General features: G+C 65.6%; 29 protein-coding genes. 19 read left to right on the plus strand and 10 right to left on the minus strand.

The features are described from left to right. Nucleotides 1-395 precede the first annotated feature (395 nt). The 3 genes from F2P45_RS29190 to pstS form a co-directional block, all read right to left on the minus strand. Nucleotides 396-1019 carry a redoxin family protein gene (locus F2P45_RS29190; RefSeq protein ID WP_187367246.1) on the minus strand — a complete coding sequence of 208 codons (624 nt, stop codon included), beginning with the start codon at nt 1017-1019 and terminating at the stop codon, nt 396-398. A gap of 44 nt (nt 1020-1063) precedes the next feature. Then, nucleotides 1064-3226: a protein-disulfide reductase DsbD family protein gene (locus tag F2P45_RS29195; protein ID WP_166881727.1), complete on the minus strand. Its 2163-nt coding sequence runs from the start codon at nt 3224-3226 to the stop codon at nt 1064-1066. Between the two features lie 177 nt (nt 3227-3403). Then, entirely contained in the window at nt 3404-4432 is a 1029-nt protein-coding gene (pstS, locus tag F2P45_RS29200) for a phosphate ABC transporter substrate-binding protein PstS (protein ID WP_229505370.1), read from the minus strand. A 281-nt stretch (nt 4433-4713) separates the two neighbouring features. Here pstS and F2P45_RS29205 point away from each other — a divergent pair, with 281 nt between their 5' ends. The 7 genes from F2P45_RS29205 (at nt 4714) to F2P45_RS29235 (ending at nt 14080) form a co-directional block, all read left to right on the plus strand. Next, entirely contained in the window at nt 4714-5052 is a 339-nt protein-coding gene (locus F2P45_RS29205) for a DUF2946 family protein (RefSeq protein ID WP_166881729.1), read from the plus strand. Nucleotides 5053-5374: 322 nt separating this feature from the next. Further along, nucleotides 5375-6529 carry a TolC family protein gene (locus tag F2P45_RS29210; protein WP_229505371.1) on the plus strand — a complete coding sequence of 385 codons (1155 nt, stop codon included), beginning with the start codon at nt 5375-5377 and terminating at the stop codon, nt 6527-6529. Between the two features lie 3 nt (nt 6530-6532). Continuing rightward, entirely contained in the window at nt 6533-8062 is a 1530-nt protein-coding gene (locus F2P45_RS29215; RefSeq protein WP_166881730.1) for an efflux RND transporter periplasmic adaptor subunit, read from the plus strand. 8 nt (nt 8063-8070) lie between these two features. Then, nucleotides 8071-11217: an efflux RND transporter permease subunit gene (locus F2P45_RS29220; protein WP_166881731.1), complete on the plus strand. Its 3147-nt coding sequence runs from the start codon at nt 8071-8073 to the stop codon at nt 11215-11217. Between the two features lie 99 nt (nt 11218-11316). Further along, nucleotides 11317-12009, plus strand: a complete 693-nt coding sequence (locus F2P45_RS29225; RefSeq protein WP_166881732.1) for a methyltransferase — start codon at nt 11317-11319, stop codon at nt 12007-12009. A gap of 5 nt (nt 12010-12014) precedes the next feature. Further along, complete coding sequence (locus tag F2P45_RS29230) at nt 12015-13262, plus strand: hypothetical protein (RefSeq protein WP_166881733.1); 1248 nt, start codon at nt 12015-12017, stop codon at nt 13260-13262. Beyond that, on the plus strand, nt 13259-14080 hold the full coding sequence (locus F2P45_RS29235) for an arginase family protein (protein WP_166881734.1): 822 nt from the start codon (nt 13259-13261) through the stop codon (nt 14078-14080). Before F2P45_RS29230 ends, F2P45_RS29235 begins: the two co-directional genes overlap by 4 nt. 39 nt (nt 14081-14119) lie before the next feature. On the opposite strand, the gene F2P45_RS29240 is transcribed toward F2P45_RS29235, so the two are convergent. The 3 genes from F2P45_RS29240 to F2P45_RS29250 are packed head-to-tail and all read right to left on the minus strand — an operon-like array spanning nt 14120 to nt 19316. Further along, a complete protein-coding gene (locus F2P45_RS29240; protein WP_166881735.1) occupies nt 14120-15766 on the minus strand; it encodes an ATP-binding response regulator in 1647 nt (548 codons plus the stop codon). Further along, nucleotides 15750-18275, minus strand: coding sequence for an ATP-binding protein (locus tag F2P45_RS29245; RefSeq protein WP_166881736.1), 2526 nt, complete (start codon nt 18273-18275; stop codon nt 15750-15752). Before F2P45_RS29245 ends, F2P45_RS29240 begins: the two co-directional genes overlap by 17 nt. Before the next feature lie 9 nt (nt 18276-18284). Further along, a complete protein-coding gene (locus F2P45_RS29250; RefSeq protein WP_166881737.1) occupies nt 18285-19316 on the minus strand; it encodes an ABC transporter substrate-binding protein in 1032 nt (343 codons plus the stop codon). A gap of 300 nt (nt 19317-19616) precedes the next feature. Between F2P45_RS29250 and F2P45_RS29255 the strand changes: the two genes are divergently transcribed. From F2P45_RS29255 to F2P45_RS29280, 6 genes are all read left to right on the plus strand, one after another. Continuing rightward, complete coding sequence (locus F2P45_RS29255; RefSeq protein ID WP_166881738.1) at nt 19617-21341, plus strand: Hsp70 family protein; 1725 nt, start codon at nt 19617-19619, stop codon at nt 21339-21341. Nucleotides 21342-21344: 3 nt separating this feature from the next. After that, nucleotides 21345-22808 carry a TonB C-terminal domain-containing protein gene (locus tag F2P45_RS29260; protein ID WP_166881739.1) on the plus strand — a complete coding sequence of 488 codons (1464 nt, stop codon included), beginning with the start codon at nt 21345-21347 and terminating at the stop codon, nt 22806-22808. 258 nt (nt 22809-23066) lie between these two features. After that, nucleotides 23067-23327, plus strand: a complete 261-nt coding sequence (locus F2P45_RS29265) for a hypothetical protein (protein WP_166881740.1) — start codon at nt 23067-23069, stop codon at nt 23325-23327. Nucleotide 23328: 1 nt separating this feature from the next. Then, nucleotides 23329-24759, plus strand: a complete 1431-nt coding sequence (locus tag F2P45_RS29270; protein ID WP_166881741.1) for an MbnB/TglH/ChrH family RiPP precursor modification enzyme — start codon at nt 23329-23331, stop codon at nt 24757-24759. 97 nt (nt 24760-24856) lie between these two features. Next, nucleotides 24857-26008, plus strand: coding sequence for a serine hydrolase domain-containing protein (locus F2P45_RS29275; RefSeq protein ID WP_166881742.1), 1152 nt, complete (start codon nt 24857-24859; stop codon nt 26006-26008). Nucleotides 26009-26057: 49 nt separating this feature from the next. After that, nucleotides 26058-26228: a hypothetical protein gene (locus F2P45_RS29280; RefSeq protein WP_166881743.1), complete on the plus strand. Its 171-nt coding sequence runs from the start codon at nt 26058-26060 to the stop codon at nt 26226-26228. Between the two features lie 3 nt (nt 26229-26231). Here F2P45_RS29280 and F2P45_RS29285 read toward each other — a convergent pair whose 3' ends face one another. Beyond that, complete coding sequence (locus tag F2P45_RS29285) at nt 26232-27005, minus strand: glutaminyl-peptide cyclotransferase (RefSeq protein ID WP_166881744.1); 774 nt, start codon at nt 27003-27005, stop codon at nt 26232-26234. 136 nt (nt 27006-27141) lie between these two features. Between F2P45_RS29285 and F2P45_RS29290 the strand changes: the two genes are divergently transcribed. The 3 genes from F2P45_RS29290 (at nt 27142) to F2P45_RS29300 (ending at nt 32478) form a co-directional block, all read left to right on the plus strand. Then, a complete protein-coding gene (locus tag F2P45_RS29290) occupies nt 27142-27639 on the plus strand; it encodes an arsinothricin resistance N-acetyltransferase ArsN1 family B (RefSeq protein WP_229505372.1) in 498 nt (165 codons plus the stop codon). A gap of 85 nt (nt 27640-27724) precedes the next feature. Then, nucleotides 27725-31036 (plus strand): DUF2339 domain-containing protein, encoded by a 3312-nt coding sequence (locus tag F2P45_RS29295; RefSeq protein ID WP_166881746.1) that lies wholly within the window; start codon nt 27725-27727, stop codon nt 31034-31036. Between the two features lie 17 nt (nt 31037-31053). After that, nucleotides 31054-32478, plus strand: a complete 1425-nt coding sequence (locus F2P45_RS29300; RefSeq protein ID WP_229505373.1) for a DUF3999 family protein — start codon at nt 31054-31056, stop codon at nt 32476-32478. Between the two features lie 21 nt (nt 32479-32499). Here the strand turns inward: F2P45_RS29300 and F2P45_RS29305 are convergent, their stop codons facing one another. Both F2P45_RS29305 and F2P45_RS29310 read right to left on the minus strand, forming a co-directional pair. Then, nucleotides 32500-33699, minus strand: a complete 1200-nt coding sequence (locus tag F2P45_RS29305) for a DUF445 domain-containing protein (RefSeq protein ID WP_166881747.1) — start codon at nt 33697-33699, stop codon at nt 32500-32502. Nucleotides 33700-33749: 50 nt separating this feature from the next. After that, nucleotides 33750-34253: a pyridoxamine 5'-phosphate oxidase family protein gene (locus F2P45_RS29310; protein WP_166881748.1), complete on the minus strand. Its 504-nt coding sequence runs from the start codon at nt 34251-34253 to the stop codon at nt 33750-33752. Between the two features lie 235 nt (nt 34254-34488). Between F2P45_RS29310 and F2P45_RS29315 the strand changes: the two genes are divergently transcribed. Genes F2P45_RS29315 through F2P45_RS29325 form a run of 3 tightly spaced genes read left to right on the plus strand, consistent with a single transcriptional unit; the run spans nt 34489 to nt 39012 of the window. Continuing rightward, a complete protein-coding gene (locus F2P45_RS29315; RefSeq protein ID WP_370663326.1) occupies nt 34489-36453 on the plus strand; it encodes a serine protein kinase in 1965 nt (654 codons plus the stop codon). Between the two features lie 13 nt (nt 36454-36466). After that, nucleotides 36467-37636 (plus strand): DUF444 family protein, encoded by a 1170-nt coding sequence (locus F2P45_RS29320; protein WP_166881750.1) that lies wholly within the window; start codon nt 36467-36469, stop codon nt 37634-37636. Beyond that, nucleotides 37633-39012, plus strand: a complete 1380-nt coding sequence (locus F2P45_RS29325) for a SpoVR family protein (RefSeq protein ID WP_166881751.1) — start codon at nt 37633-37635, stop codon at nt 39010-39012. Before F2P45_RS29320 ends, F2P45_RS29325 begins: the two co-directional genes overlap by 4 nt. Before the next feature lie 76 nt (nt 39013-39088). On the opposite strand, the gene F2P45_RS29330 is transcribed toward F2P45_RS29325, so the two are convergent. Continuing rightward, on the minus strand, nt 39089-40144 hold the full coding sequence (locus F2P45_RS29330; RefSeq protein WP_166881752.1) for an SDR family oxidoreductase: 1056 nt from the start codon (nt 40142-40144) through the stop codon (nt 39089-39091). Nucleotides 40145-40578 lie beyond the last annotated feature (434 nt).

The following is a 40578-nucleotide window of genomic DNA, read 5'->3' on the forward strand; positions in this document are numbered from 1 at the left end:
CTTGCCAGCGGCGAAAATCGTGGATGACGTCGCGGCGCTGCTGCCGTGGAATATGAAGGATTTGCATACCCCCGATTTAACCAGCGGCGTGACTTCCTGAACAGTCTGGGGTTGATGGATCGCTTACGTCACATTGCACGCTCAACTCATTTTGACACCTTAGTTGAAATTTAATTAAGAGTGTCATTTTACACCAAGAAAAACATGAAAAGTATTGTGGATTTTGCATTTATTCGAACAGAAAGCCATTCTTGAAGACATCGCCTTACTGCCCGGTTACTCATCGCTGGCGAGTGTATTGCCGTGCGCATCCAAAAGACCTTTTGAATTCGGACATTGCCAGAAGCCGATCGCGTTTGCAGCTTTCCCTTCTCCGCCTGACGGTATCACCTTGCTTATCCAGCGTATTTGATGGAGCAGCCGTAGGGCCTGGTATTGGCCTTCTCGACCGGCTTGCCGGCGTTGATGGCGGCGAGGGCCGCGCTCACGTAGTTTTCGGCTTTTGCCAGGTCATTCTTGTCGGCGGTCGGAATGCTGTCGATGCCACCCTTGTAGACCAGCTGGCCAGCCGCATTGACGATGAAGATGTGCGGCGTGGTTTGCGCGCCGTACAGCTTGCCGATCTTGCCGTCCGCATCGAGCACGGTTGCGGCCGGTGCCGCCTTGCGCTCGCCATTGAGCTTGCGGGCGGTGGCGCCGTCCACATGGCCCTGCTTGCCCGGCGCCGACGACACCACCTGCAGCCACACCACGCCCTTGCCGGCGGCGTCCTTCTGCAGGTTCGGGATGTTGCCGCTCTCATAGTGCTTGGCGACGAACGGGCATTCATGGTTGGTCCACTCCAGCACCACCGTCTTGCCCTTGTAGGCGTCGAGCTTGAGCGGCTTGCCATCGGCCCCGACCGCATCGAACGCCGGCGCCTGCTTGTTCAGTTCGGCATTTGCCATCGCTCCCGAGGCGGCGGCGAGCAAACCCACCGCGACTGCGGCCTTGATCAAATGCTTGATTGTTACCGACATGGCGCTTCTCCTTGAATTCCAGTTGAACGAAAGATGAGCCGGCGCTATTTCGAACGCAACGCCAAGCTGACGATGTCATGCGTCAGGATCTGGGGCAGCACATGCGCCTCCGATCCCGTGCCTGAGGGATAAAACAGATACAGCGGCACGCCGCTGCGCCCGTATTGCTTGAGCAAGGCGCTGATCCGCGCATCCTGGTTGGTCCAGTCGCCTTTCAGGTACGTAATGCCTTCCTCCTGTAACAATTCCTTGAACGCCGGCTTGCTCAGCGCTACTTTCTCGTTGACCAGGCAAGTGATGCACCAGGCGGCGGTCAGGTTGATGAAGACCGGCCTGCCCTGCTGGCGCAGCTCAGCCAGCCGCGGCGGCGAATACGCTTCCCAGTCTTGCCGCGCGCCTGCCTGCGCCACTTGCGCGGGCGACCCGGCCAGCAGGCGCACTGCCTGGAAGCTTACGCCGAGCGTGGCCAGCGTTGCCACCAGCAGCACGCCATTGGCCGCCAGGCGCCGGGCGCCGCTGGTGTTGCGGGTGCTGTCGAACAGCCACGCGATCAGCGCCAGCATGATCATTCCGCCCAGCGCCAGCGGCACGGCATTGACCCCCGCCTGTTGCGCAAGGACCCACACCAGCCACACGGCCGCAGCGTACATCGGGAACGCCAGCGCCTGCTTGAGCCGCTCCATCCACAGGCCGGACTTGGGCAGAACCCGGTGCAGCGCCGGCCAGGCGCTGACCAGCATGTAAGGCAAGGCCAGGCCGAGGCCGAGCGCGATGAAGACCAGCCACAGCACGAGCGAGGGCTGAGTCAGCGCGAAGCCAAGCGCCGCGCCCATGAAGGGGGCTGTGCACGGGGTGGCGACAATGGTGGCCAGTACGCCCGTGAAAAAACTGCCGCTGTAGCCGTTGCGACTGGCCAGGCCCGCGCCGAGGTTGGCCGGTCCTCCCAGCGCAAACACGCCGGACAGGCTGAGGCCGACGACAAAGATCAGGTAAGCCACCCCGAGCACGAAATAGGGCGACTGGAACTGGAAGCCCCAGCCGACCTGGGCGCCCAGGCTCTTGATGACGATCAGCGCCAGGGCCAGCAGGCTGAAGCTGACCAGCACGCCGGCCGTGTAGGCGACGCCCTGCATGCGTTTTTGCGCGCCGCTCAGGTCGGAGTGCTTGAGCAGGCCCAAAGCCTTGATCGACAGCACCGGAAATACGCAGGGCATCAGGTTGAGCACTACGCCGCCGGCAAAGGCCAGCAGCAGTGCGCGCCACAAGGTGATGTTGCCCTCGCTTGAGGCGGGTACCGGCGCCGCGCCTTTGCCGGGCCGGGGCGCCGCCGCTCCCGCACCCAGTTCGACCGCGTGGACAATGGCGCCATCGCCGCCGGACGAGGTCTTTTCGTGCGCCACCAGTACGCCGCGCACCTGGCTGCCGTGCGCTGGCGGCGTCTCGCCGGCGGCCAGCGCGATCGTGAGCTGCTGTCCGTCGAGACTGAATGACTGGGCAGCGTTGTGGGCCACCGTTCCCCATTGCGCCGGATAAAAGCGCAAGGTATGCTGCCGGGCGAACGCCGCTGCGCCGGTGCCGCCGACTTGCGCCGGCAAGGTCAGACGCGCCTGGAGTGTGTCGCCCTGGCGCAGGTAGACGGCCTGCCAGTCGACCGCCAGCGGGATCTGTTTCAGTGCGGCGTCGATGACCGGCTTGTGCTCGCTGTGGACGGACGCGGTTGCCGCCACCGCCAGCGTGGTCCTCAGCGTCGCTTCTTGCGGAAAGCAGCTTTCTGCGCAGACCAGCCAGCTTGCCTTGGCTTGCACCGGGATCTCGCTACCGATCGCTTGCGAGCCTGGCACGGTCAGTTTGGTGAGCAGGACGACCCGGTCGGCGTAGCCGTAGTTGGTGATCGGACCGATGTCGAAGCGGCTTGGCGCCGGCCAGAGAATCGCGCCGGTTGTCACGCCCGCCGGGAGCGTCCACGCGATGCTGGTGCTGGTGCCGGAGTCACCTGGATTCTTCCAGTAGGTATGCCAGTGTGGAATGATCTTTTGTTCGAGGCCCAGGTACACCGTCTGCCCGGGAACCACCTTGACGTGGTCGCTGATCAGCCGTACCGCGACCTGCTCCGTGCGCGCCTGGTCGAGCGGCAACTGCGCTGCCGCGGCGAGGTGCGCGAGCGTCAATGCGGCGGCGCTAAGCCATCGAACCTTTACAAGGAACATGAAGACACTCCAGAGCGGCGTAAACACGCGGGCGGCACCGCTGAAAATTGATCGATCCAGCCATACTAATCAAAGTCGCGACCCGACGCAACGCAGGGGCGCCGCGCCGCGCCACATGGCAAAAACCCGCCGGCGTCGGACGCGGGCGGGTGGTTTGCTGCCAAAAACGACGATGGATTAACGCAGGTTGAGCGCCTCGGACAGCGACCATTTCAGTGGCTGTCCGCTGGCATCGGTAATCGTGGTCAGATCGCCGAAGATGCGGCCCTGCATGGCGTCCGGCAGGCGCACGAAATTGGCGTTGCCGACAATCGAATCACCGTGGGCGAAGCCCCAGGCGAAGAATTTCAGCGTGGCGATGGTCTTTTCCGGATTGTTGCTCGCTTGCGAGGCAACAATGAAGGTGCCCGACGTGATCGGCCAGGTGCCCGGGCCGGCGCGGTCGGTCAGCATGTCTTCGTACTTGGCCTGGGTGACCCAGGTGCTGTTCAGCAGCGCGGCCGTGAAGCCTTCCGCGCCTGGCGCCACGACCTTGCCGTCGCGGTTTTTCAGGCGCGTGAACGCCAGTTTGTCTTGCACGACGTACTGATAATCGACGTAGGCAATCGCCCCCGACGTCTGCTTGAGCGCGCTCACGGCGCCGCTACTGCCGTTGACCTGGGTGACGCCATTGGCCCAGGCAACCGTAAAGTTGCGGCCGTACGCCTGTTTCCATGCCGGGCTGACCTTGCTCAGGTAATCGCTGAAGTTGTAGGTCGTGCCCGAACCATCCTGGCGCGCGATGACGGTGATGCCCAGGTCCGGCAGTGCCACGCCCGGATTGGCCGCGGTCAGCTTCGGATCGTTCCATTTGGTGATCTTGCGCGAGAAGATGTCGGCCAGCAGTTCGCCGCTCAGCTGCACGTCACCGCGCTTGAGGCCCGGCAGGTTGACCACAGGTACCACGCCCGACACGGCGCTCGGGAAGCAAATCATCTTGCCGGCCTTGAGGTCGGCTTGCGATGGCGCGATGTCGGTCGCGCCGAACTCGACGGTTTTGGCTTTGACCTGCTTGATGCCTTCGCTCGATCCGTTGGCCTGGTAGTTCAGCTTGAGGTTTTGCGATTTGCCATATACATCGGCAAGTTTGACGTACAGCGGCTGCGCTGCGGACGAACCGGCGCCGCTGATATCGATGGCGTGCGCCGCGAACGAGGAAAGAAACAATGACAGAGTGATCGTAGTTTTTACAGCAGAGAACATAAATTCCAGGAGTCTTGAAGTAATCGGAAACGCGCCGGCTGCTGGGCAGCCAGGAAACGAGCAACCGAAGATAATAACAGATGTACAACACCGCCACAATCCGTGTAAATACTTAGTTTTGGTAAAAACCAGGGAAAATCGTCAAGTAAACAGCCACTTATGAGCGTTGCATAAAATATATTCCCGGTGCATGGCCGGCGATCATGGGCCGAGCGGACCGGCGCCGCTGCTGTTACAATCGCCCCATGCGACGTTTGTTCATTATTTTCATGCTGCTGATCTTCCCGCTCCAGGTGAGCTGGGCGGTTGCGAGCGCGTATTGCGCGCATGAACCTTCGTCGACCATATCGCATCCCGGACATCACGAGCACGCCGGCGACGATCACGCCAGCCACGACAACTCCCCGTTCGGCATCGACCAGGATTGCGGCGACTGCCACTTCACCAGCGTCGGCATCACCACCTCCACCAGCGGCAGCATCGCGCCGCCGCCGACGGCGTACGCCCACGCAGCGGACGCCGCACGCCAGGGAACCTTGCGTCCCACCCGTCCTGAACGTCCCAAATGGCAAGGCCCTGCCTGATCCGGCTGCCGCTGCCGCACTTCTGATACCAGCCCAAGGCTGGACGTCACTGCCGTAATCGACACCTGCACCGCTGGCGCGCCCGGCCGGATTCCCTTGTCTGTTTAACCAGGAGAATTCGATGTACAAACTCGTCTTGCCGTTAGCGATTGCTGCGGCATTGGCCTGCCATGCGCAGGCTCAAACAACACCCTTTGCCATTGCGGCACCCGGCCCGATGAAGACCGCAACGCCCGGCATGCCTTTACGGGCGCCAACGATGACGTCCGGCCAGCCGTCCTCTACGGCAATCATTCAGGCGTCCCCTGCCGGGGCACCGCTATTGCTGGCCGGCGCCCTGGCGCGCGTGCTGCAAGCCAATCCCGACCTGCGCGCAGGCGCGCATGAAATCGACGCCCAGGCCGGCGCCGTCATGCAGGCTGGCGTGGCCCCCAATCCGGAACTGGCCACGCTGGTCGAAGACGCGCGCGCATCGGCCCGGACCACCACCGTCCAGCTCAACGTACCGATCGAACTGGGCGGCAAGCGCATGGCGCGCGTGAACGCCGCGCAACTTGGGCAGGATGCCGCCGGCGCCGAACTGGCCGTCAAGCGCAATGCCGTGCTGGCCTCGGCACGCGCCGCCTTTTACGATCTGCTCGCCGCCCAGCAGCGCCTGCACATCGCCAACGAATCGCTGGCCCTGGCCGATGGCGCGCTCGCCGCGGCGTCCAAGCGCGTCCTGGCCGGCAAGAATTCGCCGGTCGACGAGACGCGCGCGCGCATCGCCGCCGCCAGCGTCAAGCTCGACCTGGCGCAAGCCGGCGGCGAACTGGCGGGCGCCAGGCAGCGCCTCGCTGCGCTGTGGGGCGGCAGCGGGCGCGATATCGGCCATGTGCAGGGACGGCTCGACCGTCTGCCGGCGCAGCCGACCCTGCCCCACCTGATGGCGCAATTGGACGCCGCCCCCGCGCTACGGCTGGCGCAGACCGAACTGGCGCGCCGGCAAGCGCTGGCGCAAGTCGAACGCGCCGGCCGCCTGCCCGACCTGACCGTCAGCATCGGCGCCAAGCGCGACCAGCAGGCGGGCCGCAACCAGGCGGTGTTTGGCCTGGCGATTCCCCTGCCCCTGTTCGACCGCAACCAGGGCAAGCTGCACGAAGCGTTGCAACGCGGCGAAAAGGCCCGCGTCGAGCTCGACGGCGCCCGCGCGCGTCTGACCAGCGAGCTGGCTCAGGCGTACGAAGCGCTGGCCGTCGCCCGTGAACAGGCCCGGCTGCTGAACGACGACATCCTGCCCGGTGCGCAAAGCGCCTACGAGGCCGCCCGTACCGGCTTCGAGTACGGCAAGTTCGCTTTGATCGATGTGATCGACGCCCAGCGCACCTTGCTGCAAGCGCGCCTCCAGCACCTGCGCGCCCTGGCGGACGCCCATCGCGCTTGCGCCGACATCGACAGTATCCTCGGCGCCCATGGCGCCACCCAGACAGTGGAGTAATGCATGAAAACCCCTTTGAACAAGAAACAAATCATCGTCATCATCGCCGCCCTGCTGATCGGCGCCCTGCTGGCACTACTGATCGTGATGCGCAAGGGCGCGCAGCCCGGCCACGACGAGCATGAGGAGCACGGCGGCCATGCCGAAACCGCCCAGGTCGACCACGGCGGCAAACCGCACCAGGAAGACGCGGTCCCCGCGCGCGGCCCGCACGGCGGCAAGCTGTTCGTCAGCCAGGGCTACGGACTGGAAGCGACTATCTTCGACCACAGCGCCGGCCCGCAGTTCCGTATTTATACCTACCAGGACGGCAAACCGCTCGACCCCTCGGCCAGCAAGGTCCAGGTGACGCTCGAACGCCTGGGCAGGGCCGCCCAGACCATGCGCTTCGCGCGCGAAGAAGACTACCTGCGCGGCGACGCCCTGGTCGGCGAGCCGCACTCGTTCAAGGTCGGCGTGCTGGCGCAACACGGCGGCAAGACCTACCGCTTCGCCTACGACCAGGTCGAGGCGCGCGTGACGATGTCGGAAACCCAGGTTGCCCGGAACGGCATCGACATCCACACCGCCGGCCCGGCGCGCATCAAGAGCGTGCTCAAGCTCAATGGCGAGATCATGCTCAACGCCGACCGCACGGTGCACGTGGCCCCGCGCCTGGCCGGCATGGTGGAGTCGGTCAGCGCCACCGCCGGCCAGACGGTGCGCAAGGGCCAGGTGCTGGCGGTGCTGTCGAGCCAGGCCCTGGCCGGCGAACGCAGCGCCTTGCTGGCCGCGCAACAGCGCCTGGCGCTGGCGCGCAGCGTCTTCGAGCGCGAACGCGCGCTGTGGCAACAGAAAATCACGGCGGAACAGGATTACCAGCAAGCCCGCGCCGCCATGCAGGAAGCCGAGATCGGCGCCCAGAGCGCGCGCCAGAAACTCGACGCGCTCGGCGTCGGCGCCGGCAGCCTCAAGCAACTGGCGCGCTATGAAGTGCGCGCCCCGATCGATGGCGTCATCACGCAAAAAACCGTGGCCGCCGGCGAATCGGTGAAGGAAGAGGCCAGCCTGTTCGTGGTGGCCGACATGTCGACCGTCTGGGCCGAGCTCTCCGTGAGCGCGCGCGACCTCGAAACCATCCGCCAGGGCCAGGACGCCACCGTGCGCGCGGCCGATACCAGCGCCAGCGGCACGATTTCCTATGTCAGCACCCTGGTCGGCGAGCAAACCCGGGCCGCCAGGGCGCGGGTTGTCCTGTCCAACCTCAAGGGGGTGTGGCGTCCCGGCTTGCCGGTGACGGTCGACGTGGTGGCTGCCGAAGTCACGGTGCCGGTCGCGGTGCTGCTCGAAGCGGTGCAGAACGTCAACGAATTGCCCTCGGTATTCGGGCGCTACGGCGACCATTTCGAAGCGCGTCCGCTGGTGCTCGGGCGCAGCGATGGCGAGTCGGTCGAAGTGGTCAGCGGCCTGCTCGCGGGCGAAAAATATGCTGCCAAGAACAGCTTCCTGATCAAGGCCGACCTCGGCAAAGCCGGCGCCAGCCACGACCATTAAGGATTGCCATGTTCGATACCCTCATTCGTTTCTCGATCGAACGGCGCTGGCTGATCCTGATGCTGGCCGCCTTCATGGCCGCGCTCGGCATCTACAGCTACCGCCAGTTGCCGATCGACGCCGTGCCCGACATCACCAACGTCCAGGTCCAGATCAATACCGCCCTGCCCGGCTATTCGCCGCTGGAAGCCGAGCAGCGCATCACCTTCCCGGTCGAAACGGCGATGGCCGGCCTGCCCAACCTGGAACAGACCCGCTCGCTCTCGCGCTACGGCCTGTCGCAGGTGACCGTGATCTTCAAGGATGGCACCGACATCTATTTCGCGCGCCAGCTGGTCAACGAACGCCTGCAGCAGGCGCGCGCCGGCCTGCCCGCCGGCGCCTCGCCCGAAATGGGGCCGATGTCCACCGGCCTTGGCGAGATCTATATGTGGACCGTGGAAGCCAAGCCGGGCGCGCTGAAAACCGACGGCACGCCGTTCGACTCCACCGACCTGCGCCAGATCCAGGACTGGATCGTCAAGCCGCAGCTGCGCAATGTGCCGGGCGTGACCGAAATCAACACCATCGGCGGCTATGCCCGTGAAATGCACGTGGCCCCGAATCCCGGGCAGATGGTGGCGCATGGCCTGTCGCTGTCGGACATCGTCGAAGCGCTGGAGCGCAACAACAGCAACGTCGGCGCCGGCTATATCGAGCGTGGCGGCGAGCAATACCTGGTGCGCGTGCCGGGCCAGGTCGGATCGAGCGAGGATATCGGCGGCATCATCCTGCGCTCCTCGCAGGGGGTGCCGCTGTACATCCGCGACGTGGCCGAGGTGGGCGTAGGCAAGGAATTGCGCACCGGTGCCGCCTCCGAGAACGGCCAGGAAGTCGTGCTCGGCACGGTATTCATGCTGATCGGCGAGAACAGCCGGGCCGTGTCGGCCGCGGTGGACCGGAAACTCGGCGAGATCAACAAAACCCTGCCGGCCGGCGTGATCGCTCGCACCGTCTACGACCGCACCGACCTGGTCGACAAGGCCATCAACACGGTGCGCCAGAACCTGCTCGAAGGCGCGGCGCTGGTGATCATCGTGCTGTTCCTGTTTTTGGGCAATATCCGAGCCGCATTGATCACCGCGCTGGTCATTCCGCTGGCCATGCTGGCCACCTTCAGCGGCATGGTCGCGAAGGGCGTCAGCGCCAACCTGATGAGCCTGGGCGCGCTCGACTTCGGCATCATCATCGACGGCGCCGTGGTGATCGTGGAAAACTGCGTGCGCCGCCTGGCCCATGCCCAGGCCGCCGCCGGCCGTCCGCTCACGCGCGAGGAACGCCTGCGCGAAGTGTTCGCCGCCGCCGGCGAAGCGCGCCGCCCGCTGCTGTTCGGCCAGCTCATCATCATGGTGGTGTACCTGCCGATTTTCGCCCTCACCGGTGTCGAAGGCAAGATGTTCCATCCGATGGCCTTCACGGTCGTGGCCGCGCTGGTGGCGGCGATGGTGCTGTCGGTGACCTTCATTCCCGCCGCCGTGGCGCTGATGATCGGCAACAAGGTCAGCGAGCACGACAGCCGCCTGATGGCCTGGTCCCGGCGCGCCTACCTGCCGCTGCTGCGCCGCGCGAATGCCAACAAGGCGCCAGTGATGGTGATCGTGGGCGTGGTGATCGGCCTGTCGGCGCTGCTGGCCACGCGCCTGGGCAGCGAATTCGTGCCCAGCCTGAACGAAGGCGACATCACCATGCACGCGCTGCGCATTCCCGGCACCAGCCTGACCCAGGCGGTCGAGATGCAACTGTCGCTGGAACGCACCATCAAGCAACTGCCCGAGGTCGATACCGTGTTCTCCAAGATGGGCACGGCGGAAGTGGCCACCGATCCCATGCCGCCGAGCGTGGCCGATACCTTCATCATGCTCAAACCCGAGTCCGAGTGGCCCAGGCCCAAGCGCAGCAAGGAAGAGCTTCTTGCAGCGCTGGAACAGGCGGTTGGCAAGGTTCCCGGCAATAACTACGAGTTCACCCAGCCGATCCAGATGCGCTTCAACGAGTTGCTGTCCGGCGTGCGCAGCGACGTGGCGATCAAGGTGTTCGGCGACGACAGCGCCGTCATGGGCCGCAGCGCCGGGCAGATCGCCGCCGTACTCGAGACGATTCCCGGTGCGGCCGATGTGAAGGTCGAGCAGACCACCGGCTTGCCGATGCTCACCATTCGCATCGACCGCGCCCGCACCGCGCGCGTCGGGGTCAACGTGGGCGATGTGCAGCAGGCGATCGCCACGGCCATCGGCGGGGCCAGCGCCGGTTCGCTGTTCGAAGGCGACCGCCGGGTCGACATCGTGGTGCGCCTGCCCGAGAACCTGCGCGCCGACCTGGAGGCCATCCGCCGCCTGCCGATCCGCGTGGCGGCGCGCGAGGGCAATCAGGCGGCCGCCTACGTGCCGCTGGGGGACGTGGCGCAGCTCGACATGGCGCCGGGACCGAACCAGATCAGCCGCGAAAACGGCAAGCGCCTGGTGGTCGTGACCGCCAATGTGCGCGGGCGCGACATCGGCTCCTTCGTGGCGGACGCCAGCGCGGCGATCGGCCAGCAGGTGAAGATTCCAGCGGGGTACTGGATTACCTGGGGCGGTACGTTTGAGCAATTGCAATCGGCCACCAGCCGCCTGCAACTGGTGGTGCCGGCCACCCTGGCGCTGGTGTTCATGCTGCTGTTCGTCATGTTCGGCAATGTGCGCGATGGTTTGCTGGTGTTTACCGGCGTGCCGTTCGCGCTGACCGGCGGCATCGTGGCGCTGTGGATGCGCGGCATTCCGCTGTCGATCTCGGCGGCGGTCGGGTTTATCGCCTTGTCGGGCGTGGCGGTGCTCAACGGGCTGGTGATGATTTCGTTCATTCGCGGCTTGCGGGCGCAAGGCATGCCGCTGGCGCAGGCGGTCGAAACCGGCGCCATGACGCGCTTGCGTCCGGTGCTGATGACGGCGCTGGTGGCCTCGCTCGGCTTCGTGCCGATGGCGCTGGCGACCGGCACCGGGGCGGAAGTGCAGCGGCCGCTGGCGACCGTGGTGATCGGCGGGGTGTTGTCGTCCACCTTGCTGACCTTGCTGGTGCTGCCGCTGCTGTATCAGTGGGCGCACCGGGGTGACGGTCCGGCTGGCGGCGAAAGTTCCTGATGGCATTCTGTGGGATTCCGGCACACCCATTAGTGCCGAGCTTGCTTGCGCTCCGCGCCTGCGTTAGCATGATTGCATCTCGGACTCCCGGACCGCGCCATGGAAACGTCATCGATTGTCAGTGCAGTCAAGATCGACCAGTGGCAGCGCAAGCGCCAGCAGGGCTTCAAGTCGGTCCCTGACGAGGGTCGCACCGTTACCTACCTCGGCAAGGCCTTTCACGTCTATCCCGACACCTTCTGGCCCTTCCTCGACAGCCAGCCGCTGGTGCGCAAGCTGCGCATCGGCGCCGGCCAGAGCGTGCTCGACGTCGGCACCGGCTCCGGCGTGATCGCCGTCTTCGCCAGCCTCGGCGGGGCCGGCCGCGTGCTGGCGGTCGATATCAATCCGGCCGCCATTCGCAGCGCGCGCCGCAATGCGCGCGCGCATGGCGTCGACGGCGTGATGGAAGTGCGCCGCTCCGACCTGTTCGAGCAGGTCGGCGACGAACGCTTCGATGTCATCACCGCCAATCTGCCGTTTCGCAACAAGCCGGCGCCCGATGTGGTGGCGCAATCCCAATGGGACACCGGCTTCCGCACGAATACCCTGTTTTTCGAGCAGGTCGGCGCCCATCTCAAGCCGGGCGGGCGCATCTATTTTGCGCATGCCAATTTCGGCGAGGTGGACGAAGTCCGGCGCCTGGCCAGGCAAGCCGGCATGCGCGTGCGCCGCCTCGCCAGCAGCGTTCCGGGCGAGGGCGAAGAACGCCAGTTCCATGTCTTCCTGATCAAGCCCGCGGCGTCGGCGTAGCGCCGGTGGAGCGCTTGCTGGCAAGCGTCAATGCCTTGCGCGCGGTGCCGTGCGCGCCCTGGCGCCTGCGGGTACGGCGCGTGCTCGTGATTCTGACCAGCTCGCGCTCCGGTTCGAGCGTGTTCAAGGACACCCTGAGCCGCCATCCCGCGTTCGCCGCGCTGGACGGCGAAATGGAGCCACTGCTGGCCCTGAGCGGCAACGGCTTCGGGCACGACCGCGCCTGCGCCAGCGATGCGCTGGCCGGACTGCACAACCCCGATGCGCTGGCCGACAATATTTTCGATGGTTTGACGGTGGCCTCGGCGCAGTGGGCGCCGCGCGCCGAGCTCGAGGCGCGCTGGTGCAAGCGCATGCTGCTGCAGTTCCCCTCCCTGTTCGCGGCGCCCGGGCCGTGCGCGCAGCTGCGGCGCACGCTCGCCGAGGCGCTGGCCGAGGCTTGCGATGGCGCGCTGCGGCCCACGCCGCGCCAGGCCGCACAGACCGTGCTCGAGCGCGTGTTCCGGCACAGCAGCTGGCGCATCGACTACTACGACGGCGCGGCCGGGCCGGGCCAGCGCCGTCCCTTTGCCGAAGCGGCCAAGCTCGAGGAGCCGCCCTTCGTGCAGCCCGACCCGTGCCGGCGCCGCTTTACCGAAGACGATGCCGGCGCCAGGGTATTGCTGTTCAAGACGCCGTCGGACGCCTACCGGCCCGGCCTGCACCAGCGCCTGTTTCCCCAGGCCGAAGTGCGCTACCTGCACCTGACCCGTGGCTTTGCCCAGAGCGTCAACGGCCTGATGGACGGCTGGTTGTCGCCGACCGGATTTTTTGCCCACGACATGGCGCGCGCCGCGGTACGCCTCGACATCGGCGGCTATTCGGAACAGTGTGCCTTCGGGCGGCGCTGGTGGAAGTTCGACCTGCCGCCCAACTGGCGCGACTTTACCGGCGCACGCCTGGAAGAGGTATGCCTGAACCAGTGGCTCTCTTGCCACCGTTCCATCCTCGACAGCGGCGTGCGCGCGCGCCGGCTCGCGTTCGAAGACTTCCTGGCCGACCCCGCCGGCAGCGTCGACGCGCTGGCCCGCTGGCTGGACCTGGATCCGGCGCCCGCGCTGGGCGCGCTGCCGCTGAGCATGGTCACCGAGGCGCCGGCGCCGGGCCGCTGGCGCAAGCGCGCCGCCCTGCTGCTGCCGATGGCGCGGCGCACCGCGGTAGCGCGCACCATGGACGAGCTGGGATACCGGCCGGACCCGGAAAGCTGGCCGTGATCAAGCCCCTGCTGGTTCCCTACCTGATGGGCCAGCGGCGCGACGGCTTGCTGCGCGTCGGCCCGCTACGCGGCCAGGCATGGCAGGTGGTGGCCGCGCCGCTCCCGACGCCCGAGCGCATCGCCAGCAAGGAGCAGCAGATGCGCAGCATGGAAACGATCTATGCGCGCCTCGCGGACCAGGTCGGGTCGGCCCTGCTGGAGGGGGATTTTCCGTGCAGCCTGGCGGGCGATTGCGTCTCGGCCATGGGCATGCTGGCCGGGCTGGAGCGGGCCGGACGCCTGCCGCAGCGCATCCTGTGGCTCGACGCGCACGGCGATTTCCACACCTGGGGCACCACCGAGACCCAGTATCTGGGCGGCATGCCGCTGGCGATGCTGGTCGGGCGCCCGGACCGGCGCCAGGAACAGCGCGACGCCAGCGCCTCCCTGCGCGCGGCGCTCGGCGTGCATCCCTTTCCGGAGCAGCGCGTGGTGCTCTCCGATGCGCGCGACCTGGACGCGGGCGAGTACCAGGCCCTGCGCCATTCCGCGATCGTGCATTGCCCGCTGGACGCGGTGCTGTCCCATCTGCACCCGCGCGAGAGCCTGTACGTTCATTTCGATACCGACGTGCTCGATGAGCCGCAGCGCATGCCGGCCCTGAAATACCACGTCCCCGGCGGGCCGCGCCTGGAACAGATGGCGGCGCTGTTCGAGCGCCTGCGCGCTTACCGGCTGGTGGCGCTGTCGGTCTCTGCATGGCATGCCGAGCAGGACGCCGATGGCAGCGCCGCGCACGCCTGCCTGGCCCTGATCGAGCGCCTGCTGCCCGCCTGAGCAAGTGTGCGGACATGACAGGAATGCATGCGCACTTGCTTAGCCGGTTACCTCCTGGCCGGGCGCTTTCGTGTGCTCGTCCAGGACCCGCTCGATCGTCGCGGCGAAGACATCGATGTCGAGCGGCTTGGTGAGATAGCAGTAAAAGCCCGCTTCCTTGCCGTTCGCCATATCGTCCGGCATGGCGCGCGCCGAGACGGCAATGACCGGAATGTGGGCGGTGCGCGGGTCGGCCGCCAGCGCGCGCCGGATCGCAAAACCGTCGATGCCGGGCAGGTTGATGTCGACCAGGATCACGTGCGGCACGTGCTGGCGCGCCAGCGCGATACCGGCGCGGCCGTCCGGCGCCGACAGCAGGCGCAGGTCGCTGCGCGGGCGCACGATTTCTTCGATCAGGCACAGGCTGGCCGGATTGTCTTCGATGTACAGCAGCGTGCTCAGCGCGCGCGGCAGGCGCGGGGCAGCCGCCGCGCCTGCCGCGGCGCGCCCGTCGTGCGCCCCGGCGCACTGTCCGAAGGTGACCCAGAAAGTGGTGCCGACCCCGGGCGTGCTCTCGACCCCGATGCTGCCGTCCATCAGTTCCACCAGGCGGCGCGTGAGCGCCAGGCCGATCCCGGTTCCCTCTTCGGCGCCGGCCTCGCGCCCGAGCCGGTTGAACGGCTCGAACAGCTGCGCCATCTGGCCGGGGTCGAGGCCGGCGCCGGTGTCGCGCACCGCGATCCTGGTCTCTCCCGCGCTGCCGGGTTCGCAGTTGACCATCACGCGCCCGTGTTCGCGGTTGTACTTGATGGCGTTCGAGAGAATATTGATCAGCACCTGTTTCAGGCGCAGGCGGTCGCACAGCACATGGGCTTGCCCGCATGCCGGAAAATACAGCGTGACCGCGTGCCGGTCGGCCAGCGGCGCCAGCAGGGCCTCGCATTCGGCCAGCACCGGCGCCAGCGCGACCACTTCCATGTTCACGCTCAGGGCGCCCGCTTCGACCCGAGCCAGGTCGAGCACCTCGTTGATCAGGGCCAGCAAGTGCTTGCCGGCCTTGAGGATATGGCCGACGAACACCTTTTTCTGGACTGGCGTCGAGGGCAAGGTGTCCGAATGCAGGATCTGGGCGAACCCGAGAATGGCGTTGAGCGGCGTGCGCAGCTCGTGGCTCATGGTGGCCAGAAAGGCCGATTTCATCGCGCTCGCGTGTTCGGCTTCGCGCCGCGCCTGTTCCAGCGCGACGTTCATGGTGGCCATGTCGGCCGCGTGCTGGCGCACTTGCCGTTCGAGCGCGGCATTATCGATGCGCAACTGGCGCGTCTCGATGGCGCGCGCCAGCACCGGCAGGATCGCCGACAGCCGGCACGGCTTGAGAATGTAGTCGAGGGCGCCGACCTGCATGGCCTGGACCGCCGAGGCGATGCTGCCTTCGCCGGTCATGATGATGCAGGCCAGGTCCGGGTCGAGCGCGCGCGCCTCCTGGACCAGGGCGATGCCGCCGGTGCCGGGCATGACCAGGTCGGCCAGCAGCAGCTCGTAGCGGCCCTGGCGCAGCAGCGCCAGGGCCTCGGCGGCGCTGCAGCAGCCGTCCATGGCGTAGCCCTGGGCGGCGAGGGTGTCGCACAAGGCCCGCACATGGGCCTGTTCATCGTCGGCTACCAGGATCCGCACCGCGGCGCCTGTTTGCTCAGCTTGTTCCGGCATGATCCGTGTCTCCGTCGGGTACGCACGCGGCCAGCGCCTCGCGCAATTCGTGCAGCTTGGGTGGCTTGCTCAGCACCAGGTTGACATCGGCCGGCAAGTCGTCTTCGGTGGCGATGCGCTGGCCCCATCCGGTGAGCAGGATCACCGGGGTCAGCGGCGCCATGGTCTTGACCGCGGCGGCCACGCGGCGCCCGTCCACATGGGGCATGCCGAGGTCGGTGATGACCAGTGCGTACGGCACCCCGCCATGCAGGGCGGCGCGGAACTGCTCGATGCCGGCCTGGCCGCCGTCGGCCGCCGACACCTGGTGGCCATCGCTTTCGAGCACCGTGCGCAGCGCTTTTTGCACCAGCGGATCGTCGTCCACGGTCAGGATACGCAGCGGCGCCGACCGCCGCGCCGGCGCCTGCGGCGGCGCGGCCCCGGCCACTTCGGCGGGCAGCGGAAAGGCCAGCCGCATGGTGGTGCCGCGCGCGCGCGCCGATTCGATGTCGATGCGCGCGCCGTGGCGCTCGACCATGCCGTACACCATCGCCAGGCCGAGCCCGGTGCCGCGCTCGCCCTTGGTCGTGAAAAACGGCTCCAGGCAGCGGCGCCGGGTATCCTCGTCCATGCCGACCCCGCTGTCGCCGACTTCCAGCCAGACTTCCGCCGCCACGGCGCCGCTGGCGGGCATGCTGCGCGTGCCCAGGGTCAGGGTGCCGCCCTCGGGCATGGCGTCGACCGCGTTGAAGACCAGGTTGGTCAGCGCTTCGCGGATTTCGCTCTCGATGCCTTGCAAGGGCGGCAACCGGGCCTCGAAGTTGCAGCGCAGCGCGATCACGATGCCGCGCTGCTGCGGCATGTCGCTCCAGCGGGCGCGCGTCAGATCGGCCACCTCCTGCATCAGGCGGTTGGCATCGACCCGCGCCAGATGCACCTGCGGTTCGCGCTGGCGGTAGAATTCGCGCATGCGCGCCACCGTCGCCGCCACATCGTCGATCGCGCGCTTGATCACTTCCAGGCAGGCCCGCGCCTTGCCGCTGAGCCCGGGCTCGGTTTCGAGCAGCGATTCGGTGTACAGGGCGACCGGCGAAATGGCGTTGTTGATGTCGTGCGCGATGCCGCTGGCCATTTGCCCGAGTGCGCGCAGGCGCTCCTGCTGCACCGCTGTCTTCTGGCTCTGGCGCAGGTCTTCGTAGGCGCGCTGGAGTGCGCCGTAGAGCTCGGTCTGGTTGGCGGCCAGCGCCACGTGCTCGCTCAGCTGGCGCAGGAATTCGCATTCGCCGCTGCTGAAGCTCGACGGCGCCAGGCGCGCCGTCACCAGCACGCCGAACACGGTCGACTCGACCAGCAGCGGCGCCATCACCAGCGCGCGCAGGCCGCCGCCGGCCAGCCGCTGCGGAAACGGAAACGGCACGTCGACGACGTCCGGCTCATACACCAGTTCGCCGGCCACGCAGCGCGACAAGCCGTTCTGGCCGACCTCGATCCGGGCGTGTTCGCGCATCGCGAATTCCTCGGCCAAAGCGGCGCTGCGCAAGCCCACGCAACTGACCTCGAGCGCCGCGCTGCCCTTGCGGTACAGGCAGATGCAGCAAAAATCGACCGGCAGCTGCTCTTCCAGGCTGCGGATGACGACCTGGAAGATGCTGCGCATGTCCTGGCGCTCGCCCACCGAACGGGTGATTTGCTGCAGCAGGGACAGGCGCGCAAGCTGGGAGCGGACCTTCCTTTCAGCCAGCTCGCGTTCGGCGATTTCGGCCTGCAAGGCCTGGTTGGCGGCGCTCAGATCGAGCCGCGAGACCGTGCTTTGCTTGAGCGCGTCCGTCATGCTGTCGAATGCGCTGGCCAGCTCGCCCAGCTCGTCGCGCCCGTGCCAGCCGAGCTTGAAGTCGAGGTCGCCCGCGCCGACCTTCCTGGTGCCTTCGTGCAAGCGTTCGAGCGGGCGTACCAGGCTGCGCAAGGTCAGCAAGCTGCCGGCCACGATGGTCGCCAGCACGATCGCGCCGAACGCCGCCACCGCGCCGATCTCGCGCTGCTGCGACGCCAGCACGCCCTGGCGGCTGCGTTCCGACAAGTGCATGGCGTCGGCGATCATGGTCTGGGTCTTGCCCGAAATCTGCCCGGTCAGGCGCGAGGCGAGCTCGTCGCGGACCTCGTCGGCGGGCTGCGCGCGGGTCGCCACCAAGAGGGAAAACAGGCGCCCGACGCTGGCGAAGCTGTCGCGCAGCGAGGCGATGCGGGCCGCATCGTCGGCGCCGCTGAAGGTGCTGTCGGACGCCAGCAGCACGGCCAGCGAAGCGCTGCGCAGGCGCCATTGGGCAAACACCCGCTGTTCGCTGCGCAGGCCGTATTCGAGCGACAGGTAGCGCAGGGCGGTGACCGCGTTGAGGATCTCGTCGGCGCTCTGGTTCTTGTTCAACTCGCGCCGCACCTGGGTCGTGGTCGACAGCAGGATGGCCCCGACCAGCGCGACCACGACGGCGCACAGCAGGCTACCCAGTTTGAGGCGGGTCGCAATCTTCATCCAGTCTCCTCAGCGAATCACGGTGACCGCCGCCGGGGCCACATGCACCAGGGCGTCGAGATACATATTGTCGAGGAAATTGGGCGTTTCCCCGGGCGCGGCCAGGCCGTTTGCGACCGCCCAGCGCGATTCATCCTCCAGCGCCAGGATCAAGCCCTGGTCGAGCGTCATTCCGAATTGCAGGCGCTGCCAGCGCGTGGCCCACGCGTCCGTGTCGGCGCGCAGGACGGCGTTCATCACGGCGCGCGCGTGAGCGGGCCGGTCGCGGCAGTCGCGCACCCCTCGCGCCAGTGCGCGCAGCACGCGCCGCATCAGCTCCGGGTTGGCGGCGACGAAATCGCGGCTGCCGGCCAGGCTGTACGGAATCTCGTAGATATCTTCGGCATAAAACAGCGCGCCATTCCTGCCCAGCGCGCCCTGGAGCTCGTCCAGAAAAGGTTCCCAGGTTGCAATCGCGTCAACCCGGCCGGCAGCGAGCGCGGCGCCGAACTGTTCCGGCTTCAGGTCGACCACGTCGACCTCGCCGCGCGCCAGGTGCTGGCGGCTGAGAAAGCCGTCGAGCACGAAATGGGCCGAGGTGCCCAGGCTGACGCCGATCCGCTTGCCTTTCAGGTCGGCCAGGGTCGCAATACCGCGGTCGCGCCGGGCCACGATGCCATGATCGTGTTCGGTTTTGAAGAAGGTCGCCACCACCGATACAGGCACTTTTTGCATGGCCGCGAACATGATCGGAATATCGGCCGTGGTAGCCAGGCCGGCCCTGCCGGAAAGTGCCGCCGCCAGCGCCGCCTTGCCGGTCAGGTGGGTCTGGAGACTGGCGGCGACGCCCTCCCCCTCGAAATAGCCGCTGCCGACCGCCACGGTGACCGGGCAGGTACCGACGTATGCCGAGTTCGAGGCGATGGTCAGCGTATAGGCAGCGGGCGGGCTGAGCGCCGGCCGAAACGGACGCAGCCACTGAACCAGCACGCCTGCCAGGGCAAGCGCGAACAGGACTGCCAGCGCGTACCGCTTGCGACTGTTCGGTAGCGTTTCTCCCATCTGGCTCTCTCCTCGCGGATAACCCGCGCAGCAAGATCAGCGTGACATAAATACGCGGGGAAATTCTATCCAATTATCGCAATTTTGAAAATTATTGCAATTTCGCTATTGCGAACTGCGCCATGACTGCGCTGCCGCGCCGATTGCAGGGCGACGCCGCTAGAAATGTGTTGCTAAGAGTGATGTATTTGAGTACGACAAATTGCTCAAATACCAATTTCCCACCCAATTTCGGCTATTATTGCTACATTGAAAGTCCGCGCGCAACGCGCACCGGCACCGTTACTCAATGGAAGCAAGATGATCGTAGGAATCGACCTCGGCACCACCAACAGCCTGATTTCCGTCTGGGAAAATGGCGCAGCCCGCCTCATCCCGAACAGCCTGGGCGAGGTCCTTACCCCCTCCTGCATCAGCATTGACGAAGATGGCAGCATCCTGGTCGGCCGCGCCGCGCGCGAGCGCCTGCAAACCCATCCGGACCGCAGCGCCGCCGCCTTCAAGCGCCACATGGGCAGCGACAAGCAAATCACCCTCGGCAAGCGCGCTTTCCGCGCCGAGGAACTGTCGGCCCTGATCCTGCGCGCCCTCAAGGAAGACGCCGAAGCCGCCCTCGGCCAGCCGGTCACCGAAGCTATCATCACCGTCCCCGCCTACTTTTCCGACGCCCAGCGCAAGGCCACGCGCGCCGCCGGCCAGCTTGCCGGCCTGAAAGTCGAGCGCCTGCTCAACGAACCCACCGCCGCCGCCCTCGCCTACGGCATCCATCTGCGCGACAGCGAAAGCAAGTTCCTCGTGTTCGACCTGGGCGGCGGCACCTTCGACGTCTCCGTCCTCGATCTGTTCGAGAACGTGATGGAAGTGCGCGCCTCGGCCGGCGACAACTTTCTCGGTGGCGAGGATTTTGTCAACTCCCTGGTCGACCAGTTCTTTGAACACAACAAGCTGGACAAGCGCTACCGCGACAACGCCCACTTCATGCAGCGCCTGACTGCCCAGGCCGAGGCAGCCAAGCGCGAACTGAGCACGGCGCCTCGGGCGCTGATCCTGCTCACCGAAGGCGCACACAACTTGTCGATGGAACTCGACGAAGCCAGCTTCGAGTCGCTGTGCGCACCGCTGCTGGCGCGCCTGCGCCAGCCGGTCGAGCGCGCCTTGCGCGACGCCAACCTGGCCGGCGCCCAGCTCGACAATATCGTACTGGCCGGCGGCGCCACCCGCATGCCGCTGGTGCGCCGCATGGTGGCGCGCATGTTCGGCCGCTTCCCGGCCTGCGACATCAATCCGGACGACGTCGTCGCCCTCGGCGCGGCGGTCCAGGCCGGCCTGAAAAGCAAGGACGCCGCCCTCGACGAAGTCGTCATGACCGACGTCTCGCCCTATTCCCTGGGCGTTGAAGTGTCGATGCAGTACGACTCGGGCGGCCATTCGCTCGGCCATTTCGACCCGGTGATCGAGCGCAACACAGTGGTGCCGGTCAGCCGCGTCAAGGTCTATTACCCCGTGCAGGATCAGCAGACGATACTGGAAATCAATGTATTCCAGGGCGAGGCGCGCATGGTGTCCGACAACATCAAGCTCGGCACCCTGAACGTGCAGTTACCGCCCGGCACGCGCGAGGACAAAGCCGTCAACGTGCGTTTCACCTACGACGTCAACGGTTTGCTGCAGGTCGACGTCACGCCGCTCAAGGGCGGCGAGAGCACGCTGCTGGTCATCGAAGGCAACCCGGGCATGATGTCGCAGCAAGAAATCGCCGAGTGCCTCGCTTCGCTGTCGCAACTCAAGATCCACCCGCGCGACCGCATCGACATGCGCACGCTGGTCGCGCGCGGCGAGCGCCTGTACCAGCAGTTGCGCGGCAGCGTACGCGACCGGCTGTCGCTGGAAATCACGCGTTTCGAAGGTGGCCTCAATACCCAGGACAAGCGCATCATCGACGCAGCCGCCAGACATTTCCTGGAAGTGCTCGATGACGTCGAACACCAGCACGCCGGCAACCCGTTCGGCGACGCCGACCTGTAAGGCATGCCCCGCACACCCGCTTTCCTTGTCCGTCTGGGCCTCGACACGACCGCCGACGAACGGGCGATCCGGCGCGCCTATGCGCGCTTGCTCAAACAGATCGACCAGGAAACCGAACCGGCCCGTTTCCAGGCCCTGCGCGAGGACTACGAACAGGCCATCGCGTGGCTCTCCCGGCGCGAGGCGGACGACCATGCTGACGAGGACGAGAACATCGTGCATGAAGATGCCGCTGGCGCCAGCGCAGCCCCGGCGCCGGTCCGGTCCAGCGATCTTTTTGAACGGATCGATCCCGACGCCCTCGCCGACGAGGTATATCAGGAATTTCTTGCCGCCCTGCCGGAACTGCGCAGCGGCCCCATGCAAGCCGACGTCATTGCGTGGAGTAACGCGCTACGGCGCTGCCTGGACCACCAGCGCCTGCTCAATATCGCTGCCGGCGCGGCCTTCGAGGCACGCATCGCCGCTTTGCTCGCCGGCCCGCGCCAGCCGGGGCATGAGACCCTGTTCAGCGCCGCCATCGAGGTATTCGGCTGGGTGTCGGGACGTCACCGGCTGCGACAGTTCCACCGTGCCGGCGCGCTGCTTGACCGCGCCATCGATGAGCGCGATATGTTCAATGCGCAAGAATCCCGCGAGCGGCTGGCCCAGCAACAGGCCCTGGCGATGCTCGCTTTGCCGGACCTGCCGCATGCCGATACGCTACGCCGCCTGGCGCCGCACGTCGAGATGATGATGGCGCGCTTCCCCGTACTCATGCGCATCGTTGCCGATCAGGACAGCCTGGACCGCTGGCGCGCTGGCGCGGCGGCCCTGTCGGCCGAACGCGTGCGCCTGACGGCCATCGTGTCCGCACGTGCGCAGCTGCCAGCCGACGCGGCCCGCCATGGCCATGCATCGACCGTGTCCGATCGCGCCAGGGCTTACCTGAAAGACAAAATGGCAGGGCCTTTGCCAGCCATCCTGGCCGGCCTGCTGATTATCTTCGCTGCCCTCTGGTGGCACAGCGCGCAATCCGTTGCACCAACGCACTACACACCGCCAGCGGACCATGCTGCGCCGCTCAATCCGTCCGGCCAACAGGGCAATGCCTCCTCGCGCATCCGAATGGCCTGGCCCGACTTCTTCATGGCAATGCCGGCCTCACGTCCGCAGAGCAAGTTAATGACGCGAAAGCAGCTCGATGCGATCGGCGCGCATTTCAACTACACGGTCGAGAAGCATACCCCGCTCGGCCGGCGCTCCATCGACCTGGACATCCATCTCGATCAGGACAGCAAGATCAAATCGATGACCATCGCGCGCTCATCGGGCTACCGGGACTTCGACGATGCCGTCGAAAAGGCGCTGCGTGATGCGCAGCCATTCCCGGCGTCGGCGGCGCGCTCGTTCAAAATGATCTACATCACCAACGTCACGCAGCAGCATCTTCCGAAAGAGCCGGTCGGCCCGCTCCCGCAGTCCTGATCTTAGGTAAGATGTGCTCCCGATAACTCACGCCCGACGTGTAAAAACATCCAAAATGTCGCAAATCAAAGCCGTTCCGCACCTGCCTTTGACGCCGCGCAAAGTCGGTGCACTTGATGCAGGGTGCGTGAAGGGTGATGCCTATACTTCAGACAAAATGCGGCCTCAGCATTAACGCTGGAGGCCGTACTCTCGGGGAAATGCGCCGCATTTTCCGAGGGAACACACCAATCACCCACATCACAGGAGCGTCACGTTATGGATACCAACGCCGTCGATCTGCGTACCACCCTGGCCGCACAAGCCGCCAACCGTAGCGTCAGCGTGTCGGTGCCGAGCCAGGAGTATTTCGACCTGGACCAGTTCCAGCGCGTCCAGAAAGCGTTGCTTGGCCAACTCGGCTGCCCGGCCTGCACCTCCGGCTTCGATATCCGCTACGGTATCCAGCGCCGTTTCATCGTCGACGCCAATCTGGGGGTGCAGGCAACCGGGCTGGCGCAAGACCAGTTCTCGCCCTGACATGCGCGACCTGCCCGAAGTGGGCGTCGGCATGGTGTGCCTGCCCGGTCTCGAAGCCTTCATCGAGGCCGCGCACGACCTGATCGACGTCATCGAAATCGAACCCCAGCCGCTATGGTTCAAGTCGGCGGCGGCCGGGGTGCCGTATGCGATCAATGCCGCCGCCCTGGTGCAGCTGTGCGCCGATCCGCATCCGAAGCTGGTGCATGGCGTCGGTTTTCCGGTCGGCGGCAGCGTGGCGCCCGAGCCGGACCAGGTGGCGCTGTTTGTCGAGGTGATCAGGGCGCTCGACGCTTGCTGGGCCAGCGAGCACCTGAGTTTTTCGCGGGTCGACGGCGCCAGCGGCGTATTCCATACCGGCTTCTTGCTCCCTCCCCTGCAAAGCGCGCAAAGCGTGGCGCTGGCCGCGTCCAACATCCGCGCCTTGGGCGCGCAATTGCCGGTGCCGTTCGCTGTAGAAACCGGCGTCAACTATCTGCGCCCGCTCCCCGGCGAAATGTCGGACGGCGCCTTCTTCGGCGCCATTGCCGAAGAAGCCGATTGCGCCATCCTGCTCGACCTGCATAACCTGTGGTGCAACGAGCGCAATGGCCGCCAGGGCGTGCTGGAGGCGCTCGATGAGATGCCGCTGGAGCGCGTGTGCGAAGTCCATCTGGCCGGCGGCGACCATCTGGCCGGCTATTATCTCGACGCCCACTCCGGCCTGGTGCCGCCGGAGCTGATGCAACTGGCGCACACGGTGCTGCCACGGCTGCCCAATCTGAAAGCGCTCATATTCGAGATCGTGCCCGCCTATATGCCGGCGCGCCCCATCGGCCAGGGCGAGCTGAAGGCGCAGCTGCTCGACCTGCGCCAGTTGTGGAACGAGCGCAGCAAGCGGCTTCAGGTCGCAAGCGGCACGCCGCGCGCGATCCCCCGGTCCATCACGGCCGCCGATAGCGCCTTGCCGTCGCCCACCGCATGGGAGCGCGCACTGGCCGGCCGCGTGCTCGAATCCGAACCGGACGCGCCGTTCGCGCAGGTGCTCGATGCCGACAATGGCGTGGCCGTCTTGCGCCAGCTGGTGGCGGCGGTGCGCAGCGGGACCATTGTCGATTCGATGACGCTCAGTTACCGCCTCATCGTTCTCAGTCTCGGCGAGCCGGCATTCTTATCGCTGCTGCGGGCCTTCTGGAAAACCCGCCCGCCGGAACCGTTTGCGACCGAAGAAGCGCTCAATTTCGCCGAATTCCTGCGCACCCAGGCGCTCGCCATTCCGCATCTGGACGAGGTGCTGGCGTTCGAACTGGCATCGCACCAGGTGCGCATGTACGCCCAGCATAAAACCGTGCGCTTTACCTGTTCGCCGCTGCCGCTGCTGATGGCCTTGCGCCAGGCACGCATGCCCGACTTTGCCGATCATGGCGATTTTGCGCTGACGATCGAGCCATAGATCGCGCCATAGCCTGCCTGCGATGATCAAAACAATGCTTGAACCTCTATTCGGGATACCTTACGATGCCAGGAGTTTCGATTAACTAAAGGTGCCAATGCAATCCTCGCGCGTGCCGGCGTCCAGGCGACGGTTCTTATCGGTGCCGCATCCCTCTGTCTTGCTGCTAGCGGTCTTCCTGGCGGGGTGTGCCTCGTCCAATCGCCCTGACCTGGGCTCGCGCAACCTGCACGATACATTAACGGTTCTCGCTGAACGGCATCATGTTTGCGCTGTGGCGGTCGCCGTCATCAAGAACCGGCAGCTTGCGTCGATCGACACGGCGACCGCTTGCCTGCCGGCGGCCACGCTCGCTCCGGACAGTGTATTTCAGGCCGCATCGCTCAGTAAGCCGGTGTTCGCCTACGCGGTACTGAAATTGGTAGCGCAAGGCAAACTGGATCTCGACGCACCGGTCATGACGTATTTACCGCAAGGTTATCGGCACCAGCGCGACCTGTTAAGGGCGGAGCCGTCCGATCCGGTAAGCGACCCGCGACTGGCGGCCATTACCGTCCGCATGGTGCTGAACCACACTTCGGGGTTGCCGAATTGGACCTCCGGAACGCTGCGTGTCGGCACGGTTCCCGGCACGACTTGGGACTATTCGGGCGAAGGCTACGTGCTGTTGCAGCGCGCGGTGGAAGCAGTCACCGGACTGCCGCTGGATCAATTCATGAGCGCACAAGTATTCCAGCCTTTGGCCATGAACCACAGCGACTATGCATGGAATGAACGCGTCGCCAAACATCTGCTGCCGGGAACCAAAGCGAATGGCGCACCGAGGGAGGCGATGACGCTGACCAACCCGAACGCCGCCTTCTCGCTCCTCACCAGCGCCGCCGATTACGGAAAATTCATGGTCGCGCTGCTGGCCGACGACGCTCTGCTGAAACAGGTGACCGCGTTACCTGTCGCTGTCGATCCGGCGCTCGGGCTCAGCTGGGGATTAGGCTGGGGAATCGAGCGCGGACAGGACGATTCCGCTATTTGGCAGTGGGGCAACAACACCGGTTACCGCGCCTTCGCGATTGCTTCGGTCCGCAGCGGCGACGGCTTTGTGATGTTGACCAACAGCGAAAATGGCCTGGAACTGGCGCAACCATTGGCAGAAAAAATCCTGCCGGGCCAGCACACCCTTTTCCAGTCGCCGATTCTGGGGACCGACGTGCTCAATATTCTCTGCAACCGGCTGCATATCTGCCTTTAACGGATGACGACGCCACCGAAACCCGCGTTTTCGATCTCGACGGGTATTTTTGCAGGCTGGCTGGCGCGGACGAGCTCGGCGCATCGGCGCCGACGGCGTCCTGATCGTCGATGCGGTCGATGGCGTGCTGCGCGGTGCCGGCGAGTGGGACCCGCCCGGCGGCTGGCGCGATTTCACCCTGGCGCTCGATACCGGCGAACGTTTGTCCGGCGCTCGATGACCCTCAGCGCGGCTGGCGCCGTACCAGTTCGATTTCGAACAGCTTCGGCCACAGTTTGCCGGTGACGAACAGGCGCTTCTTCTTGCTGTCGTAAGCGATGCCGTTCAGGACATCGACCGCCCCGCTGGCGCGGCTCTTTTCATCAAGCAGGCCGGCCAGGTCGATCCAGCCGACCACCTTGCCGCTGGCCGGGTTGATGCGCGCGATCACGTCCGAACCCCACACATTGGCATACAGTTCGCCGTCGACCCACTCCATTTCGTTGAGGCGGTCGATCGGTTTGCCGTCGGCCGTCACCTGGATGCGTCGCACTTCGGCCAGCGTCTTGGGGCTGAGCACCCGAATCACGGCGGTGCCGTCGCTCATGAAGACCTCGGTGCCGTTATTGGCCAGGCCCCAGCCTTCGCCGGGATACGAAAAGGTCTGCTTCATCTTCAGCGTGGCCTTGTCGAACACAAAGCCGACGTGCGAGGTCCAGGTCAGTCCGACGATGGTGTTGCCGACATCGGTGATGCCTTCGCCGAAGTAGTCGGGAGCAATGTCGGTCTTCATCAGCACCTTGCCCGTTTTCAGGTCGGTCTTGCGGACCGAGGACTTGCCGTTCAGACCCGTGCTCTCGTACAAAACGCCATCGGTATAGAACAGGCCCTGGGTGAACGCGTCCGGATCGTGCGGGTAAGTATTTTTGACAAGGAAGCCGTACACGGGAATGGCAGCCTGCGCCGCACCGGCGCCCGCCAGCAGCAAACTGGCCGCCAATATGATCAATCTCTTCAAATAACACCTCGGGTCGGAGCGATGAAACAGTCGTCATACCGTTTCTCAAGGCATGAATACTAATACAATTGGACGGGAACAGCGTCGCGAGCACCGGCGCTGCCGAAAAAACGATCACTCACCATGGGAGCCATGCTTGAACATTCGCAATGCCGAGGCCGGCGATGCTGGCGCAATTGTCTCGATCTATAATCACTACATTCTTACCACCACCATTTCATTCGAAGAAGAAAGCGTCAGCGAGCAGGCCATGGCCAGCCGCATTGCCGACATCCAGGCCGGCGCGCTGCCCTTCCTGGTGCTGACCGATGGCGACACCATCGCCGGCTACGCCTACGCCACCAAATGGCGCGTGCGTCACGCCTATCGCTTCGCGGTCGAGAGTTCGATCTACCTGCTGCCCGGCCACGGCGGCAAAGGCCATGGGGCGGCGCTCTACACCGCCCTGCTGGCGCGCCTGGCCGAGGGCGGCTTTCACATGGTCATCGGCGGCATTGCGCAGCCCAACCAGGCCAGCGTGGCGCTGCACGAAAAATTCGGCTTCAGGAAGGTCGCCCATTTCAGCGAAGTCGGTTTCAAGTTCGGACGCTGGATCGACGTCGGGTATTGGGAGCTGAAACTCGAGGGTGCGTAACAAGCAACCAAAAATTGACCAGTAGCGGTTTCCCTTGGGAATGATAGTATGCAAAATTGCCTAGTTTGCAACCCAAGGAAAATTGATGGAAGTATTTTTGTTATTGCTGGTGGTGGCGTCCTACGCCCACTTCCTCAGTGCGAGCAGGGATGCCCGACGGCGTACCGACGAGCTCGAAAAATCGCTGACGAAGCTGAAAGGCGAAGTTGTCAGGCTCAGGGACGAAGCGAGCCGGCGCACGGGCGCCGCCTCCGCCTCCACCGCCGCCGCCGCCGCCGTCTCAGCGGCCACGACTTCAACGCCGGTAAGGGACACGCTGGCGCGTAACGCGGCGGCCAGAACGGCCAGGGCGGCGCGCATGGCGCAGGACGGCGCCGCCGAAGCGGTAGTACCCGCGCGGCAGGCAGCTCCACCGCAGCCGCTTGCGCCCCGGCCTGCGGAGCCCGCTACTGTCGCGCCGGCTCCCGCCGCACCCGCTGCTCCTGTCGCACCGGCTCCTGTCGCTCCCGCGCCTATGCCGCCAGCGCCCGCAGCGCCTGCGCCGGCACGCCCCGAAGCGCATCCGGATCGCAGCGATACCGCCCCGGAGTGGATCGTGGCGGCAAAAAAATGGATGTTCAGCGGCAACCTCGTCGCCAAGCTCGGCTTGCTCATCCTGTTTATCGGCGTCAGCTTCCTGCTCAAATACGCGGTCGAACGCAATATCGTGCCGATCGAACTGCGCCTGGCCGGCATCGTGCTCGCCGATATCGCCCTGCTGGTCTGGGGCTGGCGCATCCGCGACAGCCGGCGCGGCATCGGCCTGCCGGTGCAGGGGGCGGCACTGGGCATCCTGATGCTGGTCACCTTCGGCGCCTTCCGCATGTACCAGCTGATTCCAGGCGGCCTGGCATTCGGCCTGCTGTTCGCACTGACCTTCTTTACGTGCCTGCTGGCGGTGCTGCAAAATGCCTTCTGGCTGGCCGTGTTCGGCATCACCGGCGGCTTCCTGGCGCCGATCATGACCTCCACCGGCCAGGGCAGCCACATCGGACTGTTCTCGTACTACACCTTGTTAAACGCCGGCATCCTCGGCATCGCGCTCAAGCGCGCGTGGCGCTCGCTCAACCTGATCGGCTTTGCCTTCACCTTCGTCATCGGCACCGCGTGGGGCGTGCTGCGCTATACCCCCGAAAACTACCTGTCGACCCAGCTGTTCCTGATCGTCTTTGTGCTGTTCTACGTCGCCATCGCGATTGCCTACGCCGCGCGCCAGGCGCCCGCGCTGAAAAACTATGTCGACGCCACCCTGGTGTTCGGCGTGCCGCTGGTCGCCTTCGGCCTGCAGTACGGCATGGTCAAGGACACCCGCTTCGGCGTGGCCTTCTCGGCGCTCGGCCTGGGCCTGTTCTACACCACGGTCGCGCTGCTCATGTGGCGGCGCGGCGCGCAGAATTTCAGGCTGCTGGTCGAATCCTTCCTGTCCATGGGCCTGGTGTTCGGCACCCTGGCCCTGCCGTTTGCGCTCGATGGACGCTGGACCTCGGCCGCCTGGGCGCTGGAAGGCGCCGGCGTGGTCTGGGTCGGCCTGCGCCAGCGCCAGGCGCTCACCTGCGCGTTCGGACTGCTGGTGCAAGCCGGCGCGTGGATCTCCTTCCTCATGGCGATCGCCGGCATCGGCGGCGGTGCCGACGCGGCCGATGCCAACCTGTGGCTCGGCTTCCTGCTGTTGACCGGCACCGCCTTCCTGATGGCCGCCAACTTCCGCTCGCGCGAAGCCGACCTTCCGACGCCGCTGCCGCGCGGGCTGGCCGGCGCCTTCCTGATCGTGGCGGCGATCTGGCTGGTGGCGGGCGCCTGGACCGAAGCCGTGCTGCGCACCAGCGGCGGCGCCCAGACAACGCTGATGGCCGCGAGCGCCCTGGTGGCATCGATGATCCTGGCGTTGATCGCCAAACGCATGCAGTGGCCGCTGGCGCGCGCGCTCGCGCTGGTCGTGCAGGCGGTGGCCGGCGCGGTCCTCGCGCTGCTGATCTGCGTCATGCTGCTGTTCGCGTTCGACCCCGACGCGAACCTGTTCCGGACCCCGTTCCTGGCGGCGCTGCTGATCTTCGCCGGCGCCATGTTCAGCAGCTGGGCCATGCAGCGCGGGCCGCAGCCGCAACAGCCGACACTCTCGCGCATCATGCTGGCCTGGTCGGCAGCATGGTGGTTCGTGCCGGTCCTGGTGCTGTTCTGCGTCTGGCTGACCCGCAACTACCAGTTGATCGGCGGCGGCTACTCGCGCGACACAGCGATGTTGTACGCCTATGGCGTGGCGCTGTCGCTGTCGGCGCTGGCGTTCGCGGCGGCGGCAAAGCGCCTGGCCTGGCCGGCGCTGCGCTGGTTCAGCGCCGCCGCCTGGGCCGGCCTGGCCGTGGCCACGGTCTGGATCCTGGCGGTGCTGTACGGTGGCGACACGGTGGCGTTCGAGGCCGGCGTGGCGCTGGCCTGCCTGTGGCTGACCTCGGAATACATGCTCAAGCGCTGGCCCGCCAGCGGCTGGGATATCGCCGCGCCATGGTTGCAGGTGCTGCACACCGTGCGCACCGCCGGCCCGTGGCTGATGATCTGGCCGGCCGCCTCGATCGCGGTATCGCGCTGGCTGTTCGAGCTCGACAACGCCGATGGCCTCACGCTGGTCAATGCCGACTGGGAAATCAGCGGCAGCTGGGCGCGCTTCATCCCGGCCTGGCTGATGATGCTGGTCATCGTCTGGCTGATCGCCCGCGCCCGCGCCGACAAGTGGCCGGCCGCCCCGGTCGCCAGCTGGCACCGCGCCACCCTGCTGCCGCTGGCGACCGGCTGGTCGCTGATGCTGGCCGCCGTCTGGAACCTGACCCAGAATGGCGCCATGGCGCCCCTGCCCTATCTGCCGGTGCTCAATCCGCTCGACCTGACCAGCGGCTTTGCGATGGCACTGGCGCTGGCGTGCTACCGCATGCGCCTGCATGACGCGCGCACCGACGACGACCGTGCGCTGCTGGCGCGCGTGCCCGCAGTGCTGGCCTGGGCCGGCTACGCCTGGTTCAACCTGATGCTGCTGCGCACGGCGGCGCATTATCTGCACATCCGATACAACTTCGACCAGATGTTCGCGTCGCAGTTCATCCAGGCCATGCTGTCGCTGGTATGGAGCATTTCGGCGCTGGTGCTGATGTGGCGCGCGGCCAGGCGCGCATCGCGCAGGCAGTGGGTGATCGGCGCGGTACTGCTTGGCGTTGTTGTCGGCAAGCTGTTCCTGATCGACCTGTCGAACGTGGGCGGTGTGGCGCGCATCGTCAGCTTTGTCGGGGTCGGCTTGCTGATGGTCGTGATCGGCTATATCGCACCGTTCCCAACCCAACAAGAAACCGCGCCGGAAGCACCGGCGCAATGAACCAAGGATCCATTTTGATGTCGAACCTACCTCTGGCCTCGCTTTGCCTGGCGGCGCTGGCCGCGGCAAGCTCTCCCGTGGCGCTGGCGGACGCCCCGGCCAGCGACTTGCCGGGCGATTACCGCCACGCCCTGCCGCTGACCGTCAGCGGCAAGGAATCGGTGGTCCAGCTACGCCTGCCCAAGGACGTGTACCTGCACGCCCGCACGGCCGACTTGCGCGACCTGCGCCTGTTCGATGCGCAGGGTAACAAGCTGGCGTTCAGCTTGCAGGAACCGCTGCCGCGCGCCGAGCGCTCGCGGCGCGACCTGCCGGTGCGCCTGTTCGGGGTGCAAACGGCGCGCCCGGCCGGGTCCCTCGCCGACACCGACATCGACGTGCAGCGCTCCGGCGACGGCACGGTGCTGTCGGTGCGCGCGCGCTCGCGGCCGGCCGCGGCCGCCGCCGATGGCGGCATCGACACGCTGGTGCTCGACCTCGGCGCGAGCGCCGCGGCCGCCACCATCGATGCGCTGCGGTTTACCCTGCCTGCCGGCACGAGCAGCTACAACGCGCGCGTGGTGCTGGAAGTGAGCGACGATCTCAAGCATTGGGATACGGTCGGCGAGACCGACCTGTCCTGGCTGGTCAACGAGCGTACCGAGACCCTGGCCAGCGACCGCATGGAATTCGAAGCGCGCGCTTTCCGCTATGCGCGCCTGAGCTGGCGCCAGGGCAAGCCGCTGCAGTTCGCCGGCATCACCGCCGAGTCGCCCCTGAATACGGCGCTGGCGCCGCATGTGGAGCGCCTGCTGATCCAGCCCAAGCCGGGGCGCTTTGCCACGGACCATGTGTATCCGGCCTCGGTGGCGATTCCCGTGCAGCGCATCGGCGTCGATCTGGGCGAGCAGAACGTGGTGATGCCTGCCCAGCTCGGCCGTTACGTGGAATTGCCCGACCGCCAGGGCGGCAAGACCACCACCTGGCAGTTCGAAGCGCTGACCGCCGCCACGTTCTATCAGCTGACCCAGGGCGGCAAGCGGCGCGCTTCGGGCGATATCGGCATCACGCCGGCGCACCAGGCCGAGTGGGTGCTGCGCACGGAAGTTGCCGGTGCGGCGGCGCCCAGCCTGCGCCTGTCCTGGACGCCGTCCACGGTGGTGTTCCTGGCCAACGGCAAGCCGCCCTACCGGCTGGCCTTCGGACGCGCCGACGCCAAGCCGGCCGCCAGTGCGCTGGCGCAGGTGGCGCCCGGTTTCAGTCCCGCCGAAATTGCCGCCCTCGAAAACACGCTGGCCGGACCGCTGCAAACCTCCACGGCAGCTGTTGCCGAGGGGGCCAGCGCAGCCGACAAGGCGAGCGCGGCCGCGCGCACCCGGATGTTCGTCCTGTGGGGCGCGCTGCTGGCGGGCGTGGGCGTGCTGGGCTTCATGGCGTGGCGCCTGGTCAAGCAGATGAAATAGCCAGGCCGCTAACGGCGGGCTTCAGGTGAACAACAGGGAAACGCAATGCAGGGTCAGCCCCACCAGCCCGCCGACGATGGTGCCGTTGATGCGGATGTATTGCAGGTCGCGCCCCACGTGCAGTTCGAATTTGCGGGCGATGGTCTCGGCATCCCAGCTGCGGATCACGCGCCGCACCAGGGCGATGATCAGTTCGCGCTTGGACACGATGGTCTCGGCCGCAAAGGTGCGCAGCCAGTCGTTGATGCGCTGCTGGATCGCCGGATTGCGCTCCAGGGCGCGGCTGAATGCCTGCAAGGCCGTTTGCAGGTGCGCCGACAGCTGCGAATTGTCCGATTCGGCATCGGCCAGCAAGCGGTCGCGCACGTCTTCCCACACCTGGCCCACATAGGTGCGGAACAGCGGATGGTTCAGGCTGGTCTCTAACAGGCTGCGCAGCTTTTCTTCGTATTCGGGCGAGTGCGCCAGGTTCTCGATCAGCTCTTCGGTGGCGGCCTGGAAGCGCACGCGCCATTCGCTGTCTTCGCCCTGGATCTCGTCCAGCGTATTTTGCACCCCTTCCATCAAGCGCTCGTAGAATTTTTCGTCAATCGCGCGCGGCAACCAGCGCGGACTGTGCTCGTGCACCTTCTGGCGGATATACGGCCGGTGCGCTTCCAGCGCACTTGCAATGAGTCCCAACAGGCGTTCCAGCAGCACATGATGCTGACCCCCCGCCGCCAGCACCGACAAGACCTGCGACAGGATCGGCGCCAGCTTGACGTCCTGCAGCGCGCCGGACAGCGCTTCGCGCAGGAAACCGGCGGCATCCTTGTCGTCGATCATGCGCAGCAGCACGGGCACCGCACTGACGGCCTGGTCGGCCACGGCGCGGCTGTTGGCCGGTTGCGCCAGCCAGTGCGCGGCCGAGCCGGCGAAGTCGATGCGCACCAGTTCGGCGTGCACCACATCGTAGCTCATGAAGTTTGTTTCGAGAAAATTGCCGAGATTCTCGCCGATCTTTTCCTTATTGGTCGGAATGATGGCGGTGTGCGGGATCGGCAAGCCCAGCGGATGGCGGAACAAGGCGGTCACGGCGAACCAGTCGGCGATCGCGCCGACCATGGCCGCTTCCGCGAAGGCGGCAACGAAGGCAAACGCCGCGTGACGCGGTTCGAGCATGCGCGCGGCCACGAACAGCAGCGCCATCGCCACCAGCAAGCCGGTGGCGATCAGACGCATGCGCGTCAGCCCAGCCTGCTGTTCGCTTTCGCGCACGGAGCGAGGGGCAATCAGAGCTTGATCGTGCCGTGTTCGCCCGGATCGACGTCGGGCGTGGTGCTGGTCAGGACGGCCTTGGCCATGTCGAACAGGCTGACCAACTTGCCGCCGGTCGAATCCCAGTACTCGGCGCTGCTCGAGACCACGCGCACCAGCACGACATGCGGATCATCCGGGCCGTGCGGATACCAGGCCTGGACCGCGGGGTTCCACATGGCCTTGATTTTGGCGCGATCGACGATGCGCTCGGCGCGCCCGCTGACCGACACATAGGTGTGGTCTTCCGGCTCGGCGAAGCTGACGTTGACTTCGGGGCGGGACACGATGTCTTCCCACAATTCGGTATCGGTCGAGGTGTAAAACCACAGGTTGCCATCGTTGTCGGTTTCCTGGTTGGTCATGGGACGGCTCACGAGGCGGGCCTGCGCGTTAACGGTGGTGAACATGGCGAAGCGAATCGACTTGATCTTGGACTTCAACTCAGCCACTTGATCGGAATGGTTATATGCTGACATGGGCTTTTCCTTCACGCAGTTCTAGGTTATTAAGAAACTATATCGTAATCGCAATACTCCTGCACTTCTGTGCGCAAGCGAACTTATTGCGCAGCATGGCCCGAGGCGGAGTTCACACGCTTCTCACCACATCAGCTCGAAAAACTCCCCATTGGTTCAACTGCGCACATTGATGTGTATCAATTTGCGTATTGAGCGTGCGCTGATACTGAAAGGAGACCAACAAGGAGACAACGTGAGTATTCCCGGCGACGAGCAAGCGACCACCCTGCAGGACCCGCACGCCTCTTTCATCGAGAGCCTGGGGGTGTTCACGCGCCAGCACCGGGCCGGGCACTGGTCGGGCACCTTCGCCCAGTTCATGCAACAGGTGCTGCCGCGCATGCCGCAGCAGGTCGCGCGCACCTCGCACCAATATATATGGGACATGATCCGCGCCACCTGCACCGACGATGGCGACGGCCACTTCCGCTGCCGCCTGTTCGGGGAGGACCTGTTCGGCATCGACGACGCCATCGACCGCGTGGTCGACTACTTCAAGGCGGCCGCCGCCGGGTCCGAAGTCGGGCGCCGCCTGCTGCTGCTGCTCGGGCCGCCGTCGGGCGGCAAGTCGACCCTGGTCATCCTGCTCAAGCGCGGCCTGGAAGAATACAGCTACACCGACGAGGGCGCGCTGTATGCCATCGCCGGCTGTCCGGTGCACGAGTCGCCCCTGCACCTGATTCCGCACACCATGCGCGCCGGCTGCCGCAACACCTACGGCATCGATATCAGCGGCGAAGTCTGTCCGCACTGCCGCGCCCGCCTGGAAGACCAGTACGCCGGCGACTTCCTGCAGATGCCGGTCGAACGCTTCTTCGTTTCCGAATCGGGGCGCAGCGGCATCGGCACCTACGCCCCGCACGACCCCACCACCGCCGACCTGGCCGACCTGGTCGGCTCGGTCGACCTGTCCAAGGTGGCGCAGTACGGCGACGAGGGCGATCCGCGCGCCTGGTCATGGTCGGGGGCGGTGTACGCAGCCAGCCGAGGCGTGCTGGAGATGATCGAAATTCTCAAGGTCAAGCGCGAGTTCCTGTACCTGCTGCTCACGCTGACGCAAGAAAAGAACGTCAAGGTATCGCGCTTTCCCCTCATCTACCTCGACGAAACGATTCTGGCGCACACCAACCTGGCCGAGTTCCGCCGCTTCCTGCAAGAGAGCGAGAACGAAGCGCTACTCGACCGCATGGTGATCATCCAGGTGCCCTACACGCTCAACTACAAGGAGGAGGCGCGCATCTACAAAAAGCTCATTTCATCGGCCGCGCCGGCGTTTCGCGACGTACACCTCGACCCGCACGTGCTGCACGCGGCCGCCGTGTTCGCCATCCTGAGCCGCATCCAGGATGGCGACGAGAAAGAGGTGGAACTGGTCAAGAAGGTGCGCATCCACGCGAATGAAGAAGTCGACGGCGTGAACCGCGCCGACGTGCGGCGGGTCAAAGAGAAAGACAAGACGCCCGACGAAGGCCTGGCCGGCGTGTCGCCACGGTTCGTGATCAACGCGCTGTCGAACGCGATCATCCAGTCCAACCGCAACAGCCTGTCGACCATGGACGTGCTGCTCGCGCTCAAGGACGGCATCGAGAGCGACGCCCGCATCGACCCCAAGAAAAAGCGCAAATGGGTCGATTACCTGGTGCTGACGCGCAAGGATTTTTACAACCGCTGGGTCAAGGAAGACGTGCACAAGGCGCTGTTCGTGTCCTTCGAACAGGAAGCCCAGGACTTGCTCAACAAATACCTGGACGAGGTGGAAGCCATGCTCGACAACCGCCAGATCAAGGACCCCATCACCAACGAAGAGCGGCGGCCCGACGAACGCTTCTTGCGCGCAGTGGAAGAAAAAATCCATATTTCGGAGTCGGGCAAGCAGTCGTTCCGCCAGGAAGTGGTGCGCAAGGCGATGGGCGCGTACAAGCGCGGCGCCAAGTTCGGCCTCGACAGCCATCTCCAGCTCAACGACGCGGTCCAGCAGTACCTGTTCGAGCAGCGGCGCGATGTGCTGCGCCTGGTCAGCTCGGCCAAACGGCCGGACGACGAGATCCGCACCAAGATTTCCGCCGTCGAGAAACGGCTGGTCGACGAGTACGGCTACGACAGCCACAGCGCGCGCGAAGCGCTGAACTATGTAACGACCTTGCTGGCGCAAGAATAGCGGGAGACATGGCGTGAGCGCGACCATCAACACGGCCTGGTACGACCTGTTCTCGCGCGGGGCGCGCGACTGGCTGCGCCACAACGACAAGGTGCGCGAGGCCGTGCACCAGCACCTGCCCGAGCTCATTGCCGGCCCCGACCTGATCACCGGCCCGCGAGAACGCACGGTGCAGGTGCCCGTGCGCATGCTTGAACATGCCCGCTTTCGCCTGGCAGACGCCCGCACCGAGACTGGCGCCGGCCAGGGCGCGGGCAAGCCGGGCGACGTGCTGCAACCGGGCACGCCGGCGCACAGCGGCGGCGCCGATGGCCAGGACGGTGGCGGCAACGATGATGGCGACGTGCGCCTGCTGCTCGAACTGTCGATCGACGAGATCATGGACTGGGTGTGGGAAGAACTCAAGCTGCCCGAACTCAAGCCCCGCAACAGCGCCCGCATTGAAGACGTGGAACTGGTGCGCGAAGGCTGGGACAAGCGCGGCGCGCGCTCGCGCCTGGACCGGCGCCGCACTGTCAAAGAGGCGATCAAGCGGCGCGCCGTGCAGGCCGATGCCGTGCCTTTCACCAGCGACGACCTGCGCTTCCGGCAACTGGCGTCGCGCCTGCGCCCGAGCACCAGCGCGACCATGTTGTTCGTGATCGACGTGTCGGCAAGCATGACCGAGATCGAACGCAAGCTCGCCAAGTCCTTCTTTTTCTTCGCGCTGCAAGGCATCCGGCGCCAGTATGCCAGGGTCGAGACGCGCTTTATCGCCCATACCACCCACGCCTGGGAATTCTCGGAACGCGAGTTCTTCCAGGTGGCGGGCATGGGCGGCACCATTGCGTCGAGCGCGTTCCGGCTGGTGCTGGACCTGATTCGCACCGAGCTCGACCCGGCGCAAAACAATCTGTACATGTTTTACGCCTCGGACGGCGAAAACTTCACCGAAGACCGCGCCGCCGCCAGCGCGGCGCTGACCGAACTGGGCAAACTGTTGAATTACGCCGGCTATATCGAAACCCTGCCCGGCGTGCCGCGCGCGCTGGAAACCGACATGCGGCGCCTGTGCAATGAGCTGGAGCGGCGCGGCGTGCACATCGGCAGCACCGTGCTGCGCACCCCGGACGATGTCTGGGGCGCGCTGCGCAAGTTCTTTGCCAGCGAAAGCGAGCAAGGGTCGGCGGAGGCGGCCCGATGAACGCATCCAGCGCCGTCCTGGCCGACTATACCGCTCGCCTGGAAGCGCTGGCGCTCGAACTGGGCATGGATTTCTACCCGGTCAACTTCGACCTCGTCCCAGACAATTTCATGGTCGAGATCGCGGTGTACGGCTTGCCGGTGCGCATGCAGCACTGGTCCTTCGGCGTGCGCTACATCCACCAGCTGGTGCGCCAGCACATGGGCCATTCAAAGATTTTCGAAGTCATGTTCCCGGGCGACCCGTGCCACGCCTTCATGCTTGAGCAAAATTCGCTGGCGGAAAACACCCTGGTCACCGCCCATGTGCTCGGTCACGCCGATTTTGCCAAGAACAATCAACTGTTTGCACGCTTCATGGCCATGGCCGGCAGCCACATCCTCGAACAAAGCGCCGCCCGCGCGCACCGCCTGCAACGCGCGCTCGAAGCGCACGGGCAGGCGCGGGTAGAAGCGGTGCTCGATGCCGCGCTGGCGCTCGAAACCCATATCGACATCAACCAGCCGCTGCACCGGCCGCGCTATCCCGAGTTTGTGGCACCGCGCGCGCGTCCTGCGGTCAGTCACTTCCACGACCGTTTCGCACGCCTTCCCGGCGAGCACGTCGAACCGGCAAGCAACGATGCGCCGCAACGCGCACCCCTGCCACCCCAGCCCGAGTCCGACCTGCTGTGGTTCATCGCACAGTACGCGCCCGACATGGACGATTGGGAGCGCGATATTTTCCTTGCCGTGCGCGAAGAAGCTTACTATTTCCACCCGATCCACGCGTGCCAGATCATGAACGAAGGCTGGGCGTCTTACTGGCACGCGCGCCTGCTGCGCGAAGCCACGTTCCTGCCGCACGACCTGTATGTCTCGGCGATCAAATCGCATTCCGACGTGGTGCGCCCGTTTGCCAGCGGCCAGCAGCTGGCCTTGTCGCTCAACCCCTACCACCTCGGCTTTTCGCTGTGGGAGCACATCATCGACAAACACGGGCTGGAACGGGCACGCCAGATCTGCCGCGAAGAAGACGATTTCGGTTTCGTGCGCAACTACCTGGACCAGGAACTGGCGGACCAGCTCGACCTGTTTGTATACGAAGCGCGCCAGGATGGCGACACCAAAATCGCCAGTCGCGACATCCACCAGATCCGCGAAGCGATCCTGGCGCCAAAGTTCAATTACGGCGCCCCCTGCATCGCCGCCGGACAGGTCGGTGCCGACGGCGCGCTCGCGCTGCACCACGATTACCTGCGCGACGGCCGCGGGCTCGACTTGCCGCAGGCCGAAAAAGTGATGGATTACGTGGGACGGGTGTGGCGCCGCCCGGTGACCTTGCACACCGTCGACTTTCGCGGCATCGTGCGCGTCCTGCCGGCACGCAAATTGTGACAATGAACGCGGCACGCTCGCTTGTCGGGTTGGAAAACGTGCCACCCCCGCCATGCCTGGCAGTTTGCGCAACTACTTACGAGCGCTTACCCAGATGCGCCACATACCAGTCCAGCGCTTCCTGCAAACCCTGTTCGAGGCGGTGCGTGGGCTGGTAGCCGAGCAGGCGCGCCGCTTTGGAAATATCGGCCTGCGAATGCCGCACATCGCCCACCCGGAACGCGCCATACTCCGGCTGGTAAGCTTCCAGGTGGGCAAAGCGGCCGACCAGCAGCGCATGCATCATCGCGTACAGTTGGTTCAGGCTGGTGCGCGCGTTCACCGCCACGTTGTAGACCTGGTTGACCGCCGCCGGATCATCAACCAGGCTCGCCAGCAGATTGGCCTGCACCACGTTATCGACAAAGCAGAAGTCGCGGCTGCTGTCGCCATCACCATTGATGCGCAGCGGATGGTTGTGGATCATCGCGTAAAACCACTGCGGAATCACGGCCGCGTACTCGCCGCGCGGGTCCTGGCGCGGCCCGAATACATTAAAGTAGCGCAGTCCGATGGCATCGAGCGCGTAGCAGCGTGCAAACATCTCGGCATACACTTCATTGACGTGCTTGGTGAGCGCGTACGGCGAGAGCGGTCGCCCGATATGCTCTTCCACCTTGGGCAAGTCGGGATGGTCGCCGTAGGTTGCACTCGAGGCTGCATACACGACGCGCCGCACCCTGGCGTCGCGCGCCGCCACCAGCACGTTCAGGAAACCGATCAGGTTGACGTCGCTGGTCAGGATCGGATCGGCGATCGAGCGTCCGACCGAACCCAGCGCAGCCTGGTGGAGCACGACATCGACGCCCTGGCAGGCGCGCCGGCAACTGTCCAGGCAGCGGATATCGCCCTCGATAAAGTCGAAATTCGCCCAGCCCGAAGCTGGCACCACGGCGCGCACTTGCGCCAGGTTGGCGCGATAGCCGGTCATCAGATTGTCCAGGCCGGTCACGCGCTGGCCGAGCTTGAGCAAGGTCTCCAGCAAATTCGACCCGACAAAGCCGGCCACGCCGGTGATGAGCCAGTGATGCCGGGTTTCGCGCAGGTCCGACAGAACCTGCTGGTAAGGACTATTTTCGGGGGTGCTCAGCATTAACATCTCCAGGCAGGGCAGACAGCACCAGCGGCGAACCTGCACGTACAACGGCATCGGATCGGCCAGGGCCGACAAGGTGCCAATGATCGGGAAACCGGCGTCAACAGACCGGCAACGGCACTACCTTTCATCGCCGGGAAAGCCGACGCCCAACCCGGCTGTACCACGATGGCGTCTCAGGAAATTCTACGGAGCACGGCTTGGAAACTTTTGATTTTGAGCAATTTCATGCCGATCAGATCGTCATTTGCACAACCGCAAAACATTGACGCAACACAATGACTTGCCGCTCCGACTCTCTACCCTAGCCTGAATGTTTCATAAACTGCCACCGCAGTGCCGGTTCGGCGATACATGAGCTCCTCAGTGACGATCACGATGTCGCGGGCAATAGCCCCCCTACCCGATTGAACGGGACATCGAATGGAGCA

Origin of the sequence: Massilia mucilaginosa, assembly GCF_011682145.1 — a bacterium.
GTDB classification, from domain to species: Bacteria; Pseudomonadota; Gammaproteobacteria; order Burkholderiales; family Burkholderiaceae_D; genus Telluria_A; species Telluria_A mucilaginosa.

Bases quoted from the DNA above. Each gene is read 5' to 3' on its own strand.
- F2P45_RS29190 (WP_187367246.1), bottom strand. From the start codon at position 1,019: ATGTCGGTAACAATCAAGCATTTGATCAAGGCCGCAGTCGCGGTGGGT.
- F2P45_RS29195 (WP_166881727.1), bottom strand. From the start codon at position 3,226: ATGTTCCTTGTAAAGGTTCGATGGCTTAGCGCCGCCGCATTGACGCTC.
- F2P45_RS29205 (WP_166881729.1), top strand. From the start codon at position 4,714: ATGCGACGTTTGTTCATTATTTTCATGCTGCTGATCTTCCCGCTCCAG.
- F2P45_RS29215 (WP_166881730.1), top strand. From the start codon at position 6,533: ATGAAAACCCCTTTGAACAAGAAACAAATCATCGTCATCATCGCCGCC.
- F2P45_RS29220 (WP_166881731.1), top strand. From the start codon at position 8,071: ATGTTCGATACCCTCATTCGTTTCTCGATCGAACGGCGCTGGCTGATC.
- F2P45_RS29225 (WP_166881732.1), top strand. From the start codon at position 11,317: ATGGAAACGTCATCGATTGTCAGTGCAGTCAAGATCGACCAGTGGCAG.
- F2P45_RS29240 (WP_166881735.1), bottom strand. From the start codon at position 15,766: ATGCCGGAACAAGCTGAGCAAACAGGCGCCGCGGTGCGGATCCTGGTA.
- F2P45_RS29245 (WP_166881736.1), bottom strand. From the start codon at position 18,275: ATGAAGATTGCGACCCGCCTCAAACTGGGTAGCCTGCTGTGCGCCGTC.
- F2P45_RS29250 (WP_166881737.1), bottom strand. From the start codon at position 19,316: ATGGGAGAAACGCTACCGAACAGTCGCAAGCGGTACGCGCTGGCAGTC.
- F2P45_RS29255 (WP_166881738.1), top strand. From the start codon at position 19,617: ATGATCGTAGGAATCGACCTCGGCACCACCAACAGCCTGATTTCCGTC.
- F2P45_RS29260 (WP_166881739.1), top strand. From the start codon at position 21,345: ATGCCCCGCACACCCGCTTTCCTTGTCCGTCTGGGCCTCGACACGACC.
- F2P45_RS29265 (WP_166881740.1), top strand. From the start codon at position 23,067: ATGGATACCAACGCCGTCGATCTGCGTACCACCCTGGCCGCACAAGCC.
- F2P45_RS29270 (WP_166881741.1), top strand. From the start codon at position 23,329: ATGCGCGACCTGCCCGAAGTGGGCGTCGGCATGGTGTGCCTGCCCGGT.
- F2P45_RS29275 (WP_166881742.1), top strand. From the start codon at position 24,857: ATGCAATCCTCGCGCGTGCCGGCGTCCAGGCGACGGTTCTTATCGGTG.
- F2P45_RS29295 (WP_166881746.1), top strand. From the start codon at position 27,725: ATGGAAGTATTTTTGTTATTGCTGGTGGTGGCGTCCTACGCCCACTTC.
- F2P45_RS29300 (WP_229505373.1), top strand. From the start codon at position 31,054: ATGTCGAACCTACCTCTGGCCTCGCTTTGCCTGGCGGCGCTGGCCGCG.
- F2P45_RS29305 (WP_166881747.1), bottom strand. From the start codon at position 33,699: ATGCGTCTGATCGCCACCGGCTTGCTGGTGGCGATGGCGCTGCTGTTC.
- F2P45_RS29310 (WP_166881748.1), bottom strand. From the start codon at position 34,253: ATGTCAGCATATAACCATTCCGATCAAGTGGCTGAGTTGAAGTCCAAG.
- F2P45_RS29325 (WP_166881751.1), top strand. From the start codon at position 37,633: ATGAACGCATCCAGCGCCGTCCTGGCCGACTATACCGCTCGCCTGGAA.
- F2P45_RS29330 (WP_166881752.1), bottom strand. From the start codon at position 40,144: ATGCTGAGCACCCCCGAAAATAGTCCTTACCAGCAGGTTCTGTCGGAC.